The sequence below is a fragment of the Paenibacillus sp. Soil787 genome, from assembly GCF_001429545.1.
Lineage (GTDB): Bacteria > Bacillota > Bacilli > Paenibacillales > NBRC-103111 > Paenibacillus_E.
In genome coordinates, this window is the sequence record NZ_LMSP01000016.1 from 1 (window position 1) to 57,671 (window position 57,671).

Annotated in this window: 49 protein-coding genes, 2 pseudogenes and 1 riboswitch (1 of these 52 running past the window's edge); all 51 genes and pseudogenes read right to left on the bottom strand. The window is 45.9% G+C overall.

Annotated elements, in window-relative coordinates:
- Positions 1-363: 363 nt before the first annotated feature.
- Positions 364-1,860, bottom strand: coding sequence for a lysine--tRNA ligase (gene lysS, locus ASG93_RS17200; protein ID WP_056833793.1), 1,497 nt, complete (start codon positions 1,858-1,860; stop codon positions 364-366).
- 87 nt (positions 1,861-1,947) lie between these two features.
- Positions 1,948-2,424: a transcription elongation factor GreA gene (gene greA, locus ASG93_RS17205; protein WP_056833844.1), complete on the bottom strand. Its 477-nt coding sequence runs from the start codon at positions 2,422-2,424 to the stop codon at positions 1,948-1,950.
- A 221-nt stretch (positions 2,425-2,645) separates the two neighbouring features.
- Positions 2,646-3,650 (bottom strand): tRNA dihydrouridine synthase DusB, encoded by a 1,005-nt coding sequence (gene dusB, locus ASG93_RS17210; RefSeq protein ID WP_056833794.1) that lies wholly within the window; start codon positions 3,648-3,650, stop codon positions 2,646-2,648.
- 17 nt (positions 3,651-3,667) lie between these two features.
- A complete protein-coding gene (locus tag ASG93_RS17215) occupies positions 3,668-3,880 on the bottom strand; it encodes a helix-turn-helix domain-containing protein (RefSeq protein ID WP_047682939.1) in 213 nt (70 codons plus the stop codon).
- Positions 3,862-4,377 (bottom strand): 2-amino-4-hydroxy-6-hydroxymethyldihydropteridine diphosphokinase, encoded by a 516-nt coding sequence (folK, locus tag ASG93_RS17220; RefSeq protein WP_056833795.1) that lies wholly within the window; start codon positions 4,375-4,377, stop codon positions 3,862-3,864. The genes ASG93_RS17215 and folK overlap by 19 nt, the downstream gene beginning before the upstream one ends.
- Complete coding sequence (gene folB, locus ASG93_RS17225) at positions 4,374-4,742, bottom strand: dihydroneopterin aldolase (protein WP_056833796.1); 369 nt, start codon at positions 4,740-4,742, stop codon at positions 4,374-4,376. Before folB ends, folK begins: the two co-directional genes overlap by 4 nt.
- An 18-nt stretch (positions 4,743-4,760) precedes the next feature.
- On the bottom strand, positions 4,761-5,585 hold the full coding sequence (folP, locus tag ASG93_RS17230; protein WP_056833797.1) for a dihydropteroate synthase: 825 nt from the start codon (positions 5,583-5,585) through the stop codon (positions 4,761-4,763).
- Positions 5,586-5,614: 29 nt separating this feature from the next.
- Complete coding sequence (pabC, locus tag ASG93_RS17235) at positions 5,615-6,472, bottom strand: aminodeoxychorismate lyase (protein ID WP_056833798.1); 858 nt, start codon at positions 6,470-6,472, stop codon at positions 5,615-5,617.
- 3 nt (positions 6,473-6,475) lie between these two features.
- Positions 6,476-7,057: an aminodeoxychorismate/anthranilate synthase component II gene (gene pabA / locus ASG93_RS17240; protein WP_056833799.1), complete on the bottom strand. Its 582-nt coding sequence runs from the start codon at positions 7,055-7,057 to the stop codon at positions 6,476-6,478.
- Between the two features lie 33 nt (positions 7,058-7,090).
- On the bottom strand, positions 7,091-8,650 hold the full coding sequence (locus ASG93_RS17245; protein ID WP_056833800.1) for an anthranilate synthase component I family protein: 1,560 nt from the start codon (positions 8,648-8,650) through the stop codon (positions 7,091-7,093).
- 113 nt (positions 8,651-8,763) lie between these two features.
- Positions 8,764-9,705 (bottom strand): cysteine synthase A, encoded by a 942-nt coding sequence (gene cysK / locus ASG93_RS17250; RefSeq protein WP_056833801.1) that lies wholly within the window; start codon positions 9,703-9,705, stop codon positions 8,764-8,766.
- A 113-nt stretch (positions 9,706-9,818) separates the two neighbouring features.
- On the bottom strand, positions 9,819-10,760 hold the full coding sequence (locus ASG93_RS17255) for a peptidyl-prolyl cis-trans isomerase (RefSeq protein WP_156410941.1): 942 nt from the start codon (positions 10,758-10,760) through the stop codon (positions 9,819-9,821).
- Between the two features lie 44 nt (positions 10,761-10,804).
- Positions 10,805-11,671 (bottom strand): Hsp33 family molecular chaperone HslO, encoded by an 867-nt coding sequence (gene hslO / locus ASG93_RS17260; protein WP_056833803.1) that lies wholly within the window; start codon positions 11,669-11,671, stop codon positions 10,805-10,807.
- 23 nt (positions 11,672-11,694) lie between these two features.
- Complete coding sequence (locus ASG93_RS17265; RefSeq protein ID WP_056833804.1) at positions 11,695-12,459, bottom strand: type III pantothenate kinase; 765 nt, start codon at positions 12,457-12,459, stop codon at positions 11,695-11,697.
- A complete protein-coding gene (nadC, locus tag ASG93_RS17270) occupies positions 12,456-13,325 on the bottom strand; it encodes a carboxylating nicotinate-nucleotide diphosphorylase (protein ID WP_056833805.1) in 870 nt (289 codons plus the stop codon). The genes ASG93_RS17265 and nadC overlap by 4 nt, the downstream gene beginning before the upstream one ends.
- A 1-nt stretch (position 13,326) precedes the next feature.
- The gene (gene nadB / locus ASG93_RS17275; RefSeq protein WP_056833806.1) at positions 13,327-14,937 is read right to left on the bottom strand and encodes an L-aspartate oxidase; all 1,611 of its coding nucleotides are present in this window, start codon (positions 14,935-14,937) and stop codon (positions 13,327-13,329) included.
- Between the two features lie 119 nt (positions 14,938-15,056).
- On the bottom strand, positions 15,057-15,995 hold the full coding sequence (gene nadA, locus ASG93_RS17280) for a quinolinate synthase NadA (protein WP_056833807.1): 939 nt from the start codon (positions 15,993-15,995) through the stop codon (positions 15,057-15,059).
- A 213-nt stretch (positions 15,996-16,208) separates the two neighbouring features.
- The gene (gene ftsH, locus ASG93_RS17285) at positions 16,209-18,161 is read right to left on the bottom strand and encodes an ATP-dependent zinc metalloprotease FtsH (RefSeq protein ID WP_056833808.1); all 1,953 of its coding nucleotides are present in this window, start codon (positions 18,159-18,161) and stop codon (positions 16,209-16,211) included.
- Positions 18,162-18,258: 97 nt separating this feature from the next.
- The gene (gene hpt / locus ASG93_RS17290) at positions 18,259-18,798 is read right to left on the bottom strand and encodes a hypoxanthine phosphoribosyltransferase (protein WP_029197788.1); all 540 of its coding nucleotides are present in this window, start codon (positions 18,796-18,798) and stop codon (positions 18,259-18,261) included.
- Between the two features lie 70 nt (positions 18,799-18,868).
- Entirely contained in the window at positions 18,869-20,284 is a 1,416-nt protein-coding gene (tilS, locus tag ASG93_RS17295) for a tRNA lysidine(34) synthetase TilS (protein WP_056833809.1), read from the bottom strand.
- 36 nt (positions 20,285-20,320) lie between these two features.
- Positions 20,321-21,226: a protein kinase domain-containing protein gene (locus tag ASG93_RS17300; RefSeq protein WP_056833810.1), complete on the bottom strand. Its 906-nt coding sequence runs from the start codon at positions 21,224-21,226 to the stop codon at positions 20,321-20,323.
- Positions 21,210-21,929, bottom strand: a complete 720-nt coding sequence (locus ASG93_RS17305; RefSeq protein ID WP_056833845.1) for a vWA domain-containing protein — start codon at positions 21,927-21,929, stop codon at positions 21,210-21,212. The genes ASG93_RS17300 and ASG93_RS17305 overlap by 17 nt, the downstream gene beginning before the upstream one ends.
- A 259-nt stretch (positions 21,930-22,188) precedes the next feature.
- Positions 22,189-24,681: a stage II sporulation protein E gene (gene spoIIE, locus ASG93_RS17310; protein ID WP_056833846.1), complete on the bottom strand. Its 2,493-nt coding sequence runs from the start codon at positions 24,679-24,681 to the stop codon at positions 22,189-22,191.
- A 1,533-nt stretch (positions 24,682-26,214) separates the two neighbouring features.
- A complete protein-coding gene (locus tag ASG93_RS17315) occupies positions 26,215-26,811 on the bottom strand; it encodes a S1 domain-containing RNA-binding protein (protein ID WP_056833811.1) in 597 nt (198 codons plus the stop codon).
- Between the two features lie 108 nt (positions 26,812-26,919).
- On the bottom strand, positions 26,920-27,243 hold the full coding sequence (locus tag ASG93_RS17320; RefSeq protein ID WP_056833812.1) for an FtsB family cell division protein: 324 nt from the start codon (positions 27,241-27,243) through the stop codon (positions 26,920-26,922).
- Positions 27,244-27,258: 15 nt separating this feature from the next.
- Complete coding sequence (gene yabQ, locus ASG93_RS17325; protein ID WP_056833813.1) at positions 27,259-27,834, bottom strand: spore cortex biosynthesis protein YabQ; 576 nt, start codon at positions 27,832-27,834, stop codon at positions 27,259-27,261.
- The gene (gene yabP, locus ASG93_RS17330) at positions 27,831-28,118 is read right to left on the bottom strand and encodes a sporulation protein YabP (RefSeq protein WP_029197777.1); all 288 of its coding nucleotides are present in this window, start codon (positions 28,116-28,118) and stop codon (positions 27,831-27,833) included. The genes yabQ and yabP overlap by 4 nt, the downstream gene beginning before the upstream one ends.
- Before the next feature lie 161 nt (positions 28,119-28,279).
- Positions 28,280-28,480: pseudogene (locus ASG93_RS37195) on the bottom strand (membrane-binding protein); the annotation flags it as partial.
- Positions 28,396-29,436 (bottom strand): stalk domain-containing protein, encoded by a 1,041-nt coding sequence (locus ASG93_RS17335; protein ID WP_056833814.1) that lies wholly within the window; start codon positions 29,434-29,436, stop codon positions 28,396-28,398. The gene ASG93_RS17335 and the pseudogene ASG93_RS37195, both read right to left, overlap by 85 nt.
- Before the next feature lie 57 nt (positions 29,437-29,493).
- The gene (locus ASG93_RS17340) at positions 29,494-30,264 is read right to left on the bottom strand and encodes a hypothetical protein (protein ID WP_056833815.1); all 771 of its coding nucleotides are present in this window, start codon (positions 30,262-30,264) and stop codon (positions 29,494-29,496) included.
- Between the two features lie 68 nt (positions 30,265-30,332).
- Positions 30,333-30,809 carry a DUF3238 domain-containing protein gene (locus ASG93_RS17345; RefSeq protein WP_056833816.1) on the bottom strand — a complete coding sequence of 159 codons (477 nt, stop codon included), beginning with the start codon at positions 30,807-30,809 and terminating at the stop codon, positions 30,333-30,335.
- Positions 30,810-30,977: 168 nt separating this feature from the next.
- Complete coding sequence (locus tag ASG93_RS17350; protein WP_056833817.1) at positions 30,978-31,340, bottom strand: hypothetical protein; 363 nt, start codon at positions 31,338-31,340, stop codon at positions 30,978-30,980.
- Between the two features lie 15 nt (positions 31,341-31,355).
- On the bottom strand, positions 31,356-38,405 hold the full coding sequence (locus tag ASG93_RS17355) for an RHS repeat-associated core domain-containing protein (RefSeq protein WP_056833818.1): 7,050 nt from the start codon (positions 38,403-38,405) through the stop codon (positions 31,356-31,358).
- Between the two features lie 95 nt (positions 38,406-38,500).
- Positions 38,501-38,591, bottom strand: a riboswitch (cyclic di-GMP riboswitch).
- Positions 38,592-38,767: 176 nt separating this feature from the next.
- Complete coding sequence (locus ASG93_RS17360; RefSeq protein WP_029197990.1) at positions 38,768-39,031, bottom strand: RNA-binding S4 domain-containing protein; 264 nt, start codon at positions 39,029-39,031, stop codon at positions 38,768-38,770.
- The gene (locus tag ASG93_RS17365) at positions 39,031-39,303 is read right to left on the bottom strand and encodes an HU family DNA-binding protein (protein ID WP_029197991.1); all 273 of its coding nucleotides are present in this window, start codon (positions 39,301-39,303) and stop codon (positions 39,031-39,033) included. Before ASG93_RS17365 ends, ASG93_RS17360 begins: the two co-directional genes overlap by 1 nt.
- Before the next feature lie 164 nt (positions 39,304-39,467).
- Positions 39,468-40,994 carry a nucleoside triphosphate pyrophosphohydrolase gene (mazG, locus tag ASG93_RS17370; RefSeq protein ID WP_056833819.1) on the bottom strand — a complete coding sequence of 509 codons (1,527 nt, stop codon included), beginning with the start codon at positions 40,992-40,994 and terminating at the stop codon, positions 39,468-39,470.
- Positions 40,995-41,806: 812 nt separating this feature from the next.
- Entirely contained in the window at positions 41,807-43,822 is a 2,016-nt protein-coding gene (locus ASG93_RS17375) for a polysaccharide biosynthesis protein (protein ID WP_056833820.1), read from the bottom strand.
- Between the two features lie 131 nt (positions 43,823-43,953).
- Positions 43,954-44,496 carry a stage V sporulation protein T gene (gene spoVT, locus ASG93_RS17380; protein WP_047682991.1) on the bottom strand — a complete coding sequence of 181 codons (543 nt, stop codon included), beginning with the start codon at positions 44,494-44,496 and terminating at the stop codon, positions 43,954-43,956.
- Between the two features lie 243 nt (positions 44,497-44,739).
- Positions 44,740-45,855 carry a peptidylprolyl isomerase gene (locus ASG93_RS17385; RefSeq protein WP_056833821.1) on the bottom strand — a complete coding sequence of 372 codons (1,116 nt, stop codon included), beginning with the start codon at positions 45,853-45,855 and terminating at the stop codon, positions 44,740-44,742.
- Entirely contained in the window at positions 45,842-49,363 is a 3,522-nt protein-coding gene (mfd, locus tag ASG93_RS17390; protein WP_056833822.1) for a transcription-repair coupling factor, read from the bottom strand. The genes ASG93_RS17385 and mfd overlap by 14 nt, the downstream gene beginning before the upstream one ends.
- A gap of 74 nt (positions 49,364-49,437) precedes the next feature.
- Positions 49,438-49,665, bottom strand: a complete 228-nt coding sequence (locus ASG93_RS17395; RefSeq protein ID WP_047682997.1) for an anti-sigma-F factor Fin family protein — start codon at positions 49,663-49,665, stop codon at positions 49,438-49,440.
- Positions 49,666-49,793: 128 nt separating this feature from the next.
- The gene (pth, locus tag ASG93_RS17400) at positions 49,794-50,354 is read right to left on the bottom strand and encodes an aminoacyl-tRNA hydrolase (protein ID WP_056833823.1); all 561 of its coding nucleotides are present in this window, start codon (positions 50,352-50,354) and stop codon (positions 49,794-49,796) included.
- 394 nt (positions 50,355-50,748) lie between these two features.
- Positions 50,749-51,396, bottom strand: coding sequence for a 50S ribosomal protein L25 (locus tag ASG93_RS17405; RefSeq protein WP_056833824.1), 648 nt, complete (start codon positions 51,394-51,396; stop codon positions 50,749-50,751).
- 154 nt (positions 51,397-51,550) lie between these two features.
- On the bottom strand, positions 51,551-52,954 hold the full coding sequence (glmU, locus tag ASG93_RS17410) for a bifunctional UDP-N-acetylglucosamine diphosphorylase/glucosamine-1-phosphate N-acetyltransferase GlmU (protein ID WP_056833825.1): 1,404 nt from the start codon (positions 52,952-52,954) through the stop codon (positions 51,551-51,553).
- Positions 52,955-53,084: 130 nt separating this feature from the next.
- Entirely contained in the window at positions 53,085-53,369 is a 285-nt protein-coding gene (spoVG, locus tag ASG93_RS17415) for a septation regulator SpoVG (RefSeq protein ID WP_028557369.1), read from the bottom strand.
- Positions 53,370-53,487: 118 nt separating this feature from the next.
- Entirely contained in the window at positions 53,488-53,871 is a 384-nt protein-coding gene (locus ASG93_RS17420) for a RidA family protein (protein ID WP_029198000.1), read from the bottom strand.
- Positions 53,872-53,875: 4 nt separating this feature from the next.
- Complete coding sequence (gene purR / locus ASG93_RS17425) at positions 53,876-54,712, bottom strand: pur operon repressor (RefSeq protein WP_056833826.1); 837 nt, start codon at positions 54,710-54,712, stop codon at positions 53,876-53,878.
- Between the two features lie 294 nt (positions 54,713-55,006).
- The gene (gene ispE / locus ASG93_RS17430) at positions 55,007-55,861 is read right to left on the bottom strand and encodes a 4-(cytidine 5'-diphospho)-2-C-methyl-D-erythritol kinase (RefSeq protein WP_056833827.1); all 855 of its coding nucleotides are present in this window, start codon (positions 55,859-55,861) and stop codon (positions 55,007-55,009) included.
- 459 nt (positions 55,862-56,320) lie between these two features.
- Positions 56,321-56,491, bottom strand: a pseudogene (locus ASG93_RS33650) (small, acid-soluble spore protein, alpha/beta type); the annotation flags it as partial.
- A gap of 107 nt (positions 56,492-56,598) precedes the next feature.
- Positions 56,599-56,874, bottom strand: coding sequence for a biofilm formation stimulator Veg (gene veg, locus ASG93_RS17440; RefSeq protein WP_028557365.1), 276 nt, complete (start codon positions 56,872-56,874; stop codon positions 56,599-56,601).
- 296 nt (positions 56,875-57,170) lie between these two features.
- Positions 57,171-57,671 carry the 3' portion of a sporulation peptidase YabG gene (gene yabG, locus ASG93_RS17445; RefSeq protein ID WP_056833829.1) on the bottom strand. It continues 372 nt past the right edge of the window, so 501 of the gene's 873 nt are visible here — the last part of the coding sequence; its start codon lies off the right edge, out of view; it ends in the stop codon at positions 57,171-57,173.

Consider the following 57,671-nt stretch of genomic DNA (forward strand, 5'->3'; position numbering starts at 1 on the left):
GGATCAAACTCTCCATAATAGTGGACGATTGCTCGTCCGTATATCTGAAAGCTTAATTGCTCATTTGCGTTGCTAGCGAGATTTTGCAATCTCTTTTTTGAACGATTTCTCATTCGTGCTTACTCACTCGTTGTTCAGTTTTCAAAGATCAATTTCTCTTCTTCAACCTGCTCTCTTTCGAAAGCCGGAAGACCAATATACCATACCGAGAATTACTTTGCAACTTATTTTTGTAAGTTGTTTTTGTTAAGCTCTTTGTTGTCTCAGCGGCAACTTTTATAAGATACCACAGTCACCATGGACATTGCAAGTACTATTTTAAAAAGTTTCGAGACACCTATCGGTGCCTCGAAACGCAAGCCATTATTCTCCTTGACGTTCACGCATAAGCGGGAACAGCAGTACATCTCGAATGGACGGTGCATTCGTCAATAGCATAACCAAACGGTCAATTCCTATTCCTAAACCACCCGTTGGAGGCATGCCGTATTCAAGCGCACGAATGAAGTCCTCATCCATCTCATGTGCCTCGTCATTGCCTTGCTCTTTCTCACGAAGCTGAGCTTCAAAACGTTCTCTTTGATCGATAGGATCATTAAGCTCCGTAAATGCATTGGCATGCTCACGCGCTACGATAAAGAGTTCAAAGCGATCCGTAAAGCGCGGATCCTCGGGATTCTTTTTGGCAAGCGGTGAAATTTCTAAAGGATGTCCGTAAATAAAAGTCGGTTGTATTAAGGTCTCTTCAACAAATGTTTCGAAGAATTGATTCACAATATGACCGAATGTCATATGAGGCTCAACTTGTACATGATGCTCTTTGGCCAAGCGATGAGCTTCCTCGTTCGACATATGAATGCTAAAGTCCACGCCTTTAACTTCTTTAATGGCATCCACCATGGATACACGTCTCCAACCAACAGCTAGATTAACCTCGTGATCACCATATGGAACCGTAGTACCACCAAGAACCTCTTGCGCAATATGTGCAATAAGCTCTTCGGTAAGCTTCATGATGTCTTTATAGTCAGCATAAGCCTCATAAAGCTCAATCATCGTAAACTCCGGATTGTGACGCGTAGAGATACCTTCGTTACGGTATACACGCCCAATTTCGTATACTTTCTCTAATCCACCTACAATCAGGCGCTTCAGATGAAGCTCAATCGCAATACGCATATGCAGCTGCATATCTAAAGCATTATGATGCGTGTTAAAAGGACGCGCAGACGCTCCGCCTGCTACGGAGTGCAGCGTTGGTGTCTCAACTTCTAAATAGCCCAGAGAATCCAAGTACCGACGCATGGACTGAATAATACGCGAACGAAGAATAAATGTTTGCTGCACATCTTGATTCATAATCAAATCAACATAACGTTGACGATAGCGCAGTTCTACATCACTAAGGCCGTGGAATTTATCCGGCAGCGGAAGCAAGGATTTGGTCAAAACCTCAAGCGATTTCACTTTAATAGAAGTCTCGCCGGTTTTTGTTTTGAAAACAACGCCCTGAACCCCAACCATATCGCCTAGATCCAGAAGATCAAAGGCTTGGTATTTGTTTGCGTCTAGTGCATCTTCACGCACATAGATTTGAATTTTGCCTGTAATGTCTTGGAGATGTGCGAAGCTGGCTTTACCCATGCCTCTTTTTTGCATAATACGTCCGGCGATACTGACCTCGTGGTGCTCAGCATCCAACTCTTCTTTGGTTTTATCTTGGTAGGCTGTAAGGATTTCTTTCGTTGAATGCGTCCTTACGTATTTGCTGCCAAACGGATCTACTCCTAGACCGCGAAGCTCGTCTAATTTATTACGGCGAATGACGAGCAATTCGTTTAATTCCAATTCCTGGCTCATGCTTTCATCTCCTACTTATTAGTAAAGGGTGCTAAAACCGGAAAAAAGCTTCCGAAAGGAAGCTTTCCAAAGGAATGCGGCTGCACGCTACTTTTTAATATCAATAATTTGATACTGAATGACGCCGGCAGGAACGACAACGTCAACGTTCGCGCCCCTTTGTTTACCTAGAATAGCTCTACCTACAGGGCTTTCATTGGAAATCTTATTCATGAGCGGATCGGATTCCGCCGTACCTACGATGTTATATTCAACCAAATCACCGAATTCCAAGTCCTTCAGCGTTACGATTGAGCCAACACTCACGGTGTTGGTATCGACATCATCGTTATTAATAATACGCGCATTGCGCAGCAATTTTTCTAAAGTAATAATTCTGCCTTCAATAAAAGCTTGTTCGTTCTTCGCGTCTTCGTACTCTGAGTTCTCACTGATATCGCCATATCCGATGGCAACTTTGATTCTCTCAGCCACTTCCCGGCGCTTCACTGATTTCAGATGCTCAAGCTCATCTTCGAGCTTTCTTAAACCTTCTGGTGTAAGAATGACCTCTTTTTCAGCCATTTCCAACTGATCTCCCGTCATGTGAAAGATTTTCATATCGTTGAATCGATGCTTCCTGCTAGGAGTTGGGTCTTAAAAGAGCTGATTCAAGTAGTATGAATTCACGTTTCTTAAATAAGTTAGTTGCTCGTTTGTCTTTCAATATATGCAGGAACACATTAATATTGACTGATTATATTGCAACGGTTTCAAAATGTCAATCTCAACCATAGCTGCATTTTTTATTGAAGTACGGCTGATTCTTCAATCGTAGGCGATGCTAGATGCTCGACATAATCATTCAGAGCTCGCACCATTTCATCACGCTTCAACATCTCCATAATCGCATCCTTCACACGAGCCGCTCCTGTCATACCTTTGAGGTACCATGCCATGTGCTTGCGCATCTCTTTCACAGCAACATGTTCACCCTTGAGAGCAATAAGTCGGTCCATATGTAAGATCGCGATACGGATCTTCTCTTCCGGTGTCGGCTCAGGCGGTAATTCGCCATTAGCAAGGTATTGGACGGTACGGTAAAGCATCCAAGGGTTGCCTAAGGCGCCGCGCCCAATCATAACGCCATCTACACCTGTATGGTCTAACATGCGCTTAGCATCCTCAGGTGTCACAACATCCCCGTTCCCGATAACGGGAATCGACAGAGCTTGCTTAACATCACGAATGATATCCCAATCCGCTTTACCTGTATACAGCTGCTCACGCGTACGACCGTGGACGCTTACTGCGCTACCGCCGCCTCTTTCGACAGCTTTAGCATTATCTATCGCATAAATGTGTTCGGAATCCCAACCGATGCGCATCTTCACAGTTACTGGCTTGCTTACTGCCGCAACAACGGTCGCGATCATCTCTTCGATTTTCTCAGGTTGGAGCAGCCACCTTGCACCCGCGTCACACTTCGTAATTTTCGGTACTGGACAGCCCATATTTATATCAATAATGTCTGCATTCGTCTGTTGATCAACGATTCTAGCCGCTTGTACAAGCGTCTCGGTATCGCCGCCAAAGATTTGCAGACTTAGCGGTTTTTCCCGATCATCAACATAAAGCATTTCCATCGAACGGGAATTCCCGTGAACAATGGCTTTATCACTAACCATTTCTGCACAGACTAAACCTGTACCAAATTCCTTGGCTATGAGTCGAAACGCAGGGTTACAAACGCCCGCCATTGGGGCAAGCACAACTTTATTGGGAGCTTCGACATTTCCTATTTTCAGCACCGAAGATTCCACTCCTCTCATCTCGCAACCGTTGCAACTAACTCATCCGGCTCAATATTCAGGACTTGCGAGATTTTATTTATTATTTTGGTATCCGGTTTACGTGTACCTCTTTCAATAGCACCTAAGATGGCAATCGACACGCCGAGTAAATCAGCTAATTCGTTCTGAGTGTATCCTTTTAACTTACGAAAAGCGCGTATACGCTGAGCTACTGAGCTTTTTTCCATAGGATGACGCCTTCCTTTCCTTCCAGTTTCTCCAAATGCGCGGAGATGAATTCAAATGCAGCATCTTGTCGCTTGTAGAGAACCTCAGTGAGAGGAACTAATACAAAAGCCCGCTCATGCATCCGCGGATGCGGAATGATCAAGTCGGGGGTTGTAAGCTGATGGTCGCCGTAAAGGAGTAAATCCAAATCGATCGTTCTCGGGCCCCAGCGCAAGTCGCGCGTTCGACCCAGTCTTTTCTCGATGGCAAGCATAGTGAACAACAACTCTCTAGCAGGTAAAACGGTGATGACTTGAATAACCATATTAAGAAAAGCAGATTGATCTACATAGCCAACCGGTTCGGTTTCGTAGATGCTGGACAATCCAGTCACCGTTATGCCCGATTCCTGATTGAGCGCTGCAATCGCATCCTGCAAATAGTGTTCACGATCATCTATATTGGATCCCAATGCGACATAAGCTATTGTGCCTTGTTCTCGTTCTTCGGCTGTCATTCATTTGCCCGCTTTCGGTTAATCTCTACAGTTACCCCGTCAAAAAATACGGCAAAGGGCGGATGCGGCTTAATGACGCGAACCGTCACTTCATTGATACTAGTATAAGTATGCAGCAGCTCGGATGCAATATTTTCTGCTAAAGCTTCAATTAATTTATATGTGCGGCCTTCCACAATCTCTTTGACTTTGAAAAATACTTCCCCATAATTAACCGTATCATCCAGATGATCCGACTTGCCGGGTTTGTGTAGCGGAAGCATAAGCTCTACATCTACATAAAAGCGTTGACCAAGCTTATTCTCTTCCGGAAAAACACCATGATTACCAAAGAATTGCATGCGGGAGAGCGTTATTTTATCCAATGTACGAGCCTCCAAAGTTTAAGTTAACTGCGAACGAATGATGGCATCTGTCATAATCGCTAAACGTTTCATCGCTTGAATATCGTGCACTCTGATCATCCCACAGCCTTGGGCAATTCCAAGCACCACAGTCGACGCTGTTCCTTCTAGACGTTCCTCAGGAGGCAGACCCAGCGTTAAGCCGATGACGCTTTTGCGGGATGTGCCTAAAAGGACTGGATATCCGAGATCGACGATCGTTCGCAGATTGTTCATGAGGAACAAGTTCTGCTCGTAGGTCTTAGCAAACCCGATGCCTGGGTCTAAAATAATACGCTCTTCCCGAACGCCAACTTCTCTGGCTTGATTCGCATAAAGGTGTAAGTCGGTAGTAACGTCACGGAGAAAATCAGAATACGTCGGGTTCTCGCGATTATGCGTAATGATAAACGGACAATCGTAGCTGGCCGCAACTTCTGCCATTCGAACATCGGCTTGGCCGCCCCAAACATCATTGATGATATGCGCCCCAGCTTCTAATGCTTGCCTGGCGACCTCTGCTTTGTACGTATCTATAGAAATAGGAATGTTAACTTCCTTACTTATTGCCTCAATGACCGGAATTACCCGCTGCAGTTCTTCTTCTTGTGTAACCTTGGCAAAACCCGGTCGGGTCGATTCTCCCCCGATATCTAAGATGTCAGCGCCTTCCGCCACCATTTGGCGAGCTCTGCGCACCGCTTCTTCAATCCTAATGTATTTCCCACCATCCGAGAAAGAGTCCGGCGTTACGTTTAATATGCCCATAATGATCGTCCGATCACCAATGGGCAGCTCATGTCCTCTACAGGATAACACTTTCATTACCGTTCACTTCCTGTTGTTATCAAATGTTAGTTATAAAGCTCGCTAAGTTGGCGAGTTATCGGACCTACGACACCCTTTCCAACAGCGTGAGATTGTCCACTGGGTGTGAACAATGTCGTGATGGGTACGATCTCTTGTATGGAATTAACGATAAACACTTCATCGGCTTCTAGAAGATCTTCCCATCGGTATAGGCCGCCCTGTGTAGGAATCTGCTGATGCTGTGCCAGCTGTAACACATAGGCCCTTGTGATGCCTGGTAATATGCCTGTATCCAGCGATGGCGTGTAGCAGACATTATCCTTTATGAAAAAGAGGTTGCTCACGATGCCCTCAGCTACGTAACCCTCTTCGGTTAGCATTAGACCTTCTGCGCCTGCTGCCCAGTCATACTGCTGCAGCTCTCTTTTCGCCAGGATATTGTTCATATAGTGAAAGGACTTGAAACGGTACAAGCCTTCCGGCGTATTACGTGGCAGCTTCAGAAGCTGAAGCCCTTTGCCCTCTGCATAAACCTTCTCGTCCCGTGGCGGAAGCGGTTTGATGTAGATGATCTCTGTTGGGTTCTGATAGGCGCCTGATGGCAGCCCAAGAATATCAATTCCCGCTGAAACGGAGTATCGGATATACGCATCTTCGAGGTTATTGGCCCCAAGCAGCTCATTAATCAGACGCTGAATGCGAGTAAGGTCCGGCTCGTAGCCAATCCCCAGCTCACTGCAGCCCTCCGATAGTCGCCGAAGATGCTCGGGCAGCAGGAAAGGTTCTTTCTTATAGGTACGAAATGTCTCAAAAAGGCCGAGGCCGTAAAGAAAGCCGTGATCGTAAACCGAGACCACAGCTTCCTTATCATCCGTTAGAATCCCATTGACACTAATAATCATAAACTAAACTCCCGCTTTGGCCGTGCGGCGAAGAAAATTCCGCAGGATCTGATGACCGTGCTGAGTAATGATCGATTCTGGGTGGAACTGCACACCTTCAATCGGATATTCTTTGTGACGCAAGGCCATAATTTCTCCCTCGGCCGTATGCGCACTGACTTCCAAGCAATCAGGAAGCGTCTCTGTTTTCACAATTAAGGAATGGTAGCGAGTCGCTATAAAAGGAGATGGCAGCCCTTCGAATAAGGTTTTACCATCATGGAAAATCTCCGAAGTTTTACCATGCATTAAACGCTCTGCGCGAATGACGTCGCCGCCAAAAGCTTGACCAATCGATTGATGGCCTAGACAGACGCCGAAGATGGGGATTTTACCCTTGAAATGGTCGATAAGTGATAAGCTAATTCCGGCTTCATTCGGCGTGCAAGGACCTGGAGATATTAGAATATGATCGGGCGCCAAAGCCTCAACGCCTGCTAAATCAATTTCGTCATTACGACGAACGATGACTTCTTCACCGATCTCCCCCAGATATTGGACGAGGTTGTACGTAAACGAATCATAATTATCAATCACTAAAATCATTCTAAGCTCCCCTTTCGTCAGCCCTGCTAGGGCTTAAGCTCGGCTCATGCTCCGCTCGCTATATTCTATCGCTTTCCACATCGCTTTGGCTTTATTCAAGGATTCAACATACTCACGTTCGGGTATGGAATCAATAACGATACCAGCCCCTGCTTGAATATGACCCATCCCTTGAACGGCTACCAGCGTACGTATAATTATATTAAATTCCATATTTCCATTATAGTCAATCCACCCCATGGATCCTGTGTAAAGTCCGCGGCGAACCGGCTCTAATTCTTCAATAATTTCCATGGTGCGAATCTTCGGAGCGCCTGTGATCGTGCCTCCAGGGAAGGTCGCCGCAATGACATCATAGGCGTCCTTCCCCTCTGCGAGCTCGCCGACGACTTCCGAGACGATATGCATCACATGGGAGTAGTATTCGATGACCATGAAGTCCTTCACGTGGACGGAGCCGTACTTCGAGATGCGGCCAAGGTCGTTGCGCTCGAGATCGACCAGCATGACGTGCTCGGCGCGCTCTTTGTCGTTGTCGATGAGCTCGCCGGCTAGGCGCAGGTCATCCTGCTCGTCCTTGCCGCGCGGGCGCGTGCCGGCGATAGGACGCGTCCGCAGGACGCCGTCCTCGAGCTGCACGAGCAGCTCCGGCGAGCCGGAGACGAGGGCGAAGCCTGCGAAGCGCAGCAAGCCCATGTAAGGCGAGGGATTGACGATGCGCAGCGCCTCGTAGATCTCCTCCGGCGTCGTGCGCAGCTGCCGGCTCTGTCTAACGGACAAGTTGACTTGGAACACGTCACCTTGGGAGATGTAGGCTTGGATGCGCTGCACCGCCGCGATGTAATCGGCTTTGCCGAAGGCAGGCTGGATGCCTGCGATGCTCTCGACGTCGATGTGCAGCTGCTCACGCGCGATAGACGGCCCGTCCGCACCGCTCAGGTGCGAGCCTGACCAGCTGCTGGAGCGGATCGCATGCCAGCGAGCGAGCATCGCCTCGGCCTCAGCATGCGCCTGTGCGTAAAGCTGCCGGAGATAAGTGTCATCGGCTGCTCGGCTCTTCTCAAGCGGCATATGCACCGCAATGTACAGGCTCTTCTCGATATGATCCAAGGTCCAAACTTGATCATACATAGCGAAGCTATAATCCGGAATCGGCAAGTCATTTGCCGCTTGGTCCGGGAGTTTCTCAATGGTGCGGATCACATCATAGCTCCAATAACCTACACAGCCGCCAAGAAACTTAGGGGCTCCTTCGACTTTGGGGCTATAATAAGCGGACATCCATTGCTTCACAATGTCTAGCGGATTTCCATGCAAGCGTGAAACTTGAGGCTTGCCCTTATCAACTGGGTTGGCCATGGTCATTTTCGCATCCAAACCATTTCCATGAAGCGTAGAAAATGGCTGTAAACCGAAGAACGTGTAACGCCCCCCTTTGCCGCTTTCTAGGACAAAGGAATCAGGCGCGGCTACTTTCCACGCTTCTTGCCAAGAAGTGATCCGGTCGTCGGCAAGTCCCAGTTTAATGACATAAGGCAGCATCGTGTACGTGGAGGACCAATTGCGCCACTGCTCTACTGTTGTTAGGATCATACTTGTCCTCCTTCCTGTGACATCCGATGATTAGTTGTCCATTAGTATACTCCAACCTTGCACAGAAAAAAAGCCCCCAGCAGCAGCTGGAAGCTCGTTCGTAGCAAGTAATCTTATTGCTCTTCGAATTGATAAAGCGGCGTAGAAAGGTAACGCTCACCGTTACTTGGAATAATAGCAACTACACGTTTGCCTGCGCCAAGTTCTTTAGCAACTTTAAGTGCTGCAAAAATCGCTGCACCCGAGGAGATACCACCAAGGATACCTTCTTCTTTGGCTACACGACGTGAAGTTTCGAAAGCTTCTTCATTTTCTACGGCAATAATTTCGTCGTAAATGCTTGTGTTCAGAATGTCTGGAACAAAGCCTGCGCCGATGCCTTGAATTTTATGAGGACCTGGCTTACCGCCGGAAAGTACTGGGGATGCAGCCGGTTCAATGGCATAAATTTTGATGTTCGGGAAGTTTTCTTTCAGTACGCCACCTGCGCCAGTAATGGTTCCGCCCGTACCGATACCCGAAATAAAAGCGTCCAATTTGCCATCGTGAGCGTTAATCGCTTCAACGATTTCTGGACCTGTTGTTTCACGGTGAACTTTCACATTCGCTAGGTTTTTGAATTGTTGCGGGATAAAGTAGGAAGGATTCTCTGCCTGAAGCTCCTCAGCACGTTTGATTGCGCCCTTCATTCCTTCTGCTCCTGGCGTCAGAACTAGCTGAGCCCCATAGGCGCGAAGCAGGTTACGTCTTTCTAATGACATCGTTTCTGGCATAACCAGAATCGCCTTGTATCCTTTTGCAGCTGCGACTAAAGCAATTCCGATTCCTGTGTTACCGCTAGTTGGCTCAACAATTGTATCGCCCGGCTTCAATATACCTTCTTGCTCAGCTACTTCGATCATGGAGATGGCAATACGGTCTTTAACGCTGGCACCTGGATTTTGGTACTCGAGTTTCACATAAATCTCTGCGCTTCCTTCCGGAACAACGCGGTTTAAACGAACAAGCGGTGTATCGCCAATCAAATCCGTAATGCTTTGTACTAATCTTGCCATACTTTTTTCCCCTCCAGGTTAAATAATCGATGATTTCCGAGTTAATTAGTCGGTATTAATACATTAATCTTATCAATGCGCTTACTGGTTGTCAACCATATTTTCACAGAAAGTCAACGGAATTGAGGGTCAAGAATGCTAACCTTCCATTTCCCTCGAAGCTGCTGCACATAATCCTTGAGAGGCGGTGCTTCCTGAAGCGCTAGCTCTCTCCGCACATTTTCTCGAACGAAAGCAAGATCTGGATTTACTTTCTCACGCCGATTTTTCAGCTTCACTATCGCGAATCCTTGTGACAGAGGGACCGGCTTACTCACTTCACCAACCTTCAGCAACTTCGCCGACTCAAGAACAGGAGCAGCAACAAATGGATCGTCTCCTTCAATCCAACCCAAATCACCGCCGGAGTTATTGGTAGCATCATCCAGGGAACGATCTCTGGCAAGGGTCGCAAAACTCTCTCCTTTAGCCAGCTCCGCAATGACTTTATTCGCTTGGTCCTTGGTTGACACGATAATTTGAAGAATATTATATTCGATATCTTGCTTGAATTCATCGGCATGCGTCTTCATATAGTCTTCTACTTGAGCATCCGTTATCTGAATATGTTGGGTTGCGAGCTTCTCGAGTAACAATTTATTGGTTACATCTTCCTTGATTTCTTGCTCTGACAAACCTAACTGATTTTGCATGGATGCATAAAATTGTTGCTCACTCTCATAACCTTGCTGCATCCGTTTCAACTCACGGTTAATCTCCGCGCTTCCAATCGAAGTCCCTGACTCATTTCCTTCCAGGCGTATCACTTCACGATCCAACATTTGACCCAGCAGTTCTGCCCCATAATGACTTTCAAGAGCCGTTTGAAGCTCCAGAATGGTCATCTCACGATTTCCAACTTTGGCGACTACCCGATCATTCTTCTGCTCACCCTGCTTCTCAGGCTTTGGTGGTTGACTTGGTTCCGATTGGTTTATGGTATGGGTGACCAGCAAGGATGCGAGCACGAGATTACCTACAGCCATCACGATAATGACTCCCCACAATCGCTTCACGTTTGCATCCTGACTCCCTCTTTACATCTATAATGCTGCTTGCTCTATAGTTCAATCATCCGCTTCAAATCATCTTCGTCAAAACGATAAGCTTCATTGCAGAAATGACAAACGACTTCAGCAAACCCTTCATCTTCAAGAATTTCTTGCAGCTCTGACTTCCCTAAGGAAATAAGCGTTGTTTCAACTCTTTCACGACTGCATTTACAGCGGAACATGACATCCATCTGATCAAGCTTTTGGAAAGATGGTAGTACCGTTTGAAGGATTTCCTCTAAATTTAACCCCCCGCCGAGCATGTTTGTGAAAGATGGAATGCGAGCGAGCATCTCTTCAATGTCCCCAATTTCATCATTTGTTAATCCTGGAAGCAATTGAATAACGAATCCGCCTGAGGCCAGAATGGAGTGATCTGTATTAACCAATACCCCTAGCGCAACAGCTGAAGGCGTCTGTTCAGACATGGCAAAATAATACGTGAAATCTTCAGCCAATTCTCCTGAAATGAGAGGAACGCTGCCTTTATAAGGCTCTTTCATGCCTAAATCTTTCGTTATGTACAAAAATCCATCCGTTCCCACCGCAGCAGCAACATCTAGCTTGCCATTCTCCTTAAGGGGAGGATCGACTAACGGATTATCGACATAGCCGCGTGCCTCGCCCTTCGCATTAGCATCGACCACGATTTGACCGATGGGTCCATCGCCTTTAACTTGAACAATGAGATGCTCTTCACCCTTGAGCATGGCTGCAAGGAGAAGTCCCGCAGCTGCCGTTCTTCCTAATGCAGCCGTAGCTGTTGGTGTGGTTTGATGCCTTCGGCTAAGTTCTTCTGTGAGGACAGTCGTTTGTACGGCAAAAGCGCGAACTTTTCCCTCCAGCGCCGTTCCTCGGATTAAATAATCGCTCATGTTAAATCCTTTCCTTAAACCGCTTAGGCATTTTTCTCATAAATCATTTGCAGACCTTGCAGAGTGAGCAGTGGATTAACGATCTGAATCGTACGAGATTCACTGGAAATCAGCTCCGCAAGACCACCCGTAGCAATAACTGTTGGATTGACATTAAATTCAGCAATGACACGTTCGACAATCCCATCAACTTGGCCTACATAGCCGAAAATAATCCCTGCCTGCATCGCGGCTACGGTATTGCGACCGACGACGCTCTTCGGTTTGACCAGCTCAATGCGCGGCAGCTTCGCTGCCTTCTGATATAAGGCTTCCGTTGAGATCCCGATTCCTGGTGCAATCGCGCAGCCAACAAGCTGCTGGGAAGGATCGATGTAGTCGTATGTGGTGGCCGTCCCGAAATCAACAATGATACAAGGAGCCCCGTAGAGCTCAAGAGCCGCTACAGCATTAACAATGCGATCAGCACCTACCTCTTTGGGATTGTCTACACGCACGTTCAGTCCTGTCTTAATGCCCGGACCAACGATGAATGGTGTCCTTTTCAAATAGTGTAAGCAAAGGTTTTCCATTACATTCATAAGCGGAGGGACAACGGAAGAAACAATGACACCTTCCACCTGCGCGAATGAGATGCCTGAATGTTGGAAAAGGTTATACAGCTGCATCCCATACTCATCGACTGTCGCTGAACGGTTCGTGCTAACCCGCCAGTGGTGTAGAAGCGTACGCTCTTGATAGAGGCCGAGCACAATGTTCGTATTCCCAACATCAATAACGAGAATCATAGTGCCGTCTCCTTCCGCTCATTCAGATCTAACGAGATATCCAGCGCAGCAACCGAATACGTCAAACGTCCAACGGAGATCACATCGACGCCCGTTTCCGCCATCGCTTTAATGGTCTGCGGTGTCACAGAACCTGAGCCCTCTACTACAATATGCGGTGCTTTACTTTTAATTATTGCAACTGCTTCTTTCATCTTCGCAGGAATCATATTATCGAGCATGATGATATCCGCACCAGCCGCTAATGCTTCGTGCAACTGGTCAAAATTCTCGATCTCCACCTCGATCTTCATCGTATGGGGGATCTGTTGTCGAGCCGCTTGTACAGCTTGTGTGATGCCGCCTGAACCCTTAATATGATTATCTTTAATCATCACAGCATCATAGAGTCCAAATCGGTGATTATGACCGCCACCAACTCGTACGGCATACTTCTCAAGCAGTCTGTGTCCCGGAGTCGTCTTCCGCGTATCGACAAGTCTAGTCGGCACGCCTTCTAAAGCATCGACAAACTCACGAGTCTTGGTCGCAATTCCTGATAATCGCTGCATCAAATTAAGGCTTAATCGTTCACCTAGCAAAATGCTGCGCGTATTGCCTTCCACTTCAGCTAGTATGGTCCCTTTATAAACAGACGATCCTTCAACTACTTTAGTTTCAAAACGAAGAGAAGCATCGACCACAGCAAATACTTCCTGGGCGATTCGAAGTCCACAGACAATTCCGTCTTCTTTGACGTGGATAATCCCTTTGGACGCATGTTCCAAAGGGATCGTTGTCAGAGTCGTGACATCGCCGGTTCCAATATCCTCTTCCAGCCAAAGCCGAATATGTTTACGAATGAGTTCCATATTTAAATCCAGCATATTAAATCCACTCCTCAATGCTATCTTCCCCGCGCTTAAAAACAATATGCTTCTTCCATGCTTGATCATCCCGTTCAGGGAAATCTTCCCGGTAATGACCGCCACGACTTTCCTCCCGCGCCAGAGCCGCTGTTGTCGTTAGAAGTGCACAATTGAGTAAATTCGCAAACTCATAGTCTTCACGTTTCGTCATCAAAGAACCGAAGATAGACAGTTGTCTTGCCAATTCTTCATAGCCTTTTTGCAAGCCTTTGGCAGAACGTTTAAGCCCCGCGTAACGCAGCATAACCTTCTGCAACTTAAGCTTTTTCTCGACAACGGCCTGATTCGGAATTTCCGTTCTTGGCGCTTTTGATTCAGCACGTATTTGAATGTTGCCTTCCAATGGAGGAAGCTGCTGAATCCGCTCAATGATTCTTCTACCAAACACAATGGCTTCAGACAAGGAGTTACTGGCTAAACGATTAGCGCCATGTACACCTGTAGAAGACACTTCCCCACAAGCGAATAGACGACGGACGACCGTTTCTCCGTGAAGATCAGTCTTGACACCGCCCATCATATAATGGGCAGCTGGAGCAACTGGAATCCAGTCCGTGCTCATATCTAGACCGTAGTTGAGGCAATACTCATATATCGTCGGGAATCGATGTTTAATTAACTCTTCGGATTCGTGTGTAATGTCGATATAGACGAAGGTCGATTTACAATTCTCCATCTCGTCGACAATGGCACGGGCCACAACATCCCTTGGCGCTAGCTCAAGCTGGGGATGGTAACGATCCATGAAGCGCTCTCCCTTGATATTGCGGAGATAAGCCCCCTCGCCGCGCACCGCTTCCGAGATCAAGAAGCGCGGCGCACCTGGGTAGCAAAGCGCCGTAGGGTGGAATTGAATAAATTCCACGTCCTGAATTTGCGCGCCGGCGCGATGAGCAATTGCTATGCCATCGCCTGTAGCGATGTCAGGGTTCGTGGTGTAGCGGAACAGCTGTCCCGCACCACCGGAGCAAAGGATCGTGGCGTTGCCGCGCACAAACACGCGTTGACCGCCAGGCTTCTGTACGAGTGCGCCATAGCACTCGCCATCCTGCGTGATCAAGTCGATCACGAAGTGATCGTCCCAGATCTCAATGTTCGGATCTAGCTTCGTGCGTTCCGAAAGAGCTCGTACAATTTCAGCGCCCGTGGCGTCGCCATGCGCATGCAAAATTCGACGCTGGCTGTGCGCTCCCTCCTTGGTCAAAGCGAACTCCCCGTTCTCAAGGTCGAACTGGGTACCCATCTGAATGAGATCCTGAACGCCGTTAGGGCCCTCATGAACGAGAACGTCAACTGCCTCCGGTGAACACAGACCGGCACCTGCAATCAGTGTATCCTGCATATGATATTCCGGCGAATCCTCGTCCGAGATAACAGCAGCAATTCCGCCTTGTGCATAGCGTGTGTTACTGTCGAGGAGCGATTTCTTCGTAATCATCAGCACTTTCTTATTTTCACTAGCGCGAAGAGCAGTGAATAAACCTGCAATGCCCGCGCCAATCACAATAACATCTGTATGTACATGAGGAATGGAATCTAAATCTACATCTACGAGGTATCTAGGAATCATGCCGTTTCACCTGTTCTTCACCATTAATAGCTCGCAAAGCAAACAATATCCGATAGATTAATCGATATAGGAATGCTTCGCGAGGGTACCCTGCCTATTAAACAAGAGAGTAGCGCATGCTACTTTACTTGTAACATGCGCTCTAAGGACAATCTTGCTTTATCTGCTACATCTTCTGGCACGTAAATCTCTGGTTGCATCGTTTCAAGACATTTCACAATTTTCTTCAAATTGTTTACTTTCATATTCGGGCATACCAAGTATTTGGTTGCAAAATGGAACTGTTTATCTGGACTGTCCAGACGAAGCTGATACCCCGTTCCATCTTCCGTTCCAACGATAAACTCTTTGCAATCCGACTCTTTGCAATATTTGATAATCGCTGTCGTACTTCCGACGAAATCTCCCAGTTTAACAACTTCTGGACGACATTCTGGATGAACAACGAACTGAGCATTCGGGTATTGGGCTCTCATCTCTTCCACATCTTTAACGGTCAGCATATCATGCGTATTGCAATAGCCTTCCCAGATGATCACTTTTTTGCTTGTGAATTTTGATACATAGTCACCCAAATTTTTATCCGGTACCCAGATGATCTCATCTGAATCGACGGAATTGATGACATTGATGGCATTTGCCGACGTACAGCAAATATCAGTTTCTGATTTCACATCAGCAGATGTATTAATGTAAGCAACAACTTTGGCATTAGGATGCTGACGTTTCAAGGCACGTAAACCTTCTACATTCACCATATCCGCCATCGGGCAGCCTGCGCGTTCGTCAGGAATAATGACTGTTTTGTTAGGAGCAAGAATCTTAGCACTTTCCCCCATGAAATGTACGCCACAGAATACAATCACATCTGCATCGGTTTGCGCGGCCTTCTGTGCGAGCAGAAAGGAATCTCCCCGGAAATCGGCAACCTCTTGAACTTCGTCACGTTGATAATAATGAGCAAGAATAATAGCATTCCGTTCTTTCTTCAGCTGCAGCAACCGTTCTTTGAGTTCGCGGTTCTGCTCGGCTTTGCGTTGAATAGCTAGAGCTTCCATGGTGCTTCCTCCCCTGTCTGGGACGTAAGATGTACTTCTTGTTTATCTTAAAAATAGGATTAACAGTAGTATGATCTAATCGCAATAAAATTAGAGATTTACAACTAATTTACACATTCTCACATCCCCTGTCAATGCGTAAATATGCCGAAAAAACCAGAAAATCCGGGTACACCTGACGTGTACACCGGATTTACGAGTTGCTATTGCTTGTTACTCTTCGGAATGGTCCGAATTGGAATCCTTATCTTTGTTTAGCTCCAATTTGTTGCTTTCGCTAGATTGGCTTTGCCCTTGAATGTTCACTTTGACATCTTCGTCATCCGCGCTTGCATTCAATTTGCCTTTCTCAAGAAGCTCGATGATTTCGTCTTTATCGAGTGTTTCTTTCTCAAGCAGCGTTTTGGCTACGAGATGAATCTGATCCGCATGCTCCGTAAGCATCGCACGAGCACGATCATAACAAGTGCGAATGAAGCTTTGCATCTCTTGATCAATCTCATAAGCAATCGCATCACTGTAGTTTTGTTCATGTCCGATATCGCGGCCTAAGAACACTTGGCCTTGCGAACTTCCGAACTGCATGGGTCCTAGCTTATCGCTCATTCCATATTCCATAATCATGCGACGAACAATACCGGTTGCTTTCTGGAAGTCACTATAAGCCCCAGTGCCAATTTCTCCGATAAATAGTTCTTCGGAAACACGGCCGCCCAGGAGTCCTGTTACTTTATCCAGCAATTCGTTCTTCGTCTGCATCATGCGGTCTTCGCCTTCTTTGGGCAGCATCATGACATAACCGCCAGCGCGTCCACGCGGAACGATCGTAACTTTGTGCACCATATCAGCATTCTCGGCGTAATAACCAATGATCGCATGTCCGGCTTCATGATAAGCAACAATGCGTTTCTCTGCTTCGCTGATAATCCGGCTTTTCTTCTGCGTACCAACAATAATACGGTCAAAAGCTTCCTCGATCTCAGCCATCGAAATGTCTTTACGGTTACGACGAGCAGCAATCAAAGCTGATTCGTTCAAAAGATTCTCTAGATCTGCACCTGTGAATCCAGTTGTGTAACGAGACAGGGCGTCCAGCTTCACGTCTTTGGCAAGTGGTTTGTTGCGGGCATGTACTTTCAGTACAGCTTCACGGCCTTTGATGTCCGGACGATCTACCGTGATTTGACGGTCGAAACGGCCTGGACGCAGTAAGGCTGGGTCAAGGATATCTGGTCGGTTAGTCGCTGCAACGATGATGATACCTTCGTTCGCGCCAAAGCCGTCCATTTCTACGAGCAACTGATTGAGTGTTTGTTCACGCTCGTCATGTCCGCCGCCTAAACCAGCGCCACGTTGACGACCTACAGCATCGATCTCATCGATAAAAATGATACAAGGTGAATTCTTCTTCGCGTTCTCGAACAAATCACGAACACGGGAAGCACCGACACCGACGAACATCTCAACGAAGTCAGAACCCGAAATACTGAAGAATGGAACGCCTGCTTCACCAGCGACAGCTCGCGCAAGAAGGGTTTTACCGGTTCCCGGAGGACCATTGAGCAGAACCCCTTTAGGAATTCTAGCACCGACAGCTGCGAATTTCCGTGGATCTTTGAGGAATTCGACAACCTCGATCAATTCTTGCTTCTCTTCGTCAGCACCTGCCACATCTTCAAAGGTGACACGTTTTTTCTCCTCATTATATAAGCGGGCACGGCTTTTGCCGAAGTTCATCACTTTGCCGCCGCCACCTTGAGCCTGATTTAACAGGAAGAAAAACAAGATGAAGATAATGACGAATGGGATGATGGAAGTTAGGAAACTAATCCAAACGCTATCCCTCTCCATAGTCTCGTACGTTTCTGATGGAACGCCATTCGCTTCAATCAGCTGGACGACCATAGGCTCGAACGGAGCATGGGTTTCGAAGCTCTTCTTATCAGCACCACTTGGTGGATTAATATACTTACCTTTAATCAAATATGTGTATCCATCAAACTTTAAGGTCACGGATTCCACATTTTTGTTAACAACCGCTTGGCGGAATTTATCGTAAGTAATTAACTCCTTTTGCTCGTTTTGGGTACTAATGAAATGGACAATCCCTACAGTAACCAAAAATATAAGTAAATAAAAGCCGGTATTCCGGATAATTCGATTCATCCCGAGCCTCCTCTCAAACGGCACACGTTTATTATTTTACCACATCCCGGTAAAGCACTACAACATAACAGCGTTGATGAGTCTGCGGGAAATGGCATTAGCTGCTATAGATCTCTGGTTTCAATATGCCGATAAATGGAAGGTTGCGATACTTCTCTGCATAATCCAGACCATATCCGACAACGAACTCATCTGGTAGCACATAACCTGCATATTCAGGTTCGAGGTCCACAGTTCTGCGTGCCGGTTTATTAAACAGCGCAACGACCGAAATCGTCTTCGCATTGCGTCGCTCTAGCACATCTATCAGATAGCTCAGCGTTAAACCGCTATCGATAATGTCCTCTACGATAAGAATATGACGTCCTTCTACGGGAACATCAAGATCTTTAATAATCTTGACAACACCAGAAGATTTCGTGGATTGACCATAGCTGGAAACAGCCATGAAATCGAGTTCCAATGGTACTCTGATTTGCTTCACAAGATCAGCCATGAAAATGAAAGCTCCCTTAAGCACACAGATAACCAACGGATTCTTACCTTCGTAATCGATGGAGAGCTTCTCTCCTAATTCTTTAATCTTGCCTTGAATCTGTTCTTCACTGTAAAGAACTTCTTGAATGTCGCTGTACAAGGATGAACCCCCTAGTTTATATTATGAATCCTTATAAATTTACATTCTAGAAGAACGAAATTTACGCATATTACTTCAGCACTAGCTTCATATGAAGTATACGTACTGTATCCGGTCCGACCAGAGCGTGCTTGGACCTACGAAAGCCCGCAATCCAGAGGATTTGCCCGGAAGCATCGACTAACAGTGGGATGACATCACGACGGCTTAGCGGCATTTTGGCATCAATGAACATATCCTTTACTTTTTTGGATCCATTTAAACCATACGGCTCAAACCGATCTCCTGACCTGCGGCTCCTTACAACAAGCGGCAAGTTAAGTTGATCTAGATCCAAAAACACGTCCGTTGCAGATGAGGAATAAGCAGCTGTCTCCTTAGAACTAGCAGGCACCCATGAGCAGATTAGTTTGGCTTCCACTTCCGGCAGGCTAAGTTCGCTTGTATCCAATCCAACCTCATAAGCATAAGGCTTCGGAGAAGGAGCGAAGGTCTGAAATTGAATAGATTCATATTCTCTCACAATATAAACCTGTTCATCCACCTGAAGGACTTGATTAGAAACCTGTTCCTGTAAAACCAACTCACGTATGCTTTCAATTCGTGTAAAATCCAACCGATCTCTTTCCAAACAAAGACAGTTTAATATTAATTTAATCAAACGCCTTTGTAAAGCAACGTGCAGCTCAGTGAAATCACGTCTTTCTATTCGGCAGCAGGCTTGCTGGAATGTCGTTATTCGGCGAAAAACCTGCTCGGCTTCTTTGGCCAAATAATCATCCTCAGCTCGCATCATATCCGTCAATCGATTCAGTGACTCTGGAAGTTGTTCATTATACTGCTTCAGCATCGGCATCACATCAAGCCGAATCTGATTGCGAAAATACTTCCGCAGCTCATTGCTGCTGTCCTTACAATACGTCATTTCATGCTGAGCGCAATAATTCACAATATCTGCTTTGTATATACGTAGAAACGGACGAATCAGTTCCACTTTTTTTTCACGTCTGCGTTCAGGCATGCCAACAAGGCCTGAAGGGCCTGTCCCTCTCAGAATCCGCATCATGACGGTTTCGGCTTGATCATCTGCATGATGAGCGAAGGCAATACGCTTAGCGCTGTATTTCGCTGCGATCTCATGTAGGAATCCGTAGCGCTTCTCACGTGCCGCGGCTTGTCCATTGAGTGACGTTTCCTCTATATAGGCAGGCACATCAATAACGCCGATTTCACACGGAAGTCCTAGGTCATCTGCAAGCTTCCCTACAAAGGAGGCTTCCGCATCCGATTCCGCGCCGCGGAATTGATGATTCACATGCGCTACAACAAGCTGCCAGCTATAACGCTCAGCAAGGGCAAAAAGGACATGAAGCAGCGCCACAGAATCAGGTCCTCCTGATACCGCAACGACGACCACATCTCCTGGATCGACGAGTTGTTTTTCAATAATTCGCTGTTCCACCTTGGCAACAAGATCGATTTCCATCGGGTATTCCTTTCTATTCTTGCGCTTTCCATCATGCTACCAGTATACATAGACCGTTGCCCCAAAAATAAAAATAGAAGCGGCGAAGCATATCTTAAGCCATGGCATTTGAAGTGTTGATTGTGTAATTTTCTTACCGGAGAGCAACGTTCTCCAGTACTGATAAGCTTCTTGTGAAGAATTAAACTCATTATTCAAAGCTTTATGAAGAAAAGGCTCGATATGAGCGGCAACTGAATTTTCACGCATAATGGCCGTCAGTTGATCTAAATCTCTGTTTTGAGGCAGCATATTGGATAAACCAGTGAAGCGTTTGCGTTGATCCAGCGATTTTAATAGTAAAATGGCAAATGAAAATAGATCGTAGCTTTCTTCCGCAACCCGCTCCCCCATATTCCAAAAGCCTCGGTCATACACTTCGGTTAACTGCTTAATCGCTCTGCCTTTAGGAGTCACACCCCCAAAATCAATGAGATCCACATCGCCATAATTGGAAACGATCATATTCTCGATCTTTAAATCACCGAAAATATAGCCGCTTTTGTGAACTTCAGTTAACTTTCGAAGCAGGTTAGAACCAATCACATAGATCCAATCCTGACCGCGTTTATGTATAAAATTAGAAATCGTCATACCCTCAATATAGCGCATGACATAGAAGGAGACTTCTTTCCCATTTATCGTCATATCATCGGCATCTATTAAAAAGTTCTTGAACGACGTTTCTGTCAGGGATATGGCATGCAAGGAATTAATCTCCGACTGATGATCAACCGTCTCATGACCTGCTTTAAGCGCAAATCTTGCCGCCCCTCTTCGTACGAGAGCCACTACACCATTGGAACCAGCACCTAATAAACGTTCGACCACATATATCCGGCCGTTCCATTTCCCTTGGATTTCTGATCCTGGGCGGAAGGCGTCTTCATACCACGTAGTCACTCAGCATCCCATCCTCGGCCTTTGGTAAGATAGGCTTCTCCGTTATGAACTGCAAAGTTTGCAGTAACGCCGGACCTGTCGGAGTTGTACCCTTCATGTTTATTTTATAGAACATCTTGTCTAAATTTGCAAGTTGATTCGTCCAACTGAGATCCATTTCTAATTCCTGATCCCTCGTTTTGGTTGAAGGAAAGTGGAAAACAGCCAGTTCACTCTTGCCGCTGCGGGCTCTCAGACTAAGCAACAGATCATGAATCGCTTCACGCACCGCTGCATGCTTAGGCTTCATACTAGCACTTGCATCTATTAAAAGAGCTACACGGAGTGAGGTGGTTTCACTCATGGTATCGATCACTTGAACCACTTCAGCGCGCTTCTCAGGAGGTAACTGCTCCAATTGATTAAAGCCTAGAATACTTTGTAGCTCCTTGCCCACTGCATGCTGAATCGTTGTGGTGACCGTTTTGCGCGTCATCATCTGGACCGTCTGGGAAAGTTGGCCTGAATTCACGATTCGGCTCATCCCACCGCCTGCCGTAGCAATTTCTTGAATCTCCTCAGAGCCAAGCACCCCTAGCTCCCCATGGTCAATAACACCGATGACATTCACAGTTACGCCTTCGGTATGCGCTTGTGCAGCTGCTATTACCGGACTTACCCCTACATTGGAACACCCATCTGTAATTAACAAAATCTGTTTCATCATAATATCTGCCTCCCTGGCCCAAGAAAAGATTAGCTCTCTAGTAGTTCTCCTCCTAGTTTTTCCATTTAAGAGAGAGTCTAATCACGAGCAAACTAAGCGAAATAAAAAGACAGCCCGCCCGATGGTAATGGCAGACTGTCTCAAGATTAAAGATTTACCGAGTGAATCTCCTTCTTAGGATAAGAACTAATAGGATTAAGGTGATACCTGCGATTTCCATAACAGCAAATGAGCTGTTATGGCTGCTACATCTCCATTAACTAACCGTCTTAGGACGCTCCATTCGCGTAATTCCTGGCCAGCGGAATGTCGCCCACTCGGGCTGCCGCTTCTCAACTCGTGCCACAACGACGGTCATATCGTCTTGAATTTCGCCATGATGGTGGCGGAAAATCCTTTCTAATAAACAGTCCGCAAAATCCTGCGGCATCGTCGTATCAATTTCCTGAATCATCCGCTTCATCCACATCTCTTTGTTTACCGCATGTCCCGGTGCATCGTAAATACCGTCTGTCATCATGACGAGGATATCACCCGATTGGAGTGGAATCGAGACTAGATCAACATCAATCTCGCTCAGGATACCGACTGGCAGATTATTAGCCGATATCGAAATTACTTCCGTCCCGCGCTTAATGAAGCTAGGTGTGGAACCAATCTTCATGAACGTTGTGTTTGCGCTGTACATGTCGATCAAGGCCATATCTACGGTCGCGTACATCTCGTCCGAAGAACGCAGCATCAATACCGAGTTCAGCGACTTGACCGCCAGCTTCTCGTCCATGCCTGACTGCAGCAGCTGCTGCAGGATGCTCAGAGCCGTCTGGCTCTCCGCACGCGCGCGCTCGCCGTTGCCCATGCCGTCGCTAAGCGCCACGGCATACTTGCCATTGCCCAGCTCCACCGTGGAGAAGCTGTCGCCCGAGAAGAGGTCGCCCCCTTTGGCTGCGCCGGCGACCCCGGTCTCGACCTCGTATTCTTTGGCGGAGCCGAATACGACCGTGCTGTAGCCCTCGCCGCGCGAATGCATCTCTTCACGCATGACGGCGACGTTCTCGCCGATAATTTCGCTCAAGAGCGGCGCAATGATTTTCCGGCATTCATCGAAGCCCTTCGTGTATTGATGAATGATCTCAATCTCAATATTTCCTTCATCCAAGGAAATGATGTCGATGGTATGGATGGATAAGCCCAGCTCCTCCAGGGCATTACGAATTTGCTCTTCTTGAAGGAACAGCTCCTGTCCTTCCCGTTTAATCTCCTTCGCCAAGTCCTCCATCACTTGGGACACACCCGAAAGCTGATCAGCCACGAGATGCCGGCTATCCATAATCTGCTTTTTCCAATGCAAATCATTCTTGTACAAGCCATACTGCTGCTTCATCACATCCAGCACTTGATCCGTGCGAATGCATACTTTCCTCCATTCCGGTGGAATATTCTTCTTCGTCATACTCTCCTTCATCTCAATTTGGGTCATCATATCGGTCATATACGTATAGGTTTGATAGAATTTTTGATCCCAGCACTGGCTCTTCTTCCAGCAGGAATCACAAGCCTTCTGCGCAACCGCATTCATGAAATGTCCAACTTCCTCCTCCTTTCGGCTCACCGCATCATCCGTCGTCAACTGCTTAAAGCTCCGCGCTAGCTGGCGGAATACTTCAGAGAACTGTTCCACACGTCCTGCCGTAACATCGCGGACCCGCTTCGCATAATCCTGTTGGGATTTCAGATTTTCCTGCGTGCCGGGCACATATTTAGCAAGAGTCAGAATCAGACTCCTCGGTGTCAGCAGGAAGAGTGCAACAGCTGCAAGCGACTCCCATGTGGAGTTGATCACATCAGCCGCCGTACCCATATAGAAAGCAAGTATCGATGACCCGAGCAGCATGCCGAAAGCAACAGCTAATCGATTACCATCCTTGAGAAGCCCTGCTAACATCCCCGAGAAGGCCAATAAACTCATTTGATAAACCGCATTGCTATTCGCAAGACTTAGGATTAATCCTGTAATAACACCTACTGAAGCTCCGAAAGGCGCTCCTCCCACTAGCGCAAATAATAAAATTAAATACCGGGACAGCACATGTTCTATAGTGATTGGACCAACAACCCAGCTCACCGTTCCTGTCATCACAGAAGCCAACAAGATAATCAGACAAATAATTTCCTCATGTTTCAAATGGTAGTTCTTACGAGTAAGCGTAAATACAGGTATAGCTTGAATAAAAATCAGTGTCAGAACTAGACTTAGCAGTGCCTCAACCGAGACCATCATGAGTGTATACCAACTTAGGTTCGAGACTACCAGCTCCGCAAAGAGCTGAACCAGCAAGGTCGAGCTGAATACTAGCAGTGGTGCTAACGAAAGGTCGGAGCGTTCAAATTTCTCTAATGCCTTTTGGATGAGCAAGAACACGATGATTTCCGTAACCAGATAACCTGTATTCGAACTTAGTGAAAATAAGCTTCCGGCAAATGCGGCAACACCTACCCAGTGTAAAATATCTCTTCTTGTAAAATAAATTACAGCAATGAACGCTAGAGCAAATGGAGATAGCTGTTCCAAAATCATCGCACGTCCAAGTAAGAAAGCCATCACGATGAGCAGTAGAGACCACTTCTTAGCTACAAAGGCTTGTACGAATCGATTTTCCACGGCTGCGCTGTGTGCGCCTGCTTTCGCTTTCTGCCATAATCCCGACCAACCGCCACCAATCACTGTGCTTAAGCTTCTTCTCTGCATGTTTTCGAACACCATCCATTTCTTTCCTTATTTGTTTCTCTAGTATAGAGGCAATCTAGCAGAAAGTTTGTCAGAATGAGTTGATAGATTCAAAGAAATTTCCGACAAGCCGCGTTTGCTTTGTCACCATGCCTCAGCCCTTGCCTAGCCTCGTTTTACCGTATAGAAAACGTTTCCAAAAGTCTGATTGCCTCGAACTTTCGCCCTGCGTATGGGGGAGATACCCGTAACTCCATGTCGATTGTTCTTTATGCTATTTTAACTTTTTGACGTTTGGTTAAAAAACCGGCTTGCGCCGTCCTTGGTCGAGAGCATTTAGTAAAGGTTGAATCGAAGCATTAAGGCGACTTAATTCCGAATCCATCTTCAAGTATGCTCGTTTGAGGTTGCCGGATGAATGAAATCCAAATGCTCGGTTGAATGATGTTGTAAAAAGTGCAACAATTGCTGCCTTGATCGCGGCTTTCTCCCATTGTTGTTGCACAATGTACAACAATTAGGTCAAATATTGGCGATTTCGCAACAAATGGGTTAGAAATGTTGTACGAACTACAACTTCAAGATGCAAAATAGCCTATGGGAGTTAAAATTGTTGTAGAAATTGCAACATAGGTAAGCCACTCTCCCTCACGAAGCTGTTGAACAACTCAATATTCGAATTTTAGTTACGCTTACCAGTTCTGAGGAGGCATAGCCCCTCACCGAATGATGCGGCATGTAAATTAACCATCCCAATTAGGGATAAGCTTCACTTCCCCCAATGCAAGGATAAACGACTCCGTCGTCCTTCAATGACGAGCGCGTTTGTCAAGGTAGATGCGAAGCATAGGTATAAAACTTAGCACTCTCTCTCTTATCTACTGAAAAAGACTGTATAAGTCCAGGCTTTTCAATCGAATCCGACGATTAGGGAAGAATTCCTGCAAATATACAGTATTCTTGCTGCATTTCTGCTTATACCTGAGAAGTAGCTGCGAAAAAGTGTATTTTTGCAGGCATTTTATTTACTGAGCTAAATAAGAGGTAAAAAGGATGTATAAATGCAGCCTTTCTACAAAAGCTGATTTGCGCTTCGTTGAAGTTCGTATCGCACGACTTTTAGCCTGCTGCCCCTGTGATAGCGGAAAACCAACCCTACGTGCCAGAGCGACTGCAGCGTTCAAATGCAGTTCGGTGATTGGTGACTAAATGAGTCACTACATCGATAGAACGCAGCGGACGAGCGAGTCTGCATAGGCGCCCAGTCGGGACGAGACGAATGGTTCCCCCCCTCTTCGACCACGCTGCTCGAAGCAGTCTTTATCTTGTCCCCTAATAGACTTTCATTGTTAGGCGAATTGAAGAAGCTGACAAGGACAAACGACTTCGTTGTCCTTCAGGGGCGAGCGCGTTTGTCATGGTAGATCCGAAGCAAAAGTATAAAACTTATACTTTCTGCCCTGAACATCAGTGGTGCCGCAACGCGGCATTGAAGTCTTAGCTACTAAAAAAAACCACACTCGCCTAAGCGAATGTGGTTCGTTACTGCATCTATTAATCTCTTCTTCCGCCTCGGCCACCGCGTTTGGACTCGGTGTTCTTTTTCAAAGACGAAATCCGCTCTTCACTATCTTTAAGGAACCGAGATACTTTATCTTCGAACGAAAACGGTCTAGCTCCGCCTTGCTGCTTGTTAAAGCCGCCGCGACCACCACCACCGCCGCCTCGATTGAAGCCACCGCCGCCACCTGGACGACCGCCACCACCACCGGGACCACCGCTTGGAGGACCACTACGTTCTCCACCGCTACTTGGACGACCACCTTGGTAGCCTCCTGGACGATCTCCACTTGGACGTCCTTGATAGCTGCTGCCACCTGTACGTTCAGGACGAGCTGGTCTTTCCTCAACTGGTTTGTCAACCGTCTGCTTGATCGACAATCCGATCTTGCCATCCTTGTCCACGTTAATCACTTTGACCAATACTTTGTCATCCAGCTTTAAATGGTCATTAACGTCTTTCACATAATTGTCCGCGATCTCCGAAATGTGAACAAGACCGGTAACTCCTTCAGCAAGCTCGACGAATGCTCCAAAGTGAGTAATCCCCGTCACTCTACCCTCTAACTTGGTGCCAACTTCAATTGCCATAAAGTAAAATGTTCCTCCCTTAAAATGTTGAAAACACTGGCTACGCCGATTATAACCGATGCAGAAACCACGGTCAACACGGCAACAGCCTCTTCTTCTTGTTGATTTTTATTGCGACTTTGAAACACTCAGTGGCGTCTCTCCGGTTTTACTATAATGAAAATCTCGACGAATAATTTGATCCAAATACTCGTCATTATGAAGTCGAGCGACTTCTTTCGTTGTTTGCTCTTTGAGTTTTTTGGCCTCAACCAGCTGTTGCTCCATATTCGCTACGACACTACTCTTCTCTTGCAGCTTAGCGAACTGACCCCAAATGTTCACAGCAGCCCAGCTCATAAAACATAGGACAAAAATCATTAGAAAACGCAGTCTTCGTTTCGAGCCTATACTGTTGCTGCGCTTGGATGGAACCGTTGCTTTAGCATGCATGAATAGGAATGCCTCCTACTTTGAGAATAACCTGCGAAAGATCAATATGATATTACCCTTAAGTTTCTTCAACCAAACAGGGATAACAAAATATTTATGCACAGGCCGAGTCATCCAAAGGAGTAATCTCCACACAGGATAAAGCAATTGTAGCACAATTCTATAAAGGAATATAGCTACAGCTAGTAAAAAGCCTAAAATTATCACAGTTAGACGATATAAGCCAATAATCGGTTTAATGAGGACCAATTCGACTGTTTTTGCAATGAAACGGTAAATAATAATGGTAATTCGAATGAGAAGCAGCGTAAGATGGATGACCCCAGTGCTGAGGAAGGCGAAATAAAAACAAATACCGATGCCCATCCCCAGAAAAATAAATACTCGAACTTGTCCTTCATTACTGTAAATGAGCAGACGGAACACGAGGATTGTCGCCACAATCCAATACACCATATCAATGAACGGAATCGTCCATCGCGGCAGTCTCAGCTTGCCAGAGAGCACACGAAACACGTCGAAGATCGCACCTATGGCGATTCCGCTCAGGAACATCATGAAGATCGTATGGAACTGAACGTTAAGGGTCACTTAAACAACTTACCAAGGAATCCCTTGGATTTCTCCTGGGTATTCCCATCCACATAAGCTAATTCGTGAATAATTCCTTCTATGGCGACCAACCCTTGTTCCAAACTTAAGTTCTTGATGTGCAAATTCTGTCCTTTAATCATCAAGTAGCCCATTTCCGTTTCAAGGAGGAACTCTTCACTGTCAAAGCTTTCTACGTTCAAAACTCCGGAGATCTCCAAGAGCTTGCGATTCAGCATTTTAATTTCTTGCCGCTTATTCGTGTTTTTCACGGGTTCAATCATGGCCTGTACCCCTCCTTCATCTATCATTACGATATGGGAGGATGTCCTCTTTTAGAACTGTGGAAATTCCATTTGTTTGTTTTAAGTTACTCTTATAAAAGAAAAGAACCTTGAACAGCACAATCGCTATTTAAGGTCTGCAGTTTTGTACTAATTACAAGTTATTCGTTTATCTCAACACCGTCTTTGAATGTACCCTCAAACTTCAAGGTTCCATCCGTTTTATAGAGCTTTCCGTGCCCGTTCCGTTTACCGTCTTTCCATTCCCCATCATAGATTAAGATTCCCTCGAGAGTATATAATTTCCCTTGTCCATTGAGCAAATCGTTTTCAAACTCTCCTTCAATCCTAGTTTTTCCGTTCGGGTGATAGACCTTCCCTTGCCCATTAAGTTTATTATCTTAAATGCACCTTCGGAATGCACTTGACCGTCCGCATAGTATACTTTTCCAAGACCATTGTATCGAAAATCTTTAAACTGCCCTTCATAGACCAGTTTCCCGAATTCATTGTAATATTTACCCTTACCTTCGGCGGAACCGTTGGACAGACTCCCTTCATAAATCGATCCGCTCGAATAATAAAACTTTCCTTCACCCTCAGGCGCGTTATTTTCAAATGAAGCTTCATACCACAAAGCTCCGGTTTCTTTGTACAATTTGCCTTGTCCGCTTATCATCCCCTGAGCCCACTCACCATCGTACAATTTTTGCCCGCCTTTAAAATAGAGAATTCCCCTGCCTTCCATTTTTCCATTTTTGAATTGTCCCTCGTACAACAGCTTGCTATCTAGGTAGTACTTTCCGTGTCCATCCTTTTTCCCTTCTTTCATATCACCTTCGTAGGTCAATTTCTTATCCGTGAAGTAAATCGATTCTAATAAATAATCTTCTACAGAAGAATGGATATAAATCGATTTTGTTTTGTCCTCCCAGATGACATTTTTCCCTGTTGCCTCTCCAACAAAACGAAGCGGCACAAAGGTAGACCCGTTCACAATGCTAGGAGCGAGGGAGAGCTTTGTTTCCTGATTATTCAATACGGCAGAAGTGTTGCCAACTTTCAGGGAGATCCAAAGCCGTTTATTGATTCCAGAAACCGTTTGTGCTTCCCCATTCCAGGAAATATCTAAACCTAACTTTTCAAAAATCGGACGAAATGGTACCATAGTTGTCCCATTCTCGATAAACGGCCGCTCCTCGAAATTTACTTTTTCCCCGTCTATGAACACTTGAATTTCATTTTCAGCAAAGGCTTGTCCTGCAGCAAGGAACATTAACGTAGCGGCAAGTAAAATAGGCAACAATTTTTTCAACATGGAGATCGCTCCTTATGTTATATTGGGAAATCTGAAATTTATTATCCTATCCATCTTTTATCTTTTGTTTTTCAATCGTTTTGCAAAAATAAATCGTAATGCTCCAATGATTAATAAAACAATCCCTATAAAAGAACTACCTAAAGGATAAACGAGCGGGTAGAAAATGTTTGGCAAGAAATAATCATCGGTATATCCAATGAATGTCGAAGCCTGTGAAGATATCTGTACTAGCTTTACACCTAGTAAGTGCTCTACACGTTCAGGGTACGAAAAAACTTCTTCACTATATGTCTTATCTTTATTTACATAAATTAATCGCCACTTTTGAGATTTCATGTCACCATCTTTCCAGCCTTCTACTAAATTTTGAACAATAATCAATTGTTGTCTACCTTTTTCCTTGTCGCTGACTTTAACAATATTTAACATAGATAGATAGTCACTATCATTTACAATTCGGGGAGGCAGCCAAGCTTCTGTTGGTAATGAAGCCTCTTTCCCATTAATCTTTATTGTTATGGTCATGATATGCGCTGGATAAAATTTAAAAATTGACTCTGGAGTGTCTACACCCGTATCCTTAGTCAACACTTCAATCATATTGCCTTCCCATTCAAAGGGTGAGGCTAGAACGCGGGAAGACTTAACTAGTTTGCGTACTTCAAAATTATTACGTATATCAATAATTGGTTCAATTTCATATCTGTTGTTGACGTAAGACTCTAACACGCTTTCTCTAATAATGAAACTTAAAGGATAAGCTGAAGTAGAAATAAGCAGTACTCCAATAATTATTAGTAATGTTCCTTTTCTAATTTTCCGCAATATTTTCCCCTACCTCACATTTTAAGGGCTAAGACATTCACTTAGCCCTTTAACTCAGCTAGTCTTTTCTATGGATTATCTAAAACAAAATCTTTATCGTAAGTAAAATTATTTGTGAAAGTCCCTCTAGAGAATGCAAGATTAAAAAATGGATTATTTACTTTGGGATTATCTTTCAGAATAGGCGATTCAAATGGAATTGCTTCTTTTTGATACAAAGGATTGAAGTCGCCTCCATTTATACTTACATATCCCTCATAAGATGGAAATTTATCTAAGGTTATTGAACTTTCAATCTCGCTTTTGTTCTTGATTTTAATAGTAGCACTGTAGTCGATAGAAGGTGCTCCAAACGAAAGTTCATTACTTACTACTGCGCCAGCACCAAGTGTAATAGAGTCAGTAACACCTGGCTGGTTAAAATTAGCCATATACATGTTTTTATTGGTATCACGTTTAGCCTTAATAACATTGTTATCTTTATCAATACGTTCTGTTACAGTAACGTAATTAAATCCAACAACCGTATTGTCATCAAGATTCATAACACCATATTGTAATGTTTTTACTCCGTACTTACAGGATCCATCATATAGTCGATAGAAATGCCGCCAAGCTTAATCGCAAGGCGGCTAGTATGGGGCAAATGTTTATTAAAAAAAATTTGGCGCAGACCTCTCATTATACATGGGGACGGTTAGATTTTAATTTAGTTACAAACCAATCATTAGAACTGTTAGATCATCATGAGTTATGGAAAATACCCATTCAAAGCTATCGTCAAAAATATAAGCATCTATTTCTTCCCAGGGCTCTAACTCCTCCACAAACGCCAAAATCTCAGCATGGTTTGCTGCATAGAGCAGTCTACTCCTCTCTAAATAAAAATACAGCCTCTTATCAGTTGGTATGTGATTTTTAGCTATATCATATTCCATTTTTCGGGGTTTGGTTTTAAAACTATTCCACATCAACTTTTTACTAGCTAATTTCTCAACATCTACATATCTGGTGGTTAATTTTTCTATTAATAATGTTGTTTCATTGTTACTAATAAGTATGCCCTTAAAATCCATTGAACGTTTCCTCCTTTACTCTGGGAAAAAAATATGCCCGTCTGCACCTTTAGACTTGCCTTGGGACCAATCTTTCCATTTTATGTGAGGAAGGTCATTTCCAACCTCTGTTTCCTCGGGATGAATTTCATAACCTTTCTTGTAAACCTCATCAGTGTATGTTTCTTTTTTTTCCATATCTGGTCTCGCATCTTTTAAAAGTTTATCTGCTTCTTCTTGCGAGCCTGTTCTGTAATTTTTTCCTTTTCCAGTCCCATCTTTAATGTCTTTAACTGCTTCTTTCCACTCCTTACTTCCAGGTTTGAGGACAGAAACAGGTACATTACTCTCTACATCCTCCTTCTTTTGAGATGCTTTAATAGAGTTTTTTACATAATCAGGAATAATAGGGTTGTTTAGGAGATTATAAACATCTTGATATCTTTGCTCTCGAATTTCTACTTTATCAGTTGGGGAGACATAAGGATCATCCAAAATGTCCACATACGGACTTATATAATCTGTTAAATCTGCATAGTAAAAACTGCTTGCTATAGCCCCATAACTCAAAACGTTGTTCGGATCCGGTAAACCCTGTGGCAAACTACAAGCGCAAACAAGAGTTGCAATAGGTTTAGGTAATGTTATAGTTTTTGGTGAAGTCGTATTACTATACATAATCGATCCCTGCGGTTTCACAAATCCCGCAGATGCAATAGCCACTTTGTCCGTTCTAGCAGCACCTGTGGAGTTAAATAACTGGCTATATTTCCCTGCCGCAATTTCTGCTGGTGTCGGTGGTGGTGTGTAACTTCCACCGGAATCGCCTCCGCTGCTTCCTCCGGAAGGATCTCCTCCGCTTGATCCGCCGTCTCCTGATCCGCTTCCAGAGTCTCCGCCGGTCGAACCGCCGCCGGAACTTCCTCCCGATCCGCCACTGTTATCCACAGGATCTGGTACCCAGTGACTCGGGTCGTCGCAATCGCCTCCGTGTGAATATCCCCCGTACTCACACCAATGTCCCGTCGGATCGGTATAATTCACCGGGTTATTCAGCGTGTACGCGTAACGGTTTAGTGTCTGCGGCACATAGGCCGCACCAGCGTACGTATCCTCTGTCGTAAACCGACCGACCTTCGGGCTGTACCAACGAGCCGAGTAGTCCATCAGGCTTGCTTTGGCATCGTACATCTTGCCCGTAAACCCCGTGTTGTTGTACGGAGCAGCCATTTGGGTGAACAGGTTGCCGAAGGCATCGTAGCGATACTTCATGGCTGTTTCACCATTACGATCCGTCACATCCATGACGTTGCCAAGCACATCAGCCATGTAATATAACAGACCGCCGTTCGTTTGGATGTTCCCTTCATAACCTTCCATCTTACGGCCGTGATTGCCAAACATCTTACGAGCAACGACTTCCCCATCGGCGCTGTAGTACTGGGCCAGCGGTTCTCCGTGCTCTCCGTATTCCTTGAACACGTTTAAGCCGTCATAGGTATAGTTCGTCGTTTCTTGCGTTAGCAGCTTATCCCAAAGGCCGTTTTTCTCGCCGTTGCCATGGGTGAGCGCGTTCAGTCTACCTTGCCCCTTGCCTTGGGACTGTACTTGTGCAGCAACTTTATCAACATCATAATAACCCTGGGTTCGGGTAACTTTACGCCTCAACGCATCGTACGCATACTCTACCTTTGTGCTGTCCTGATAGTATACGCCTTGCAGCTTGTTATCCCCGGTATACGAATATTGGACTGTGCCCTGCGTTCCGCCGCTGCGTTCGAGTAGATTGCCGCTCTGGTCGTAGCTGTACGATTCGTCGCCTGCCGAAAGCATCCGGTTCGCACTGTCGTATGCGTACTCCGTGATTTTATCGTCGGCAACCATGCGTGTACGGTTCCCTACGCCGTCATAATCATATTCTACCGTACTTACAGGATCCATCATATAGTCCGGTTGCTCGGATACAAGGTCAAGCTCCTGACCTACGATCATCGGTTCAAGTTTTTTCTTTTTCCCGCGACTGCGTTCGGTACTGTCCGGTTTTCCTTTTCCGCGCTTGTGGTCGTTATCATGGTCTTTGACAGATTTTCCATTTCCTTTGCCATTCACATGCTCGCGCTTATCATTCTTATGCTTTTCCTTGTAGCTTAAAGGCTTATCCTCCGAACTGCTGTGATGGCTATCACTGCCCTCGTTGCCTTTGTCATGATCACCGCTGTTGCCGTGATCAGCATCATTATCTTTGCCATTGCCATGATTCCCATTATCTTTATCGTTGCCGTTGCCGTAAACATCATCGCTTACGGAGTCGTTTCCATTTCCATTTCCATTTCCATTTCCATTTCCATTTCCATTTCCATTATTATTTCCGTTCCCATTATTATTTCCGTTTCCATTGCTTGCCAAGAGCATCCCAAAATTGTCAGCTTGCTGCGGAGCAAACGAGGAGGCAAGCAGCGACTGTGATGGATGTTCATTTGTCGCTTGACCTACGGAGTTCTCCTCAGACGGATTTTGGATGATCGGAATTTGGAGCTTTTTCGGCTGGGAAGGCGGATGATAATAATCCGATTTCACCTCTTCAATCTTAGATTTCGGATAGGTGACCTGCACAAGCCGGTTCAGATCATCGTATTCGTATTCGGTCCTAGCACCGTCTTCTTCTTGCAGATACAATCGGTTACCAACCTTGTCGTAGCCGTACTCAAACGAGCTATGATAATTTTCTCCACGGTGCTCCAACCCGGTAATCCAGTTGTTATTGTTATACGCATATGTCGTCTTGATGCCGTTAGGGAGCGACTGCTCGGCAACTTGTCCAATAGCATTATACGTATAATTGGTTTTGGCTCCATCAGGATCAGTCATTTCCGTTAAACGGCTCAGAGCATCATATCTATACTGAAGAACACGCTCTTCAGGATCCGTTATTTGAGTGCGGTTGCCGAGCGCATCATAAGTATACGATGTGGTCTTGTTCCATTTGACATTCGTAACAGATGTTGTATGATTCAATGCATCATAGGCATATCGCTCGCTTGAAGCTGGCGAGCCTGCCAACGTTAAGTTGCCTGCTGCATCGTATTCGTACCGTAGTGTCTCTCCCTCAGGCAGTTGCTGCTGTATGAGATCATGCCTTCGATTATACTGGTAAGAAGTCACTTTGCCTTCAGGACTTGTCTTACGAACCATATTGCCAGAAACATCGTAGTTATATGCCGTTGTCTCTCCCAATGCGTTTGTTTCAGCCAATAAACGGCCAAGCGCATCATAATTCCAAGCCGTTTCGTTATTTTCTGCATCGGTAAGCTTCACTCTGTTTCCAAGAGCATTGTACGAATAGTCCGTAGTATAACCTTCTGCGTCTGTTACCTGTACAAGCCTTTTCATCGTGTCGTAGGAGTAGCTAGTCGCATGGCCCTCGGCATCTGTTTTGCCAATCATATTGCCTACCTTGTCAAAACGATAGGCACTTGCCCCACCCATTGAATCTGTTTGCTTTATCATTCGGTTAAGAGCATCGTATTCATACGACGTTCTGTGACCTAGCGCATCTGTTTCACCCAAAAGATTGCCTGCCGCATCATATTCGTAAGCTTGTACGCTTCCTAATGTGTCTGTTTTACTCATAAGTCGACCTATTGGGTCATAAGCAAATGAAGTGGATGCTCCCTTCGGGTTCATGATGCTAGTTATTTGGCTGATCGCGTCATATTCTAAACGAGTAGAGTTACCATTTGGATCTGATGCCCCGGTTAATCGAGACAGTGCATCGTAACTGTAATTCCAAACATTTCCCCGTTTATCCGTACGCTTTACGATATTACCAAGTGGATCATACTGATATTTCTCAGTAAATCCTTCTTGGTCTTGATTCTCATTTAAACGTCCAAGCGCGTCATATGTATTATGTTTCGCCGCTCCAAGTGGATCCGCTTCTGAAACAAGATGCCCCACCGCATCATAGGCATAGCTTGTCTCTTGACTAAGCGCATTCACAACAGCAGCGAGACGCTTTGTCGGCGTATAGCGATAGTGAGTTTCCTGCCCTAACGCATCGATTCGAGCAATAAGGTTGCTGGAAGCATCATATTGAAAGCGTGTAACTGAGCCATCCTTTTCCGTTTTGCTTTTGAGACGACCCAGAGCATCGTAGCTTTGCTCGACTTGACGCCCGACCTCGTCGGTTATGGCAATCAACTGATCCGCATTGTCATACGTTAAATTGGTCGTCTGTCCAAGCGCATCGGTTGTCATAATAAGACGGCCTAACGAATCGTACGTCCAAGCCCTATTCCTGCCCAGTTCATCTGTCAATGAAGACATCCGAAAGTCCTCATCATATTGCACAAGCTTCTCAAATCCGAGTGCATCCTTCACGTGCACCTTGCGTAAGGATTGGTCATAGAGTATCGTGGTCTGATGCTGAAGAGCATCCACAATTTGTGTAACTCGTCCCAATGCATCGTAGGTGTACCCCGTTCTGCCACCAAGCGGATTTACTACACCAGTCCTTCGACCAGCAAGATCATATTCGAATGAGGTACGTTTACCTGACTTATCTGTAACACCAATCATTCGATCCACTGCATCGTATTCATAACGTTGTGAATACCCATCTGCATCGAAGGATGCTTCTAATCTGCCGTTCAAGTCATACACATACTTATTTTCATGTCCTAACGGATCTATGCTCTTGGTAATGTGACCTAATGCATCATATTCAAACTTCGTCACAGCATGTTCGGCATCTTCAGAAACCAGGAGTCTTCCTAAGTCGTCATAAATCATACGATCTACGTTTCCTAAAGCATTGGTCTGACTAATGATTTGTCCTGCGGCATCATATTCTTGAATTACCTTACCGCCATAAGGATCCTCTGTCTCGATGAGACGACCCATCAAATCAAATTTCTTCTTAAGGAATTTACCTTCCGGCAGATAAACCAGATTATTATTTCCCCAAGCATCATAACCCAAATGAACCTTTTTACTGTCCATGAGAACGTCAGAGATATACCCATTGCTATTGTAGGTGTAGGTTGTTGTTAAACTTCCGACCATTTTTCTTGATAAACGTCCATTTGCATCATACGTCATTGTCTCTTTAGGAGATAACGTGCCTGCCTTCTCTATAATTCTACCGAGGCTATCGTAGGTAACCTTCATCTTCACACCCAGGGCACCTTGAACCTCCGAGACACGATCTAGAGCGTCATAAACAAATGTCGTTGTAATTCCAGACGGATCTATAGCCTGGGTGAATCTCCCACGCTCATCATAATGGTAGATATTAGCTGTGTTATCAGGTGTAACAACTTTAACTATCCTACCCATAGCATCGTATTGACGTGTCAACATATGACCAAGTGCATCCGTTACGCTCGTTAGGCGATCCCCTTTGTCATAAGTGAAGCTTCTCTTACCTTGATTAGGAAATGTAACTTCCTGTAGACGGTTAAGCACGTCGTAGGCGTATAGTGTGATATTTCCTAAAGCATCGGTAACCGATACAAGTTGTCCGCTATCATTATAGACCCAAGCTGCAGTCTTCCCGCGTTTGTCGGTCAGCGTAAGCATTTGCCCTCTTGCGTTATATGTAAAAGACTGTTTAAATCCGAGAGGATCGGATTGTTCTACAAGATTTCCCTTATCGTCATAGATATACGACCACTTTCTTGAGAGATCCGTTGCTTCTTTCGGCTCTACACGAACCTCTAGTGGTTGATTCCATGCATTGTATGTAATAAATGTATGAAGTCCTTTGGTATCAAGCTGTTCTACAGCTCGTCCTTTGTCATCATATACAGTTGAGTTGGTTCCCTCAGGTCCTTCGGTAGATAGCAATCTGCCTGATTCCATGTAGGTATAGGCATATGCTCGCCCAGATGCATCGACTTTGCGAATAATGCGATTACGGTCGCCCGTCTCGTAACGGGTAATGCCGCCGAGCGCATCCTGCTTTTGAATAATGTGTGACGCATCATCATAATTGTACTGATAAACAGCCGCACCTTCACGTTTATATACGGTTACACGATCTCCATCATACTCAAATGTCTCTAAACCTGTTTCAGCTTTATGCATACCCGTTAAACGATGCTCATTATCGTAGGTATAGGTTGTATTCCTGCCGTCTGGATAGACGACACCCGTTAGATTTTGTACATCATCATACTGGTAAGAAGTAATTCGTCCGAGCGGATCTGTAAAAGAAGTGACTCTATCTCCCGTATAATCCACTTTAAATGAACGGCCGACACTATCCGTAATAGATTGGATATGCCCGCTTTGGTCATAATCGATACGGGTTTTATTCCCGTTTCTATCTTCCACAGAAACAAGCTTGCCCATACCAGGATCAGCACCCTGTCGCCAGCTAGCATAGTAGCCTTTAAACGTATAGACATTTCCTGTAGGGTCCGTCAAACGGTATTCATCTTGGGATATTCTTTGCAGTTTGGATCCATAAGGCTCATCTGAGGTGTATGTACCTTGATCCAGATTGTAATAAATAAGACTGTCTCCATCGAAAGAGTCGATGTATTGCGAAGTATCGCCTGGCGTAAAAGCGTATTTAATCTGGGAACCATCCGGTCGCACTTCGACCATATCAAAACCCGCATACATCCGCAAACTGTGCTCGTAAGGAAATAACCACCCCTGTCCAAAACCACCAAGCTGATCTTTCCGTTCGCTCAAATAAAGCCGTTGCCATGTTATAGATTGTCCAGGGGATTGGACCGTAGCATCTTCTTGGTTAATCGCAAGTACACCACTTGGTAGTGAAACAGGGTCCTGTGGCATGCCCTGGTTGCCGACTTGTTCCTCTCCGTATCTACCCAATGAAGGAACGCCTTGCGGAGTGGCTGCAGCGTTTTGCAAGCCTGTTTTACCGGGGTCGAAAAGTGAGGGCTGCTGGCTCACACCCGGTGTAGGCAACATATCCTGCAAAAAATGATCCAAAGACGACGAATAAGCCGCTGATGCCTTGGGCAAAGGCCAAGGATAGCCGCCTATCATAAATATTACGATGAAGCAAGAAACAATCCATCTTTTTAATACTAACTTTCTTTTGCTACCCACTAGGTAACACCTCTCTTTTGTAACAAAACAAATCAGCGATGGATGGAGAGATGCGATTTGCCTAAATTATTTACTATAGGCGTGTAGTCGCATACTTCGGCGGCCTGGCAATCATGTCTTTAGGTTCAAAGAGTTAGATCCACGGCTTTGCGTCTCCGTCTTTCGGCGGATTTGCCTTGTCGGTATTTGGAAAATAATGAAGATTCTTTCCGTTAGTTGCAACAATAGCACTATTTTTTATCAAATAAAATAGTAATAAAGGCCTATATTAAATTGTTAATACGTCAACTACCCCTTAGTAATTACAAAAAAGCCCGCAACACCTTTTCCAAGGCGTTACGGACTTTTTTTACACATTAAAATTATTCGGATTGAAAAGCTTCTTCCTTCAGCAGCGTGTACATCTGAGCAGCGTCTTCCTTGCGGGTCGACTCCGAAAGAACCTCCACTCGAATCGTCACCTTTTTCTGGCCGAATTGAATAGAGAGCTCATCTCCGACTTTCACGTGTGTACTCGCTTTAGCATCTCTACCGTTAATCCAGACACGCCCTTGATCGGACACATCCTTCGCTACGGTGCGACGTTTGATGAGACGAGATACTTTGAGAAACTTATCGATACGCATTATTTTACAGCGTCTTTAAGCTTGTTACCCGCTTTGAAAGCAGGAACATTGGATTCCGCGATTACGATTGGGTTTCCTGTTTGTGGGTTACGGCCTGTACGACCAGAGCGTTTGCGAGTTTCGAATGTTCCGAAACCGATTAATTGAACTTTATCTCCGGATGAAAGAGCGTCCGTTACTTCTCCAAGGAATCCGTTAAGTACTACTTCAACGTCTTTCTTAGTAAGTCCGCTTTTTTCTGCAATGTTGTTGATCAAATCTGTTTTGTTCATGTGGTTTCTTTACCTCCCAAAAATGTTTGAAGATCTAGTCTTCTACTATGTACCCATTTTGCAAAGCTGAGAGACTTTGAACTATGTTCAATTATCTCTATACTATATTTCCATATTCAACCTTACACCAAATTTAGTATTCTGCTTTTTTCGGCAAAATCCTTCTATTTTGATTCGACTTTTGCAACTTTTTTTGCTTCCTGCCATAAATTTTCCATCTCTGATAAATCAGTTTGTTCAAAAGAAAGCCCTTTTAAACGTAGTTGATCTTCGATATACGAAAATCTTTGAACGAATTTGCGGTTCGTGTGAGCAATCGCTTCTTCCGGATCAACCTTCAGGAATCTAGCAACATTGACGATAGAGAAAAGGACGTCGCCCAGCTCCTCAAGCCGATCTTGCGCCCCTGTATCGGACGGTTTGGCGATAGCTTCATGAAGCTCGGTTAACTCTTCTTCCACCTTATTCAGGACATCTTCCAGCTCTGACCAGTCAAACCCAACGGTCGCTGCCTTCTTCTGAAGCTTCAGCGCCTTCATAAGGCCTGGCAGCTCGCGTGGAACACCGTCCAGTACGGATTGCTTCGTGACATCAATGCCCTTCTTACGCTTCTCCTCCGCCTTCATGGCATTCCAGTTCACAAGAGCTTCGTCTGCATCCTCAGCCTTGTTCTCACCGAATACATGGGGGTGACGGCGAATGAGTTTCTCATTCAACGCGGCTATGACATCATAAACCGTGAACGTGCCAATTTCCTCTTCTATCTGCGCATGAAGCATCACTTGTAAAAGCAAATCACCGAGCTCCTCACACATGTGCTCCGGATCGTCCTCGTCTATTGTTTCAAGAACCTCGTACGCTTCCTCGATGAGATTTTTGCGCAGGCTGGCATGCGTCTGTTCACGATCCCAAGGGCAGCCTTCCGGGCTGCGCAGGACTTGAACAATTTCATGCAATCGGCCAAAAGTGCGGTAATACAGCTCATCTTGCTCGCTGCGCGGCACCCAAACGAGAGATAGATTGCCGTAACCTTTGACATGATCCAACTCATGTAGCGGCACTTCAATAATTTGCTCCTCGCCCGTTACACCTAAGGAATGACCGACCACGACACGATAATCATCAGGGTAAGCCTCCATAAGGCTGATCTTAAGATCCGATGCCGTAAGGGTATCATACACTTGTCCAATAACCGTATGAAGCTGCGGATTAAGAGTATATCGGCTCAGGCTGGTCGCGTCAAGCAATTGAAAGCCATCTATAGGGTCAAAGCCAAAGCGAAGAAACGCTTGATCAAGAAAACTCTCCCCGCCAATGATTTGGAGCGATATACCCTCGGATGGACAGCGTTGTTTCAGTAGCTGTACCGTGTATTCCGCCACCATCGGATGGCCAGGCACTGCATAAATAACCTCGGAAGATTCCGTCTTGGCGGATTGGATGAGCACCTCTGCAATCGATTCGTACACTTGTTCGAAGGTTTGGTGCGCTAGGTAATTCTCGTCGAACGTTTGGTAAGGAATCCGATTCGTATTCAGCATCTGAACCATCGGATGATCTTTCGTTCGCAGGTAAAGATCAGCTTGCTCCTTGGCAGCCAGCTGCAGCTTTTTCCAGACACCAAGTGTGAGCTGGTCTTCGTCCCCCGTTCCGAGTCCGAGGACGGTTATTTGCGGGTTGGTTGTTGACATGTAGGAAACACCTCCTGATTGTTGGTTAATTGCTATGGTAAGGATGGGATATTGATTTTACGAAATTCCTATGCCGGGACCAGCCAAACAGCTTTTACTGCAAATATTGCAGATATTCTGATTTCAGAACCACTATCCAGAGCTATCACTCAAAACTACTGTCCAAAGCTACCAAGCCTGTTCCCCATCCCAACTGACGTTGCTGCAGATAGTCAGGTATTCCGAGCTCAAACCCACAATCCAGTAGTACCATACCTGTTCCCCATCCTAGCCGACGTTTGCTACAGATAGTGCAGATATTCTGAGCTCAAAACCACAGTCCAGTACTACCACACCTATTCCCCATCCTAACAGACGTTGCTGCAGATAGTCAGGTATTCCGAGCTCAAAACCACAGTCCAGTAGTACCATACCTGTTCCCCATCCTAGCCGACGTTTGCTGCAGATAGTGCAGGTATTCTGAGCTCAAAACCACGTCCAGTAGTACCAYACCTGTTCCCCATCCTAGCCGACGTTTGCTGCAGATAGTGCAGGTATTCTGAGCTCAAAACCACAGTCCAGTAGTACCACACCTGTTCCCCATCCCAACTGACGTTTGTTGCAGATAGTGCAGATAATTCGCACTCAGAACCACTATCCAGCATGTTTTGCTGCAAAATGTGCAGCTAATTTAGAGGAAATCAGCCGATTTGACTGTTTGGACGAAATTTAACTGTAGGAAATGCAGCAAAATTGACTAAAAACAACAATGTAACGTTGATTTTACTGTAGTTTTTGCAGCTTATTAAAGCTTACTAGCCAAGAAGGAGCCGTTAGTCGTGGCCGCGGGGGGCGGCGGATGCCTTCTCCGGCCATAGCTTCGCCAGGACCGGTGCCAGCTTCCGGTCCAGCTCCAGCATCAGCCGCAGCTCCTCGCGGCTGATGCTGCCGCTGCGCAGCAGCGCGAGCGCGTAGACGGCCCCGCCGCCGACTACACATACCAAGGCGATTGCGCTAGCGCTCAATCGCTCAGGCACGTGCCATGCCGCCGCAGCGGGCATGGCGAGCAGCTGCAGCGCTGCAAGGCAGCCGCCCATCAGCCCCACGCCAAGCGCGGGACTGACGGCGTACGGCCGCAGCGCGAAGCGCGCCCCGGTGCAGCGGCGCAGCTGCACCAGATTCAGCCCCGCCGCAGCGGCATAGGCGATCACCGCGCTCAGCGCGGCGCCGTCGATGCCCCAGCGGGGCATCAACACCACGTTGCCGAGTGCTTTCAGCACGATGGCAACGAGCAAGGCCTTCACCGGCGTGCGGATCGCGCCGGCGCCCTGGAGAACGCTGGCTGAGACAGCGTTCAGCGTGCTAAACAAGGCCGTGAAGGCAAGCACGGCCATCGTCCAGCTGGCCTCATCGCTTTTGTATAACATCACGTTAATCGGCACTGCTGCAAAGGCAAGTCCGAACGAGGCTCCGAGCCCGATGAGCCAGGAAAGCCTTATCGCTATCTCAGCCCTAAAGCGGATAAGATCGTCCTGTCTTCTTGCCTTGGCTTCTGCAAGAGCAGGAACTAGCACAGCGGACATAGAGGAAGCGATCATGACAACGAGCTGAACGAGAGGAAGCCCTCGGTTATAAAGCCCGAACTGCCGCATAGCTTCCCCCTCGCTCCCTTGCGCAGCTTCGAGAAGACGCGGCATGGTAAACGTGTCGACAAGTGTAAGCAGAGGAACCACAATTGCACCCAAACAAACAGGAATCGCATAAGCTGTAATGCGTTTCGCCCACTCCCAGGAAGAGAGTTCCTTTGGCGGCATCACACTTTCCTTTCGCTTCCCATCATATGGCCACAGCCTGTTCCACTTCTCAGGATGCAGCCCGTCCTCTTTTCGCTTTCCATCATTCGCCCACTGGCTGTTCCACTCCTCAGGATGCAGCCCATCCTCTTTTCGCCTACTATCATCTGGCCCCTGCCACTTCCGTTCTTTCAACAACAGCCCGTCACCTTCACTCATTACACCCTGCCTCTGTCCCTCTATATCCTCAGACTGCCTCCATTCCTCTTCATTTTCTCCATGCACCCGATCTTGGTCTTGGTCTCGGTCTCGGTCTCGGTCTCGCTCCTGCTCCTGTTCCCGATCCCATCCCCGCTCCCGCCTCATCGCTTTCCGCCAATAAACATACATCACCAACAGCCCAGCCGCAGCACCTGTCACCGAGCCAAACGTAGCCCCTGCAGCAATCCACTCCTCGTCATAAGCTAATGCCGCCATATAGAGCAGCAGCGCGACCATAGTAATAACTCTTATAAGCTGCTCAATCACTTGTGAAACAGCCGTCGGCACCATATTTTGATACCCTTGGAAATAACCGCGCAGGACCGCAAGCATTGGGGATAGCAGCAGCGCGAAGGATACGCTTCGGATCGCCCTTTCTGTCTGGCTAATGCCAATCCAACTGGCAATCTCACTAGCTCCGAAGTACAACAGAACAAACACTACAAAACCCGTGCCCATTAATATCGCTATAGAGACATGGACAATACGTCTAGCCCCTTGATGATCACCACCTATAGCACGTTCGGCTACGAACTTGGACACAGCAACCGGAAATCCGGCAGTAGCCGCAAACAAAATCAGAATATAGAGCGGATAAACCGCATTATAAATACCAAAAGCCGTATCACCGGCTACATTTTGCAGCGGAATCTTCTGCAGTGTTCCCAATAATTTAGAGATAATGGCGGCAGCCCCAAGTAGAGCAGCACCTCTTAACAGCTTGGCACCCTGTTTACCGACATTCCTCTGGAGCTCCTCTTTATGACCTTGATGCCCCGCGTCGGTGTCCCCCATCCTACTTCTCCTCTACCCTGACTTCACGCATATAGACATATTATAACGAAATCAGTCATGGCAGACAAAAAAAGCTTCACTTACAGATGCGGGGCATCTCGGTAAGGAAGCCTTTATGTTTTATTTTTCTTTCATTGCTCCATCTGCTTTGCCAAAAATCCAGCCGCTGTCTCCACCATCTTAACTTCCATATTCCCCATTTTCACATTCTCATCTTTGGAGAGCAAAATGACACATCCAATAGGGTCGCCACCGGCTACAATCGGAGCAGCTACGAAAGAAGAAAATGTTTCACTTGTGTCCTTAATAAGCTCAAATTGACCACTGCCGCTTTCCAGAACCGCTTTACGATTTTCCATACAGGATTCAATGATCGATCCAACCGACTTTTCGAAATAGTCTTTTTTGGACCCCCCAGCCATCGCAATAATGTTATCTCGATCTGAGATCAAAGCCACATGATTCGTGCTTTCAAATAACGATTCCGCATACTCCTTGGCAAAATCACCAAGTTCACCAATAGGTGAATACTTCTTAAGAATCACTTCACCATCTCTGTCCACGAAAATTTCCAAAGGGTCACCTTCGCGAATGCGTAGTGTGCGTCGTATTTCCTTGGGAATAACAACTCTCCCTAAATCATCTATCCGACGGACAATTCCAGTTGCTTTCATACCTCTAGATGCCTCACTTTCCGCTCAAGAATTAGATACGACAGGAGCATGAAATCTTGTATGCTAGATCGGGATTTGGTGGGAACTCGAATTCTATCCATAGTATTCTTCACTTCCCATTCTTCTATGCAGACGCTTTTCTTCGGAATTTACTTTATTTAGCTTTGCATCCTGCTGCGATTATCATGTCCAAAAATAACAAATAAAAACAGGATGCCCGTTATCGGACATCCTGGTAAGTTCTTACTTTGCAGCTGGGCTTGCCGCTGGGCTTGCTGCCGGACTTGCAGCAGGACTTGCTGCTGGAGCTGGGCTCGCTTCCGGTTTCGGCAAATTGTTGGTTTGAATCAAGTTCGGATATTCTTTCTCTGCAAATTCAGACAGGGATTTCTCCGCAAGCTGAGATTTGATTTGTGTTTTGAGCGTATCATCCAGTGGTTTCGTGCTTCTGGACTCTACTTTCATCACGTGGTAACCAAAAGAGGATTCAACCGGATCACTGATTGTGTTCAAAGGAAGCGTACTAGCTGCTTGTTTGAATTCAGGCACCCATTGATTGATGTCTGCATCTTTATACGTACCGCCAGCATCTTTGGAGCCTGGATCGTCGGAATATTCTTTCGCAAGTGCTGCGAAATCGCCGCCTTTATCCAGTTTCCCTTTCACTTCTTTGGCTCTTGCCAAAGCTTCATCTTTGGTACGCAAATCTTTTTGTGTAGCGGCATCCTTCAAGGAGATCAGAATGTGGCTAACTGTTGCAATATCAAAGGCATGAGCAGCCGATTGTTCTTTGTAGGCATCCTGAACAGCTTGATCAGTGATTTTACTTTCCATGCTGCCCATCGAGTAGAAGCTCATTTTCATTAAGGACTCGATATCCTTAAGCTCGACACCATTGTCTTTTAACTGCTTGTCCATTCCGCCTTCTTGCTTACCGAAATAATCCGTGATGGCTTTCATTTGCTCCGTCACTTGTTTGTCAGCATCAGCTTTCACTTTATCATCCGCTTTGGCCGATAGAACACGGAAAGTTACCATTTGCTTCAACATATCTTGTTGAAAAGCCGGGTCTGTCATGAATTGCGCCAGCTGAGGTGAGAACATTTTGTTCACGCTGATGAAAGAGTTAAACTCGCCGCGCGTAATTTTACCGCCCTCTTTATACGTTGCAATCACGTCACTCGGGTTACCTGTTGTTGCTGCAGTAGCGGAAGGTGAAGTTGAAGGTGAAGCTGTTGCTGCACCTTCCTTTTTACTTCCACATGCACTTAGGACTGAAAATGCAAGGAGCAATGCCACCATGCTTAAAATCCATTTTTTCGAAAAACGTCGTTGTCTGCTAGTATCATTTGGCAACATCCTGTAATTCCCCTTTCGTTTTCAGAACATCCTTATATTGTACCAGAAACTTCTCCACCAATTCGATGGAAGCTTCTGGTTTCATGCCTTTACAACGAATAACGATATGAAGCTGTGGGTCCGCATTCAACTTGATTCGACCATCAAAGCCTTTGGACAACGCGATAAGCTTCTGTCCTTCCAGCCTGCCATTCTGGTCAATATGCACCTTGATTAGGTAATCATCCCCTTTTTGGCTGATCGTTTCAATCCGGTACTCCGAACCGTATGCTTTCAAACGAGCCACTGACAGTAAGTTGAACACGGCCTGCGGCAGATCGCCGAAGCGATCAACAAGCTCATCATGCAGATCCGCAGCTTCTTCCAACGTCCGAATGGCGGCCACTTTTTTGTAAATTTCGATTTTTTGCATGCTGTCGTAGATGTAGTCGGATGGTAAATAGGCATCCAATTGTATATCGATGGAAGTATTCCATTCCGGCTCTGGAATGACGGCTTCCCCATCTATTTCTAGTTTCAGCTTTGCAATTTCTTCTGCTAACATTTGGGAATATAAATCAAATCCGACCGATGCAATGAAACCATGCTGCTCTGCTCCAAGCAAGTTGCCAGCGCCACGAATTGATAAATCCCTCATCGCAATTTTAAAGCCTGATCCAAGTTCTGTAAACTCTTTAATCGCTTGAAGGCGTTTTTCCGCCACTTCCGTGAGCACTTTATCACGCTGATACGTGAAATAAGCATACGCAACGCGATTCGATCGTCCTACTCGTCCACGCAGCTGATACAGCTGGGACAGCCCCATTTTATCTGCATCGTGAACAATCAGTGTGTTAACATTCGGAATATCGACACCCGTCTCGATAATGCTGGTGCTTACCAGCACATCGTATTCCCCATCGAGGAAATCAAGGATCGTCTTCTCCAGCTCCTGCTCGCCCATTTGTCCATGTGCAACGGTAACGCGAGCATCCGGAATCATCATGGAAATCTGGTCAGCGATCTGAGTGATACCTTGTACACGGTTATATAAATAATACACTTGACCTTCACGCGCTAATTCCCGCTCAATCGCCTCTCGAACCAGCGTTGGTCCGTACTCAACCACATAGGTCTGGACAGGGAACCGATTTTCCGGCGGAGTCTCGATGACCGATAAATCACGAACACCTAACATCGACATGTGTAAAGTTCTTGGAATCGGTGTTGCAGTCAGCGTGAGCACGTCCACATTCGTCTTGAGCCGTTTCAGCTTCTCTTTGTGGGACACGCCAAAACGCTGCTCTTCATCGACGATAAGGAGTCCAAGATCTTTGAACTGCACATCCTGCGACAATAGCCGGTGAGTACCAATAACGACGTCAACCGTTCCTTTCTTAACACCTTTCATAACTTCGGTCTGCTCCTTCTTGGAGCGGAAACGACTTAACACTTTGACATTAAAAGGATAGCCTGAGAACCGTTCACGGAACGTCTCATAATGCTGCTGAGCCAAAATCGTCGTCGGCACCAAAACAGCAACCTGTTTGCCGTCAATCGCTGCCTTGAAGGCCGCGCGAACCGCAACTTCCGTCTTCCCGTAGCCTACGTCGCCGCAAAGCAAACGGTCCATCGGACGTGCTTTCTCCATGTCTACCTTAATTTCTTCGATCGCGCGAAGCTGATCCCGCGTTTCATCGTAAGGGAACATCGCTTCGAATTCATTCTGATAAGAGCTGTCTTTACTGAATCCGTAGCCAGTTGCAGCTTGGCGCTCTGCGTAAAGCTTGATCAGCTCATCGGCGATATCCTTAACAGATGCCCGCGCCTTGCTCTTCACTCTAGCCCAGTCAGCGCCTCCGAGCTTATAAACCTTCGGTTCCTTCTCTTCAGAACCTACATATTTCTGAATCAAATCAATCTGGTCAATCGGTACAGACAGCTTATCGCCGCCAGCATACATGATGTGGAGGTAATCCTTATGAATACCGCCCACTTCCAAGGTGCCGATCCCAACATACTTACCGATCCCATGATTCACGTGAACTACGTAGTCGCCAACCTTAAGTTCTTGATAGCTTTTGATACGCTCAGCGTTCTCCAGCTTCTTCTCGACCTTACGCGCTTTACGCTGCTTCTGTGTAAAGATCTCGCCTTCTGTAATAACAACCAAATGGATTGAAGGCATTTCAAACCCTGTCTGCAGATTTCCATCTACAATTTCGGGGACGTCAATTTGGTAATCCTGCAGCACCCGACGAACTCGTTCAGCGCGGTCCTCTCCGTTTGCCAACAAAATAACATTGCTTCCATTTTTCTTCCAGCGTTCCATCTCCGCTTTGAGGAGATTCATTTGTCCATGGAAGTTTTGCATGACGCGGCAAACGAAGTTTACTATATTTTGCGGTTGAATCCCTGCCACTTGGCGCAGAAACAGCGATACATATAAGGTCGGGAAAGGCCTGCGATGGAGCAAAGTTTCGTACGATTTGGACAACACAAAAGCCGGCAAGCTCTTCCCCTCTGTCAGCGCATGCATCATCCACTCTGCCTCGTCGCGTTCTAGCTGCTTTGCTGTTTCCAGCAATCGGGCAGGTTCGTCGATGATCAGCACAGTATCCTTAGGCATGTAGTCCATGAGTGTCTGTCTTTCCGTATATAAAAGCGAAATATATTTATAAATACCAGGAAACGTCTGCCCTTCACGAAGCAGCTCAATATCATGTCCGATGCCTTCAAGCAGCTTGTCTTTGGCTGATCGGTCTGTCATTTTCTCCAACTGCGCTTGAAGCAGCTCATAGGCATGCTGCGCAGCTGATTGTAACCGCTTTCTATCCGCTTGAATCTCGCGGCAAGGGGGAATCGTTATCGCGTTTAATTTATCAATTGAACGTTGGTCACTTACATCAAAAGTACGAATAGAATCAACTTCAACATCGAACAGCTCGATTCGAATCGCATTCTCCGACGTTAGCGGAAATAAATCCAGAATTCCGCCGCGTACGCTCATTTCACCTTTGGTCTCAACCCGCTCCACGCGTTCGTAACCCAAGCTGGATAAAGCACTTAAGAGCTCATCCAATTGCACGGTATCCCCTACGTTGACCGTAACGCGGGATTCCTCGAATACTTGCTTGAGCGGAAGCAGACGACGCACACCAGCAAAAGGCGCAATCACAACCCCACGGAAGCCGCCAGCTAACTTGGTGAGAACGTCAATACGCTGCGCTAGCATCTCAGGGCTTGAAGCCGCTTCTTCTGTCGTCAGAAGCTCTTGAGATGGGTAGAGCAGCACTTCATTAGGCGATAGACATTCTAGTAAATCCTCCACTATCTTCTGAGCGGCGAACATATTGTGAGTAACAATGAACAGCGGGCGCGCTAACTCTCGCGCAAGAGTGGCAATCATCACCTGCCTGGAGGAACCGGTAAGTCCGGCAACGAGCTGCTCTTTCATTTCGGACCTGAGGCCTGTCACGATCGTCTGAAAGTCGCTATCCGTAGAAAAAGCTTGAATTAAAGCTTGCAAACAAGTACACTCCCCTCACAAAAAGAAGCCTCGGCACACTTGCCTCGGCTATTGACTCTTTATCTTCATCAATTTTACTGCAACGGACTTGCCAGCAGGGACAATTCTGGGTTTGCTTCTAGCGCCTCACGACAGTAGTCGCAAACGACCCTTACCGTAACATCTCCATTCGTGTTATACGATATTATATCTCTACGCTCATCGGGGGTCAAGAAGTGGAAGCCTAACTGCTGCTCCGTGATCGAATTCTGATTAATTTCCCCAACAAAGGTATGACAATGTCTGCAAATATACTTAATCATATGTATGCCTCCTTCGACTATTCGATTACATCCTAGTATGGCCATTCTTCGGAGAAATTAGCCGAATGTGCCATTGTCATTTTCGAATAGTCGACTTGCATACAATGAGTCTGAAGCAGATGACTAACTTATTTATTGAACTTCGCCATCGTCTTTTCGAATGACTCATTCAGACTGAACAGCATGGCTTCGCAGGTGAGGTCCAGTACCTCATCTATTGATTTCATCTCGTCTTTGGAAAAGTTAGATAAGACATAATCGGCAATATTATAGCCGGGCGCAGGCCTGTTCACACCCACTCGAATGCGATTGAAGCTTTGCGTTCCAGCGTGCTGAATAATGGATTTAATCCCATTGTGACCGCCAGGGCTGCCTTGATACCGGAGTCGAATTTGACCGAATGGTGTATCCATATCATCATAAACGATCGTAACGTCTTCTAGCTTCGCTTTATAAAAGTCCAAGAACGCTCGCATGGATTCGCCCGAAAGATTCATATAAGTCATCGGTTTAAGCAAATATACCTTCGTACCATTGACCACACCTTCGCCTAGAAGCCCCTTGCCTTTATTTTGAAAAGAAGTAATACCCCATTTGGCAGCAAAACGGTCAATGGCCATGAAACCAACATTGTGTCGATTCATTTCATATTGTTTTCCCGGATTACCCAGTCCAATAAAACATTTCATCTTCTTCTAAATCCTCCTAAAGTTAAACTAAAAAAAATCCTTTGCGGAACCATCATCTAGAGGTTATTGTTTACTTATATGAAAAACTAACCATCAAATTTAAAGCTGTGGGTGATTCCGTCCTATGTATTTAAATGGTCAACAGCTTACAACCGATCTTCATTTTCAAGATCATGCTGAATCCTGTATTCCCGTCCAAGTATACTATCAAAATGTATATAAGGATATAGGCTTCATTGAAATCTACACCCTGTATTTTATCAAAGTAAGTAATACATTCTACAATCGGAATACGCACGTTTTTCTTTCCCGACCCGGATATTAAGCGCTTACATATCTATTAATAAAGGATACCCTTCACAAAGCTGTGAGGGTTCCTTGTCTTTCGTTTCGACTAAACCGGCTGTCCTTCAGTCGCAGCCTCGTTCGATGTTTCCGCTTGTCCAACCTTCTCTTCATTATTTGCTGGCTCTTCCACAGCAGTCTCTTTCTGAGGCGAAAGTACCGTGAGAATCAAATCGGTAGGTTCAGACTTCACTTCAATCCCCGCAGGAACGGAGAGTTGGTTTACAAGTATGTTGTCTCCGAGCCCGACGTTTGAAATGTCTACCTTGATCGAGCTTGGTATTTGATTAGGCAAGCATCGTATCTCCAGCTCATGCATCTGAATCTGCACAATACCGCCTTCTTTGGCCCCCTCTGCCTCACCGATAAATTCCAAGCTGACAATCGTTTTAACAGGTTCATCCATATTAATTTGATGAAAATCGACATGGAGCAGCCGCTCTCGTTTTAGTTTGTCCCGCTGGATCTCGTTGATCATCACAGGTTGCTTGCCACTGCCGTCTGGCATATCCAAATCAATAATAGCATGAGGATTGTGGCGCAGCAGCGCAAGTAATTCTTTCATATCAACCGTAATGACCTCAGAGCCCACCTTTTCGCCATACACGACTGCAGGTACTCTGCCTTGAATACGTAGTTGTTTAATATCTGACTTTGTTGTTTCTTTGCGGATTTCCGCTTTTAATGAAAATGCCATAAGAAAAAGAACCTCCTAAGAGTTTTGCTCAGCACGCTTGTTTGGACAAGCAGTGCCAAGTAGGTAACAGCTAGTTCATAGCCTACCCAACCTCAAGAAGTTCCATCCAATTTCATCCTCACAAAGTGAGATTTACCGTTCCTAAATCATGAATCTACTCTTTGTTCTTTTTATTTTCCTTCTTCGCTTTTGCTCGTGCTCTAATTTTATCCGCATAGCCAGGCTTGTTGGATTGTCTCTCGCGGGCAATCGCTAGATCGCCATCATCAACGGAATGTGTAATTGTAGAGCCTGCCACGACATAAGCGCCCTTGCCAATTTTCACTGGAGCAATCAGATTCACATTACTGCCCACGAAAGCATCATCGCCAATTTCCGTTAAACTCTTATTGAATCCGTCATAGTTCACGGTAATGGCGCCGCAGCCAATGTTTACATTCGTGCCGACTACCGCATCTCCTACATAGCTTAAATGAGAAACTTTCGACCCCTCACCCAGCGTTGCGTTCTTAATCTCAACAAAGTCGCCAACTTTCACTTGCTTCCCAAGTTTCGCGCCAGGTCTCAAATAAGCAAACGGCCCCACACTTGCCTCACAATCCACATAGGCATCCTGAAGGACGGATTGCTTAATCGTAACCTCATCCCTTATCGTCGAATCGATAATTTCCGTTTGCGGTCCAATTGTACATTGTTCCCCAATAACGGTGCGCCCCCGCAAAATAGTACCTGGCAGCAGGACTGTATCCATGCCGATGGTAACATCTTTTTCAATATACGTATTAGATGGATCTACAATCGTAACCCCGTTCAGCATGTGCTCACGGTTAATACGCGCTTTAAACAATCGCTCGGCTTCAGCAAGAGCAATACGATCGTTCACACCGATTGACTCTGCGCTGTCCTCCATGCAGTAGCCTTGAACAACTTCTCCTGCTCCTTTCATAATCCCAATGACATCAGTCAAATAGTATTCATTTTGCGTATTATTGTTCGTGACCGACGCTAAGGCCTTGAATAGTTTCTGATTATCGAAAATATAAGTACCTGTGTTGATCTCCTGAACAGCTGCCTCCTCGCTGCTGCAGTCCTTCTGCTCAACAATCCTTGCTACTCGGCCGTCTTCACTCCGAATAATACGTCCATAACCATACGGCTCATCGAGTTTGGCTGTCAGAATTGTCGCAGACGCTCCAGACAGCTCATGCAGCTCAATAGTGCTCATCAAGGTGGCTTCCGAAATCAGCGGTGTATCGCCGCAAATGACAACCGTCATCCCTTCCTCTTCGCCAAGAGCATCCTTCGCTTGAAGAACTGCATGACCTGTTCCCAACTGCTGCTCCTGTAAAGCATACTCCACTCGATCACCCAGATGTCCCTTCACGGCTTCCGCCCCGAATCCAACAATAACGAGTGCTCTTGTTACTTCTATATGCTGAAGCGTGTCGACAACGTGTTCCACCATTGGCTTACCTACAACCGGATGAAGCACCTTGTACAGCTTCGATTTCATGCGTTTTCCTTGTCCTGCGGCCAGTACAATTCCCATAAGTTTCAACTATCATCCAACCCCTTTAATATAAATAGTTACACACTACTATATGTATAATCGATGAGTTCTCCACCAAATATAGCATCAATACTACCCAAAAGAAAAGAGAGCCCGAGGGCTCTCTCAATAATCTGAATTATGCGCCTTCTTCTATTACCTCTTCTTCTACAGCCGCGCGATCGTATTCAGCTAGTACCGCCGCTTGAATTTTCTCGCGTGTTGTGGAAGAAATCGGATGAGCGATATCACGGAATTCACCATCCGGTGTTCGTTTACTTGGCATAGCCACGAACATCCCATTATTCCCGTCGATGACACGAATGTCGTGAACGACGAACTCGTTATCAATGGTAATGGAAGCAATCGCCTTCATCCTCCCCTCGGAGTTGACCCGGCGGAGTCTTACATCTGTAATTTGCACTTGTGTTCACCACCTTTTTCCATCTCTGAGACTTGGGTGTAATATTCCACATCGTTGTGCAAATTCCTTCTTCTTTTTTTGAAATTTTCGATAATTTTATACAATCTTAATGTTAATGTTAAATTTCGACAGAAATCACAGCAATTAACTCAATTTCGACAAAAACATCACGGGGTAATCTGGCCACTTCGACAGTGGATCTAGCCGGTTTATGGTCTCCGAAGTACGATCCATAAATGTCATTCAGCTCTGCAAACTGATTCATATCCTTCAAAAACACAGTCGCTTTCACAACTTGATCAAATGATGAACCTGCTGCTTCAAGCACACCCTTCAAATTCGCGAACACTTGATGGGCTTGTTCCTTGATTCCGCCCTGTACAATCTGACCATCCAAGCCAAGTGGAATTTGTCCGGAAGTAAAGAGAAGGTTACCTAGCTTAACAGCTTGCGAGTAAGGTCCGATAGCAGCAGGTGCTGCTGTTGTTGAAATAAGTTCCATCGTTTTACGAATCTCCTTTTTTACTATCAAAATAGTTGCCTGGCTCTACTGTGATTTGTTTCGTCTTGGAATCTACGCCGTATAAACGAGCAAGCGATACGTAGTGATCGACCAAATGCTCTTCAACTTCACATGACTCCATGAATACACCAACCCCTTGAACCGAGGCTTTGAATTCCGCTAACAAATCCATCATACCGTGGATGGTACCGCCAACATGCATGAAATCATCAATGATAAGCACCTTTGACTCTTCTTTCAAAGCACGCCTTGCGAGTGACATCGTCTGGATCCGCTTGTTGGACCCTGAAACATAGTTGATGCTAACCGCTGATCCTTCCGTTACTCGACTGTCCCTGCGGACAATCACAACGGGCAAATTCATATAAGTTGCCGTCGCATAGGCGAGCGGAATGCCTTTCGTCTCTACCGTCATAATCACATCAATATCACGACCAGCGAAGGCGGATGCAAACGTCTTGCCAATTTCATTCAAATATTGGGGCTGCCCCATAATATCTGACATATACAAATAACCGCCTGGAAGAATCCGTTCTGGCTGCTGCATTTGTGAACAAAGGTTCTGTATAAATTTCAGTGATACTTCCTTAGGCACCTTTGGTGAAAATTTCACACCTCCGGCAGCCCCCGCAAGCGTATTCAGCTCGCCTAGTCCTTCTTCTTCAAATACTTCCTTGATGATCGCTAAATCTTCACTTATGGAGGATTTAGCAGAGTTGTAACGCTCGGCAAAAGTCGTTAAAGGGATTAACGAATGGGGGCGGAATAACAAATATTGCGTCATTTCCACCAGCCTAGCGCTCCTTTTCAACTTTTTCATCGCACTACCCCCAAAAATCCGAATATTATAATGAAAATATACCATTTTTATACGTATTTATTCAAGCTTCTCATGAAAATTATATTAACATCAACATAACATCAATCTAACACAATTTATAACGATGGTTGAAGTCATAGTCCACCCTCTATGCAATCAAGGATAAACGACTCCGTCGTCCTTAAGGGAACGAGCGCGTTTGTCAAGGTAGATGCGAAGCAAAAGTATAAAACTTATACTTTCTTATCCACGAAAAAAGAGCCCTTCGCGGGCCCTGCAACCGTCCTACTTCATTTACGTCAACATCCGCACTGCGTAAACATCCTTACAAAACCCACGCAGCCCGTTATATATCCGAGGCACTTTCGCTTCCTTGGATACGAGACCGAATACCGTCGGCCCGCTGCCCGACATCAGCACACCATCCGCACCAAGCCTCTGCATGCATTCTTTGAGATGTCTCACCTCGGGATAAAGATCCAGTGTCACTTCCTCAAGCACATTGCCGAGGCTTCCGCAAAGCTGATCGAACCGCTTCTCTCGAATCGCGCCCAGCACACCTTCCGTCGAAGGATGATGTTTAATCTCCCGAGCATTCAACTTCCCGTAAATCTCCGATGTGGACACATTGATAGGCGGCTTCGCAAGCACGACCCAGCACTGTGGCGGCGAGACGATCGGTTCCAGCTTCTCTCCACGCCCTCTAGCGACAGCCGTCCCTCCCGTTACGCAGAAGGGTACATCCGAGCCAAGCTCCGCTCCAAGCACCTGCAGCTCTTCCATAGGGATGTTTAAGTTCCAAAGCCGATTCAAACCTCTAAGTGTAGCTGCCGCATCACTGCTGCCCCCTGCTAGACCCGCTGCAACGGGGATCTGCTTGTCCAAATGGATGTAGACGCCCTGTTTGACATCGTATCGATCCTTAATAAGGCGTGCCGCCTGAAAGGCCAAGTTCTTCTCATCCAGCGGTATATACCCCGCCTGACTAGATATGATGATGGTGTCCCGCGAAAGCTCCTGCATTTCGATCCGATCCGCTAGATCTACCATCGTCATGACCATCTCAACTTCATGGTAACCGTCCGATCTTTTATGTAAAACATCAAGGGATAAATTGATTTTAGCCGGTGCTTTTTCAAAAATCTTCATCAGATCACCTTCTTTTGCTCGTTTGCCGTTAAAATATTATAACAAAAGCGCAAAAAAAAAGCTAAAGCATTCGCTTTAGCTGTAGAAGGGACTCTGTTCCGCTTACGTTGCCTGCTGTGACCCATCAATTATATGATTTGAAACTGCAGCATTAGGTTGCATTGGAATAGAAGGTCTATAGGCGTTTACATTGGTCGTGTTCTGCGTTGCAGGTGTATATGAGGATTGCATTTGCTGCGTTCCACTATATTGATTCTGATTAAAGCTCGGTTGAGGCTGCGAATAGGTTTGTGGAGAAGGAACAGATTGATAGGTGGACTGATGATAATTCGACGGATTTGAGGTAGGTTGATTGTAGTTAGGTTGACTATAGTTAGGTTGATTGTAGGTGGTTTGATGATAATTCGGCTGACTATACGTTGATTGCGTCTGATTGATGGAAGAAGCCGAAGGGTTATATTGTTTTACCAGCTGTTCCTGAGCAATTTGGATCGCCCGCTTCACCATGTTCCCCGCATCCTTCGTTCGGATGCCCTCCCAGCCCTCACGCTGCACCACATCATAAAACCCTAGATCTTTAGCTAATTCATATTTAAAGCTTTCGGACATGATCCCTCTTCTGCGACTCATAGTTGTGGAACCTCCTTAGAGTTTTGCTATAGTATGCCCAACCCGGTAAGGTCCATTCAAATGCAAAAACAGACCCTCAGGGTCTGCTCATATAGGAATGCATTAAGCTAATGTTGGATGTAGGTGATACGAACCTGCCCATCGTCATTACACACGGTAACTTCAACGGATTCGGTAAGGATATCGGCGTAACTGTACGACACTCGTTTAAAGGCGTGGGATTCTTGATCTAATTTCACAATAAACACAGAAGGGTAGGTTTCTTCTAAAACACCAGAACGCTCGACAGTCTTTCGACGGCCACCATTCGCTCTTAACATGATCTTCTGCCCAACGTGGGGCTCCAAACTGCGTTTGATCTCCAACAGCGCATTTTTTGCCATTGTCAACTACCACCTCTTTCCTAGTTAATTATAACCCATTCAGACAGGCATGTCAAACGCGGTCAAATATTATATCAGCACCACATTCCTGTTGTCAACGGCATTTTCGCTTAATTTTCGAATTCCCCCTCTTACAGGTTGTCTCCAAAGTTCGCAAATTATTCACACTTTTCCACTAAAAAAAGAACACCTACCTAGTCAGCCTCCTCCAAGGAGTCGAATGACAGGTAAGTGTTGCTGCTGCATACTGTATGTTTTGTCGGTTCATTTTGTTTTTACGTGTAATATTGGAATATTTAAACATGATCTTCCGTATGTTGAATACCTGGAACCCCCATGCGATAGCTCCCTCTCGTCTCTACCCCACCTAACCCTTCAAGACCTGTGACTGTCAATTCAACAATATCAAGCATGGATATGGTATCCTTCACGGAAGTATACGACAGTTTAGCCGCGATACAAAGCGGATCTAAGGCGTGAATGAGGATACGAGCAGGAGAACTCGCAAAATTAGCTCCAGCCCTCAGTAAGGCCTCAAAATGAGACTGACAGGCACCAGCCACAATAATCATGGAGTCCCGGTTGCGCTCATACTGCCTAGCGACCTGCACAGCATTCACGAAGTTTTGTGAATTCTTATAGCTGGCAAGGCTGTATGGACCTCCACTTTTGCGATGTTTAAGGATCCCGTCATGACCGGTAACAACAACAATGTCTGGCTTAATTTGTGGAAGCAGCCTATGAAGAGCATCCGCCATTTGTGCTTCAGGAATATAAAACCCCTCAGCAGGAATACG

Coding starts and splice junctions, on each gene's coding strand:
- ASG93_RS17420 (WP_029198000.1), bottom strand. CDS start 53,871: ATGGAACTTATTTCAACAACAGCAGCACCTGCTGCTATCGGACCTTAC.
- ASG93_RS17385 (WP_056833821.1), bottom strand. CDS start 45,855: ATGTTGCCAAATGATACTAGCAGACAACGACGTTTTTCGAAAAAATGG.
- ASG93_RS17265 (WP_056833804.1), bottom strand. CDS start 12,459: ATGATTCTCGTTATTGATGTTGGGAATACGAACATTGTGCTCGGCCTC.
- folK (WP_056833795.1), bottom strand. CDS start 4,377: ATGACAGCCGAAGAACGAGAACAAGGCACAATAGCTTATGTCGCATTG.
- ASG93_RS17395 (WP_047682997.1), bottom strand. CDS start 49,665: ATGATTAAGTATATTTGCAGACATTGTCATACCTTTGTTGGGGAAATT.
- nadA (WP_056833807.1), bottom strand. CDS start 15,995: ATGGAAGCTCTAGCTATTCAACGCAAAGCCGAGCAGAACCGCGAACTC.
- veg (WP_028557365.1), bottom strand. CDS start 56,874: ATGGCAAAAAATGCGCTGTTGGAGATCAAACGCAGTTTGGAGCCCCAC.
- purR (WP_056833826.1), bottom strand. CDS start 54,712: ATGAAAAAGTTGAAAAGGAGCGCTAGGCTGGTGGAAATGACGCAATAT.
- pabA (WP_056833799.1), bottom strand. CDS start 7,057: ATGATTTTAGTGATTGATAATTATGATTCGTTTACGTACAACCTCGTC.
- spoIIE (WP_056833846.1), bottom strand. CDS start 24,681: ATGCAGAGAAGAAGCTTAAGCACAGTGATTGGTGGCGGTTGGTCGGGA.
- ASG93_RS17320 (WP_056833812.1), bottom strand. CDS start 27,243: ATGCATGCTAAAGCAACGGTTCCATCCAAGCGCAGCAACAGTATAGGC.
- ASG93_RS17405 (WP_056833824.1), bottom strand. CDS start 51,396: ATGGCATTTTCATTAAAAGCGGAAATCCGCAAAGAAACAACAAAGTCA.
- spoVT (WP_047682991.1), bottom strand. CDS start 44,496: ATGAAAGCAACTGGAATTGTCCGTCGGATAGATGATTTAGGGAGAGTT.
- ASG93_RS17335 (WP_056833814.1), bottom strand. CDS start 29,436: ATGTTGAAAAAATTGTTGCCTATTTTACTTGCCGCTACGTTAATGTTC.
- ASG93_RS17345 (WP_056833816.1), bottom strand. CDS start 30,809: ATGAATCTTGATGACAATACGGTTGTTGGATTTAATTACGTTACTGTA.
- nadB (WP_056833806.1), bottom strand. CDS start 14,937: ATGATTCCTAGATACCTCGTAGATGTAGATTTAGATTCCATTCCTCAT.
- hslO (WP_056833803.1), bottom strand. CDS start 11,671: ATGAGCGATTATTTAATCCGAGGAACGGCGCTGGAGGGAAAAGTTCGC.
- pth (WP_056833823.1), bottom strand. CDS start 50,354: ATGAAATGTTTTATTGGACTGGGTAATCCGGGAAAACAATATGAAATG.
- ASG93_RS17350 (WP_056833817.1), bottom strand. CDS start 31,340: ATGGATTTTAAGGGCATACTTATTAGTAACAATGAAACAACATTATTA.
- ASG93_RS17365 (WP_029197991.1), bottom strand. CDS start 39,303: ATGAACAAAACAGATTTGATCAACAACATTGCAGAAAAAAGCGGACTT.
- pabC (WP_056833798.1), bottom strand. CDS start 6,472: ATGATTATTAGTGTCAATGGGATTCTAACGGATGATAAGGAAGCTGTG.
- ASG93_RS17215 (WP_047682939.1), bottom strand. CDS start 3,880: ATGGAAAAAAGCTCAGTAGCTCAGCGTATACGCGCTTTTCGTAAGTTA.
- ASG93_RS17305 (WP_056833845.1), bottom strand. CDS start 21,929: ATGAAACAGATTTTGTTAATTACAGATGGGTGTTCCAATGTAGGGGTA.
- tilS (WP_056833809.1), bottom strand. CDS start 20,284: ATGGAAATCGATCTTGTTGCCAAGGTGGAACAGCGAATTATTGAAAAA.
- ASG93_RS17375 (WP_056833820.1), bottom strand. CDS start 43,822: ATGGGGGACACCGACGCGGGGCATCAAGGTCATAAAGAGGAGCTCCAG.
- folP (WP_056833797.1), bottom strand. CDS start 5,585: ATGAAAGTGTTATCCTGTAGAGGACATGAGCTGCCCATTGGTGATCGG.
- nadC (WP_056833805.1), bottom strand. CDS start 13,325: ATGCTGGATTTAAATATGGAACTCATTCGTAAACATATTCGGCTTTGG.
- ftsH (WP_056833808.1), bottom strand. CDS start 18,161: ATGAATCGAATTATCCGGAATACCGGCTTTTATTTACTTATATTTTTG.
- mazG (WP_056833819.1), bottom strand. CDS start 40,994: ATGTCAACAACCAACCCGCAAATAACCGTCCTCGGACTCGGAACGGGG.
- greA (WP_056833844.1), bottom strand. CDS start 2,424: ATGGCTGAAAAAGAGGTCATTCTTACACCAGAAGGTTTAAGAAAGCTC.
- lysS (WP_056833793.1), bottom strand. CDS start 1,860: ATGAGCCAGGAATTGGAATTAAACGAATTGCTCGTCATTCGCCGTAAT.
- ASG93_RS17315 (WP_056833811.1), bottom strand. CDS start 26,811: ATGGCAATTGAAGTTGGCACCAAGTTAGAGGGTAGAGTGACGGGGATT.
- ASG93_RS17360 (WP_029197990.1), bottom strand. CDS start 39,031: ATGCGTATCGATAAGTTTCTCAAAGTATCTCGTCTCATCAAACGTCGC.
- ispE (WP_056833827.1), bottom strand. CDS start 55,861: ATGAAGATTTTTGAAAAAGCACCGGCTAAAATCAATTTATCCCTTGAT.
- ASG93_RS17245 (WP_056833800.1), bottom strand. CDS start 8,650: ATGATCCTAACAACAGTAGAGCAGTGGCGCAATTGGTCCTCCACGTAC.
- cysK (WP_056833801.1), bottom strand. CDS start 9,705: ATGGCAAGATTAGTACAAAGCATTACGGATTTGATTGGCGATACACCG.
- yabP (WP_029197777.1), bottom strand. CDS start 28,118: ATGATTGAACCCGTGAAAAACACGAATAAGCGGCAAGAAATTAAAATG.